Annotated in this window: 61 protein-coding genes and 1 riboswitch (1 of these 62 running past the window's edge); of the genes, 33 read left to right on the top strand and 28 right to left on the bottom strand. The window is 36.9% G+C overall.

Annotation, left to right across the window (positions count from 1 at the left end; translation table 11 throughout):
* Nucleotides 1-63, top strand: the end of a protein-coding gene (locus tag ACQKNZ_RS19425; protein ID WP_340863709.1) for an aminopeptidase. Its footprint begins 1,167 nt before the window's first position; 63 of the gene's 1,230 nt are visible here — the last part of the coding sequence; the start codon falls outside the window, past its left edge; the stop codon is at nt 61-63.
* A gap of 14 nt (nt 64-77) precedes the next feature.
* Entirely contained in the window at nt 78-974 is an 897-nt protein-coding gene (locus ACQKNZ_RS19420; RefSeq protein ID WP_427661352.1) for an SGNH/GDSL hydrolase family protein, read from the top strand.
* Nucleotides 975-1,299: 325 nt separating this feature from the next.
* Here the strand turns inward: ACQKNZ_RS19420 and ACQKNZ_RS19415 are convergent, their stop codons facing one another.
* Both ACQKNZ_RS19415 and ACQKNZ_RS19410 read right to left on the bottom strand, forming a co-directional pair.
* Nucleotides 1,300-1,638: a DUF4870 domain-containing protein gene (locus ACQKNZ_RS19415; protein ID WP_144541367.1), complete on the bottom strand. Its 339-nt coding sequence runs from the start codon at nt 1,636-1,638 to the stop codon at nt 1,300-1,302.
* A gap of 70 nt (nt 1,639-1,708) precedes the next feature.
* Nucleotides 1,709-2,773: a M20 family metallopeptidase gene (locus ACQKNZ_RS19410; RefSeq protein ID WP_144541369.1), complete on the bottom strand. Its 1,065-nt coding sequence runs from the start codon at nt 2,771-2,773 to the stop codon at nt 1,709-1,711.
* A gap of 102 nt (nt 2,774-2,875) precedes the next feature.
* Nucleotides 2,876-2,967, top strand: a riboswitch (TPP riboswitch).
* A 63-nt stretch (nt 2,968-3,030) separates the two neighbouring features.
* On the opposite strand from ACQKNZ_RS19410, the gene thiT reads away from it, so the two are divergent.
* The gene (gene thiT / locus ACQKNZ_RS19405; RefSeq protein ID WP_144541371.1) at nt 3,031-3,609 is read left to right on the top strand and encodes an energy-coupled thiamine transporter ThiT; all 579 of its coding nucleotides are present in this window, start codon (nt 3,031-3,033) and stop codon (nt 3,607-3,609) included.
* Nucleotides 3,610-3,660: 51 nt separating this feature from the next.
* The gene (map, locus tag ACQKNZ_RS19400) at nt 3,661-4,410 is read left to right on the top strand and encodes a type I methionyl aminopeptidase (protein WP_144541373.1); all 750 of its coding nucleotides are present in this window, start codon (nt 3,661-3,663) and stop codon (nt 4,408-4,410) included.
* Nucleotides 4,411-4,507: 97 nt separating this feature from the next.
* Here map and ACQKNZ_RS19395 read toward each other — a convergent pair whose 3' ends face one another.
* Entirely contained in the window at nt 4,508-5,236 is a 729-nt protein-coding gene (locus ACQKNZ_RS19395; RefSeq protein WP_154310015.1) for a tryptophan-rich sensory protein, read from the bottom strand.
* A gap of 158 nt (nt 5,237-5,394) precedes the next feature.
* Here ACQKNZ_RS19395 and ACQKNZ_RS19390 point away from each other — a divergent pair, with 158 nt between their 5' ends.
* Both ACQKNZ_RS19390 and ACQKNZ_RS19385 read left to right on the top strand, forming a co-directional pair.
* Nucleotides 5,395-7,197: a M3 family oligoendopeptidase gene (locus ACQKNZ_RS19390; protein ID WP_427661349.1), complete on the top strand. Its 1,803-nt coding sequence runs from the start codon at nt 5,395-5,397 to the stop codon at nt 7,195-7,197.
* 6 nt (nt 7,198-7,203) lie between these two features.
* Entirely contained in the window at nt 7,204-7,749 is a 546-nt protein-coding gene (locus ACQKNZ_RS19385) for a GNAT family N-acetyltransferase (RefSeq protein WP_144541378.1), read from the top strand.
* Between the two features lie 158 nt (nt 7,750-7,907).
* Here ACQKNZ_RS19385 and ACQKNZ_RS19380 read toward each other — a convergent pair whose 3' ends face one another.
* The 4 genes from ACQKNZ_RS19380 to ACQKNZ_RS19365 all read right to left on the bottom strand — a co-directional run bounded on the left by ACQKNZ_RS19380 (nt 7,908) and on the right by ACQKNZ_RS19365 (nt 11,295).
* Nucleotides 7,908-8,477 carry a beta-class carbonic anhydrase gene (locus tag ACQKNZ_RS19380; protein ID WP_144541380.1) on the bottom strand — a complete coding sequence of 190 codons (570 nt, stop codon included), beginning with the start codon at nt 8,475-8,477 and terminating at the stop codon, nt 7,908-7,910.
* An 87-nt stretch (nt 8,478-8,564) separates the two neighbouring features.
* Entirely contained in the window at nt 8,565-9,572 is a 1,008-nt protein-coding gene (gene mreBH / locus ACQKNZ_RS19375) for a rod-share determining protein MreBH (protein ID WP_144541382.1), read from the bottom strand.
* 257 nt (nt 9,573-9,829) lie between these two features.
* Nucleotides 9,830-9,970, bottom strand: a complete 141-nt coding sequence (locus tag ACQKNZ_RS19370) for a hypothetical protein (protein ID WP_154310020.1) — start codon at nt 9,968-9,970, stop codon at nt 9,830-9,832.
* Between the two features lie 92 nt (nt 9,971-10,062).
* Nucleotides 10,063-11,295, bottom strand: coding sequence for an aminopeptidase (locus ACQKNZ_RS19365; protein ID WP_144541384.1), 1,233 nt, complete (start codon nt 11,293-11,295; stop codon nt 10,063-10,065).
* Between the two features lie 189 nt (nt 11,296-11,484).
* Between ACQKNZ_RS19365 and motA the strand changes: the two genes are divergently transcribed.
* The 4 genes from motA to ACQKNZ_RS19345 all read left to right on the top strand — a co-directional run bounded on the left by motA (nt 11,485) and on the right by ACQKNZ_RS19345 (nt 15,152).
* Complete coding sequence (gene motA / locus ACQKNZ_RS19360; RefSeq protein ID WP_144541386.1) at nt 11,485-12,288, top strand: flagellar motor stator protein MotA; 804 nt, start codon at nt 11,485-11,487, stop codon at nt 12,286-12,288.
* Nucleotides 12,272-13,036 (top strand): flagellar motor protein MotB, encoded by a 765-nt coding sequence (gene motB, locus ACQKNZ_RS19355; protein ID WP_144541388.1) that lies wholly within the window; start codon nt 12,272-12,274, stop codon nt 13,034-13,036. The genes motA and motB overlap by 17 nt, the downstream gene beginning before the upstream one ends.
* Nucleotides 13,037-13,140: 104 nt before the next feature.
* Entirely contained in the window at nt 13,141-14,241 is a 1,101-nt protein-coding gene (locus ACQKNZ_RS19350) for a carbohydrate kinase (RefSeq protein WP_151112898.1), read from the top strand.
* A complete protein-coding gene (locus tag ACQKNZ_RS19345) occupies nt 14,238-15,152 on the top strand; it encodes a pseudouridine-5'-phosphate glycosidase (protein WP_427661344.1) in 915 nt (304 codons plus the stop codon). The genes ACQKNZ_RS19350 and ACQKNZ_RS19345 overlap by 4 nt, the downstream gene beginning before the upstream one ends.
* A gap of 335 nt (nt 15,153-15,487) precedes the next feature.
* On the opposite strand, the gene ACQKNZ_RS19340 is transcribed toward ACQKNZ_RS19345, so the two are convergent.
* Complete coding sequence (locus ACQKNZ_RS19340; RefSeq protein ID WP_144541394.1) at nt 15,488-15,709, bottom strand: DUF1128 domain-containing protein; 222 nt, start codon at nt 15,707-15,709, stop codon at nt 15,488-15,490.
* Between the two features lie 68 nt (nt 15,710-15,777).
* Nucleotides 15,778-17,133, bottom strand: a complete 1,356-nt coding sequence (locus ACQKNZ_RS19335) for an alanine/glycine:cation symporter family protein (protein WP_144541396.1) — start codon at nt 17,131-17,133, stop codon at nt 15,778-15,780.
* 260 nt (nt 17,134-17,393) lie between these two features.
* On the opposite strand from ACQKNZ_RS19335, the gene ACQKNZ_RS19330 reads away from it, so the two are divergent.
* Together ACQKNZ_RS19330 and ACQKNZ_RS19325 are read left to right on the top strand one after the other, a co-directional pair.
* Nucleotides 17,394-17,786 carry a YtxH domain-containing protein gene (locus tag ACQKNZ_RS19330; protein ID WP_144541398.1) on the top strand — a complete coding sequence of 131 codons (393 nt, stop codon included), beginning with the start codon at nt 17,394-17,396 and terminating at the stop codon, nt 17,784-17,786.
* A gap of 19 nt (nt 17,787-17,805) precedes the next feature.
* Nucleotides 17,806-18,777 (top strand): YihY/virulence factor BrkB family protein, encoded by a 972-nt coding sequence (locus ACQKNZ_RS19325; RefSeq protein WP_427661341.1) that lies wholly within the window; start codon nt 17,806-17,808, stop codon nt 18,775-18,777.
* A 457-nt stretch (nt 18,778-19,234) separates the two neighbouring features.
* On the opposite strand, the gene ACQKNZ_RS19320 is transcribed toward ACQKNZ_RS19325, so the two are convergent.
* The 3 genes from ACQKNZ_RS19320 to ACQKNZ_RS19310 all read right to left on the bottom strand — a co-directional run bounded on the left by ACQKNZ_RS19320 (nt 19,235) and on the right by ACQKNZ_RS19310 (nt 23,230).
* On the bottom strand, nt 19,235-21,136 hold the full coding sequence (locus tag ACQKNZ_RS19320) for a heavy metal translocating P-type ATPase (protein ID WP_427661339.1): 1,902 nt from the start codon (nt 21,134-21,136) through the stop codon (nt 19,235-19,237).
* A 152-nt stretch (nt 21,137-21,288) separates the two neighbouring features.
* Complete coding sequence (locus ACQKNZ_RS19315) at nt 21,289-22,818, bottom strand: fumarate hydratase (protein ID WP_427661337.1); 1,530 nt, start codon at nt 22,816-22,818, stop codon at nt 21,289-21,291.
* A gap of 226 nt (nt 22,819-23,044) precedes the next feature.
* Complete coding sequence (locus ACQKNZ_RS19310) at nt 23,045-23,230, bottom strand: SE1561 family protein (RefSeq protein WP_144541402.1); 186 nt, start codon at nt 23,228-23,230, stop codon at nt 23,045-23,047.
* Nucleotides 23,231-23,603: 373 nt separating this feature from the next.
* Here ACQKNZ_RS19310 and ACQKNZ_RS19305 point away from each other — a divergent pair, with 373 nt between their 5' ends.
* Nucleotides 23,604-24,791: an MFS transporter gene (locus ACQKNZ_RS19305; RefSeq protein WP_427661335.1), complete on the top strand. Its 1,188-nt coding sequence runs from the start codon at nt 23,604-23,606 to the stop codon at nt 24,789-24,791.
* 163 nt (nt 24,792-24,954) lie between these two features.
* Nucleotides 24,955-25,863 (top strand): EamA family transporter, encoded by a 909-nt coding sequence (locus ACQKNZ_RS19300; protein WP_151112910.1) that lies wholly within the window; start codon nt 24,955-24,957, stop codon nt 25,861-25,863.
* Between the two features lie 40 nt (nt 25,864-25,903).
* Here ACQKNZ_RS19300 and ACQKNZ_RS19295 read toward each other — a convergent pair whose 3' ends face one another.
* The 3 genes from ACQKNZ_RS19295 to ACQKNZ_RS19285 all read right to left on the bottom strand — a co-directional run bounded on the left by ACQKNZ_RS19295 (nt 25,904) and on the right by ACQKNZ_RS19285 (nt 27,670).
* Nucleotides 25,904-27,043 (bottom strand): alcohol dehydrogenase catalytic domain-containing protein, encoded by a 1,140-nt coding sequence (locus ACQKNZ_RS19295; protein ID WP_144541405.1) that lies wholly within the window; start codon nt 27,041-27,043, stop codon nt 25,904-25,906.
* Between the two features lie 115 nt (nt 27,044-27,158).
* On the bottom strand, nt 27,159-27,455 hold the full coding sequence (locus ACQKNZ_RS19290) for a YetF domain-containing protein (protein ID WP_427661332.1): 297 nt from the start codon (nt 27,453-27,455) through the stop codon (nt 27,159-27,161).
* Entirely contained in the window at nt 27,449-27,670 is a 222-nt protein-coding gene (locus ACQKNZ_RS19285) for a hypothetical protein (RefSeq protein WP_144541407.1), read from the bottom strand. Before ACQKNZ_RS19285 ends, ACQKNZ_RS19290 begins: the two co-directional genes overlap by 7 nt.
* A gap of 94 nt (nt 27,671-27,764) precedes the next feature.
* Between ACQKNZ_RS19285 and ACQKNZ_RS19280 the strand changes: the two genes are divergently transcribed.
* Entirely contained in the window at nt 27,765-28,442 is a 678-nt protein-coding gene (locus ACQKNZ_RS19280) for a hypothetical protein (protein ID WP_144541408.1), read from the top strand.
* Nucleotides 28,443-28,706: 264 nt separating this feature from the next.
* On the opposite strand, the gene ACQKNZ_RS19275 is transcribed toward ACQKNZ_RS19280, so the two are convergent.
* The 8 genes from ACQKNZ_RS19275 to ACQKNZ_RS19240 all read right to left on the bottom strand — a co-directional run bounded on the left by ACQKNZ_RS19275 (nt 28,707) and on the right by ACQKNZ_RS19240 (nt 37,558).
* Nucleotides 28,707-29,282: a DNA-3-methyladenine glycosylase I gene (locus tag ACQKNZ_RS19275; protein WP_427661330.1), complete on the bottom strand. Its 576-nt coding sequence runs from the start codon at nt 29,280-29,282 to the stop codon at nt 28,707-28,709.
* Between the two features lie 119 nt (nt 29,283-29,401).
* Nucleotides 29,402-30,817, bottom strand: a complete 1,416-nt coding sequence (locus ACQKNZ_RS19270; RefSeq protein WP_144541410.1) for an alanine/glycine:cation symporter family protein — start codon at nt 30,815-30,817, stop codon at nt 29,402-29,404.
* A 296-nt stretch (nt 30,818-31,113) separates the two neighbouring features.
* On the bottom strand, nt 31,114-31,473 hold the full coding sequence (locus ACQKNZ_RS19265) for a DUF779 domain-containing protein (RefSeq protein ID WP_427661328.1): 360 nt from the start codon (nt 31,471-31,473) through the stop codon (nt 31,114-31,116).
* Between the two features lie 23 nt (nt 31,474-31,496).
* Nucleotides 31,497-33,017: an acetaldehyde dehydrogenase ExaC gene (exaC, locus tag ACQKNZ_RS19260; protein WP_144541414.1), complete on the bottom strand. Its 1,521-nt coding sequence runs from the start codon at nt 33,015-33,017 to the stop codon at nt 31,497-31,499.
* A gap of 551 nt (nt 33,018-33,568) precedes the next feature.
* Nucleotides 33,569-34,093 (bottom strand): DUF1456 family protein, encoded by a 525-nt coding sequence (locus ACQKNZ_RS19255; protein WP_144541416.1) that lies wholly within the window; start codon nt 34,091-34,093, stop codon nt 33,569-33,571.
* A 127-nt stretch (nt 34,094-34,220) separates the two neighbouring features.
* Nucleotides 34,221-35,594, bottom strand: a complete 1,374-nt coding sequence (gene rlmD, locus ACQKNZ_RS19250) for a 23S rRNA (uracil(1939)-C(5))-methyltransferase RlmD (RefSeq protein ID WP_144541418.1) — start codon at nt 35,592-35,594, stop codon at nt 34,221-34,223.
* A gap of 126 nt (nt 35,595-35,720) precedes the next feature.
* Complete coding sequence (locus ACQKNZ_RS19245) at nt 35,721-36,530, bottom strand: polysaccharide deacetylase family protein (RefSeq protein ID WP_427661325.1); 810 nt, start codon at nt 36,528-36,530, stop codon at nt 35,721-35,723.
* Nucleotides 36,531-36,661: 131 nt separating this feature from the next.
* Nucleotides 36,662-37,558: a TIGR01777 family oxidoreductase gene (locus tag ACQKNZ_RS19240; RefSeq protein WP_427661323.1), complete on the bottom strand. Its 897-nt coding sequence runs from the start codon at nt 37,556-37,558 to the stop codon at nt 36,662-36,664.
* 101 nt (nt 37,559-37,659) lie between these two features.
* Here ACQKNZ_RS19240 and recX point away from each other — a divergent pair, with 101 nt between their 5' ends.
* The 3 genes from recX to ACQKNZ_RS19225 are packed head-to-tail and all read left to right on the top strand — an operon-like array spanning nt 37,660 to nt 39,050.
* A complete protein-coding gene (recX, locus tag ACQKNZ_RS19235; RefSeq protein ID WP_144541424.1) occupies nt 37,660-38,475 on the top strand; it encodes a recombination regulator RecX in 816 nt (271 codons plus the stop codon).
* Nucleotides 38,465-38,794 carry a YfhH family protein gene (locus tag ACQKNZ_RS19230; RefSeq protein ID WP_144541426.1) on the top strand — a complete coding sequence of 110 codons (330 nt, stop codon included), beginning with the start codon at nt 38,465-38,467 and terminating at the stop codon, nt 38,792-38,794. Before recX ends, ACQKNZ_RS19230 begins: the two co-directional genes overlap by 11 nt.
* A gap of 1 nt (nt 38,795) precedes the next feature.
* Nucleotides 38,796-39,050 carry a YfhJ family protein gene (locus tag ACQKNZ_RS19225; RefSeq protein ID WP_144541428.1) on the top strand — a complete coding sequence of 85 codons (255 nt, stop codon included), beginning with the start codon at nt 38,796-38,798 and terminating at the stop codon, nt 39,048-39,050.
* 32 nt (nt 39,051-39,082) lie between these two features.
* On the opposite strand, the gene ACQKNZ_RS19220 is transcribed toward ACQKNZ_RS19225, so the two are convergent.
* Nucleotides 39,083-40,063 (bottom strand): metal-dependent hydrolase, encoded by a 981-nt coding sequence (locus ACQKNZ_RS19220; RefSeq protein WP_144541430.1) that lies wholly within the window; start codon nt 40,061-40,063, stop codon nt 39,083-39,085.
* A 126-nt stretch (nt 40,064-40,189) separates the two neighbouring features.
* Here ACQKNZ_RS19220 and mutY point away from each other — a divergent pair, with 126 nt between their 5' ends.
* The 10 genes from mutY (at nt 40,190) to ACQKNZ_RS19170 (ending at nt 50,646) form a co-directional block, all read left to right on the top strand.
* Nucleotides 40,190-41,260 carry an A/G-specific adenine glycosylase gene (mutY, locus tag ACQKNZ_RS19215; protein WP_151112935.1) on the top strand — a complete coding sequence of 357 codons (1,071 nt, stop codon included), beginning with the start codon at nt 40,190-40,192 and terminating at the stop codon, nt 41,258-41,260.
* Nucleotides 41,257-42,000, top strand: a complete 744-nt coding sequence (gene fabL / locus ACQKNZ_RS19210; protein ID WP_144541434.1) for an enoyl-[acyl-carrier-protein] reductase FabL — start codon at nt 41,257-41,259, stop codon at nt 41,998-42,000. The genes mutY and fabL overlap by 4 nt, the downstream gene beginning before the upstream one ends.
* A 104-nt stretch (nt 42,001-42,104) precedes the next feature.
* A complete protein-coding gene (locus ACQKNZ_RS19205) occupies nt 42,105-42,314 on the top strand; it encodes a gamma-type small acid-soluble spore protein (RefSeq protein ID WP_225216174.1) in 210 nt (69 codons plus the stop codon).
* A 135-nt stretch (nt 42,315-42,449) separates the two neighbouring features.
* Nucleotides 42,450-42,989, top strand: a complete 540-nt coding sequence (gene ntdP / locus ACQKNZ_RS19200) for a nucleoside tri-diphosphate phosphatase (protein ID WP_427661319.1) — start codon at nt 42,450-42,452, stop codon at nt 42,987-42,989.
* Nucleotides 42,990-43,068: 79 nt separating this feature from the next.
* Entirely contained in the window at nt 43,069-44,799 is a 1,731-nt protein-coding gene (locus ACQKNZ_RS19195; RefSeq protein ID WP_427661317.1) for an ABC transporter ATP-binding protein, read from the top strand.
* Nucleotides 44,800-44,988: 189 nt separating this feature from the next.
* Entirely contained in the window at nt 44,989-46,008 is a 1,020-nt protein-coding gene (locus ACQKNZ_RS19190) for an ABC transporter ATP-binding protein (protein ID WP_151112939.1), read from the top strand.
* Nucleotides 45,983-46,966 (top strand): ABC transporter ATP-binding protein, encoded by a 984-nt coding sequence (locus tag ACQKNZ_RS19185; protein ID WP_151112941.1) that lies wholly within the window; start codon nt 45,983-45,985, stop codon nt 46,964-46,966. Before ACQKNZ_RS19190 ends, ACQKNZ_RS19185 begins: the two co-directional genes overlap by 26 nt.
* 24 nt (nt 46,967-46,990) lie before the next feature.
* Nucleotides 46,991-48,601, top strand: coding sequence for an ABC transporter substrate-binding protein (locus ACQKNZ_RS19180; RefSeq protein WP_144541447.1), 1,611 nt, complete (start codon nt 46,991-46,993; stop codon nt 48,599-48,601).
* Nucleotides 48,602-48,724: 123 nt separating this feature from the next.
* Nucleotides 48,725-49,729, top strand: coding sequence for an ABC transporter permease (locus ACQKNZ_RS19175; protein WP_144541449.1), 1,005 nt, complete (start codon nt 48,725-48,727; stop codon nt 49,727-49,729).
* Between the two features lie 23 nt (nt 49,730-49,752).
* Complete coding sequence (locus ACQKNZ_RS19170) at nt 49,753-50,646, top strand: ABC transporter permease (protein WP_225216176.1); 894 nt, start codon at nt 49,753-49,755, stop codon at nt 50,644-50,646.
* A 57-nt stretch (nt 50,647-50,703) separates the two neighbouring features.
* Here the strand turns inward: ACQKNZ_RS19170 and ACQKNZ_RS19165 are convergent, their stop codons facing one another.
* Complete coding sequence (locus tag ACQKNZ_RS19165; RefSeq protein ID WP_144541452.1) at nt 50,704-51,786, bottom strand: FUSC family protein; 1,083 nt, start codon at nt 51,784-51,786, stop codon at nt 50,704-50,706.
* Nucleotides 51,787-51,812: 26 nt separating this feature from the next.
* Complete coding sequence (locus ACQKNZ_RS19160; protein ID WP_154310031.1) at nt 51,813-53,111, bottom strand: glutamate-1-semialdehyde 2,1-aminomutase; 1,299 nt, start codon at nt 53,109-53,111, stop codon at nt 51,813-51,815.
* Nucleotides 53,112-53,289: 178 nt separating this feature from the next.
* On the opposite strand from ACQKNZ_RS19160, the gene bcp reads away from it, so the two are divergent.
* The 3 genes from bcp to perR all read left to right on the top strand — a co-directional run bounded on the left by bcp (nt 53,290) and on the right by perR (nt 55,277).
* A complete protein-coding gene (bcp, locus tag ACQKNZ_RS19155) occupies nt 53,290-53,772 on the top strand; it encodes a thioredoxin-dependent thiol peroxidase (RefSeq protein ID WP_427661313.1) in 483 nt (160 codons plus the stop codon).
* A gap of 4 nt (nt 53,773-53,776) precedes the next feature.
* Nucleotides 53,777-54,721 carry a D-2-hydroxyacid dehydrogenase gene (locus ACQKNZ_RS19150; protein ID WP_427661311.1) on the top strand — a complete coding sequence of 315 codons (945 nt, stop codon included), beginning with the start codon at nt 53,777-53,779 and terminating at the stop codon, nt 54,719-54,721.
* Nucleotides 54,722-54,833: 112 nt separating this feature from the next.
* The gene (gene perR, locus ACQKNZ_RS19145; protein WP_151112951.1) at nt 54,834-55,277 is read left to right on the top strand and encodes a peroxide-responsive transcriptional repressor PerR; all 444 of its coding nucleotides are present in this window, start codon (nt 54,834-54,836) and stop codon (nt 55,275-55,277) included.
* A 36-nt stretch (nt 55,278-55,313) separates the two neighbouring features.
* Here perR and ACQKNZ_RS19140 read toward each other — a convergent pair whose 3' ends face one another.
* Nucleotides 55,314-55,580 carry a hypothetical protein gene (locus ACQKNZ_RS19140; protein ID WP_427661309.1) on the bottom strand — a complete coding sequence of 89 codons (267 nt, stop codon included), beginning with the start codon at nt 55,578-55,580 and terminating at the stop codon, nt 55,314-55,316.
* A gap of 218 nt (nt 55,581-55,798) precedes the next feature.
* Between ACQKNZ_RS19140 and ACQKNZ_RS19135 the strand changes: the two genes are divergently transcribed.
* Complete coding sequence (locus tag ACQKNZ_RS19135; RefSeq protein WP_427661307.1) at nt 55,799-55,936, top strand: hypothetical protein; 138 nt, start codon at nt 55,799-55,801, stop codon at nt 55,934-55,936.
* Nucleotides 55,937-55,988: 52 nt separating this feature from the next.
* On the opposite strand, the gene ACQKNZ_RS19130 is transcribed toward ACQKNZ_RS19135, so the two are convergent.
* A complete protein-coding gene (locus tag ACQKNZ_RS19130; RefSeq protein ID WP_144541464.1) occupies nt 55,989-56,333 on the bottom strand; it encodes a YgzB family protein in 345 nt (114 codons plus the stop codon).
* A 129-nt stretch (nt 56,334-56,462) separates the two neighbouring features.
* On the opposite strand from ACQKNZ_RS19130, the gene ACQKNZ_RS19125 reads away from it, so the two are divergent.
* Nucleotides 56,463-57,329 carry a nucleotidyltransferase-like protein gene (locus ACQKNZ_RS19125; RefSeq protein ID WP_144541466.1) on the top strand — a complete coding sequence of 289 codons (867 nt, stop codon included), beginning with the start codon at nt 56,463-56,465 and terminating at the stop codon, nt 57,327-57,329.
* Nucleotides 57,330-57,671 lie beyond the last annotated feature (342 nt).

Genomic DNA, 57,671 nt, shown 5'->3' with positions numbered 1-57,671 from the left:
ACAGGTGAATTAGCTGATGGAACAAAAGAACCCATCTTCATTAAAGGTGCTTGGGCATTTTAAGGAGCTGATTATTGTTGAAAAGGTTGATAGGCATATTCATCGCCCTTTTTATAATATCTAATACTTACTCAGTTGAAGCTAAGGGGAAAGAGGTGTACATTCCTTTAGGTGATTCTTTAGCAGCTGGCCAAACACCAAATCAGGCAATTGATGCTGGCTATACAGATTTAATCTCTCAGGAATTAAATAGATCAAATCTGCTTGGGTTTTATTCCAAAGCCCTAGCTTTTCCCGGATATACAACTGCTGATGTCTTAAGGACTGTTCAAACAAAGGAAGCACAGGAGCTTTTGGCTAATGCAACACTAGTTACGATATCCGCAGGAGCTAATGATCTTTTAAGACTAGTACAGGTTAATCCTTCAAGTGGAATGGTCTCTTATAAACAGGTCTCTGCTAATTTTGCACTTAATAATGTGAGAAAAAACATGGAGGCAGTTCTGGAAAAAGTCCAAGCAGCAGCTCCGAAAGCTAATATATATGTAATGGGTTACTATTTTGCATATCCTCATGTGCATGATTCACAAAAGGTGGGAATTGGCAAAGAGTTAGATCAGCTGCATGCTATTCTTCAAACAGTTGCAGAGAAAAATGGAGCAACCTATATTTCGGTTGAAGAGTCTTTCAAAGGAAAAGAGAGTACTTTAATACCAAATGTTGCTGATGTACACCCTACCATGGAAGGTTACCGGCAAATGGCAAATTCGTTCTTTACAAAGTACAATTCACGTATGCTCGTATATGAACATGAAATGCCAAAGCCAAATCCTTTAACATTCGAGGAACTTATAGAAAGTCAACGTACAAATGCAAGTGGAAATTCTCAAGCTAAAGCAACAGTGTCCACTGGCTACCTATCGTTGACGAATGTAAATTTAATATCCAAAGTTTTTCAGAGGATTCTTTTATAGAGAATTTTGGTGAAAGTAATAATTCAAAAAAAGCAGGAGAAATCATATGATTTCTCCTGCTTTTTTTTATTGGAGGTGACTAATAAGTCTTGTCCTTCTAAATAATAGTGGTACCTTGGAGAGGCTATGAAGAGCCCATATTAACTTTAATAAGTTTCTAACTTAGTTCAATTAGCGTTTTACAGTTTTTTTGGATTTCATTGCTTTACGAACAATAGGGTACACAACAGGTGCCCATTTAATAGCTGCTTTTACTAGTTTTCCTACTTTCATAATCAATCGCTCCTTGTTGTTCTATAATATCTTATTCCCATTTGAGGAGCTATTAAACATGCCGTAACACTTTGACTCCTTGTACGATGTTCCATATAAGTAAAACTAGATTGATCACTGTATATAAACCCATAAAAATAAGAGCAGTAGTCATACTAGTCCACATGGAAGCAGAATCTCCAGTAAAGCCTAAAGGTAAAAAGTTTGCGAATATAGCCAGCATTAAGAACACAAAGAAAATAGTAGGGATGATATGAGAAATTAATGAACGCTTAGCGTGGTACTTTACCTCTTTTTCCGATGTAAGGAAGTAAACGATAATCGGGAGAATGAAAGGGGCAAACAAAATAGAAAAATATGTTGATGCACTCAAAATTTTATTGGTATCCATTCATAGTCTCCTCATTATTATTACTTATCGCTCTCCCTACGGAAAGCATCCATCTATAGCTTATATCTAGTTATTCTAATACAAATCTAACGAGAATGTCCTTATATTCCTCTACTGAAGATATAGAAACGTATTCCTGATCACCGTGCCAGTCAGAACCGCTTGGTCCAAATTCGATAGCTACTGCACCCTTAGCTGCATAATAACGCGTGTCGGCCGCACCATGCTGTCCAAATAGAACAGTAGGTGTCTGTCTAATCGAATTACAAACTGCTAAAAGCTTTTGTATATACTTGTCATCTTCTTTATTGGTGATTGCTGGGGTGTGTCCTTGGAAGTGTATTTCACTACCAGGATATTTTTCTAAAAGATCTCTTAGTTCCTTTGTGATTTTCTCAGCGTCTTGTCCAGGAACAAATCTTAAGGAGTAACTAATAACACATTTATCAGGTACCATATTATAGCGATCTCCTGCTTCTATTTTTGCCAAGTTTAAGGAAGGATAATCATAATATTCATTGCTTGCCTCCATAAAAGAGCAATTTCTTAGTTCCTTATCGAATAATATTGCTTTTTCAATCGCATTATCTCCTTCCCAAGGACGGCTTCCGTGCGCGGCTTTCCCTTTTAAATGGATATCCCATTGTAAAATTCCTTTAGCCTGAAGACCGATATTAACATGAGTTGGTTCACCACAAATAACGAAGTCTCCACAATGACCTTGTTCAACTAAGTGTTTGGAGGTTTTTCCTCCTGTTTCTTCATCAGTAACTATATGTAGCTGGACTTTTTTAGTAAGCTTATGTTCATCTTGTGACAGTATATAAAAAGCCTGCATCATTGCAGCAACGCCTGCCTTCATATCTGCAGAACCACGCCCATATAGTCTATCATCAATAATTTTTGGTTCAAATTGCTCGGGATTTCCTGGAACGACATCAATATGGCCATTCCATACGATAGTTTCCTCACCGGCTCCTATTTCAGCTACAAGCATTAGCTTAGTGTTTAATTCATAGGTTTTTGTTGATATGTTTCTCTTTTCTAGCCAGTCCTTACAGTAGAGCAGTGCCTCGTTAGCTCCGTTCAAATCATTACTCTTTATTTTGATTAAATCCATAAGTAAATTTATCAACCAAAACACTCCTAATAATAGATTTATTATTACTATTATAATACCTTTAGGGGTTGCAATATAAACATGTATCGGCTACAATGAACTCAAATCAAATAAATTCTAAACCACAAGGGGCGTCGCTATAGCGGCTGAGATAGTACCCTTAGAACCTGTAAGTTCATGCTTGCGTAGGGATGTGGATGGATACTGACAATCGCGCGATGTCTGGCTCTGTCCCGACGGCGTTTTTTTTGTGGTCAAAAAAGGGGATTACAATGAGAAATCAGCGTGTCGTATTGTTAGTAGAAATAGCTATATTCGCAGCATTAGGTTATATATTGGATTTAATAGGATTTGGGATGCCACAGGGTGGAAGTGTTACCTTTGTGCTTGTACCCATTATTTTAATAGCATTTCGCCGTGGTATAGTGGCAGGTGTTGTGACAGGATTTTTGATTGGACTATTACAGGTAGTTACGGGGCGCTTTTACCCGGCGCCATTATCCTTTGAAATAGTAGTTATTCAAGTAGGAATCGATTACTTTATTGCTTTTATGGTGGCGGGATTGGCAGGTCTATTAAGACCAGCATATATGAAAGCATTTGAAAATCAAAACAAGAAAAAAATGGCGATAGCAATTGTAATAGGTGCCTTAATTGCCTCATTTTTGCGCTACTTGGCACACGTTTTATCAGGGATACTATTTTTTGGTGAATTTGCTGAGGGAGAAAACGTAATTCTTTATTCCTTAATTTATAATTCTACTTATATGATTCCTGTGTTCTTGTTTGCCGCTTTTATTTGTGCGATTCTATTCGTAAAAGCCCCACGCCTATTAATGCCGAATTCATAAGATATATGATATGATAATCATACATCTAAGTGAAGAAGGGATCTTGTAAAGATGATAGCAAAAACAAATGAAGAGTTAGAAATGTTAAAAAAAATAGGCCAAATTGTTGCTGAAGTACGAGAAGCGATGAAGGCTGCAACTAAACCGGGTGTAACTACCAAGGAGCTAGATGAAATAGGCGGCGAGTTATTTAAAGAAAAAGGCGCTATTTCTGGACCTATGGGAGAGTATGATTTCCCGGGGTATACTTGTATAAGTGTGAATGAAGAAGTGGCTCATGGAATTCCAGGCTCCCGTGTGATTAAAGAGGGTGACCTTGTAAATATCGATGTATCCGGTTCATACGAAGGGTTTTTCGCAGATACTGGAATATCATTTGTAGTAGGCGAAGGGTACGAAGACAAGGAAAAACTTTGTCAAGTAGCGGAAAGTGCATTTAATCGTGCTATGCTGAAGGTAAAAGCAGGTTCTCGTCTAAACCAGATTGGTAAAGCGGTGGAAAGAGAAGCGAAGGATAATGGATTACATGTCATCATGAACCTAACAGGTCATGGTATCGGAAAGTCCCTGCATGAAGCACCCCAGCATGTCTTAAATTATTATGATGCTTGGGATCCAACAATTTTAAAAGAAGGTATGGTTCTAGCAGTAGAGCCCTTCATCTCAGCAAAAGCTGAACATATCGTAGAGTCAGGGGATGGATGGACGTTTGTAACTCCTGATAAATCTCTTGTTGCACAAATTGAACATACAATTATAGTTACAAAAGACGAACCGATTATTTTAACTAAATTAATTTAAATGAGTGAATTTCATTAAATAGCGCTTTTCTATTAAATACAAAATTTGTCCCTCTGTTAATTTAGCGGCAGTAGGCAATATAAAAAACACCAACGACTTAATTTTTCGTTGGTGTTTTCTTTATAAATAGAATTCCCGCTACTAAGACAGCGCTTAAAAACAGGGAAGCTGTTGAAATTAATAATTCATTTATATTATGACGGACTGCTATACCGATAAAAGCCCATATAAAAACTAATACAATAGCACGATCATCATAATGATACCTAAAATGTAGAGCGATAGCTGTTGCCAATGTTAAGAAAATGACAACCCATAAGGAGATTGTAATGCCAAAACCGCTAAATTCATAATAAGTAAGCACATAATCTAAATTTGCTAGCGTCGCAACAAAAATCCATCCCAAATAGATAGATATTGGCACTCGACTCTTCCAATTGGACTCATTGCTGGAATAAGTTAGATATAGTAAGAATAAGAACCAAAGTAGGGCAATGATTGTAATGAGGGCAAAGCTAAATTTTTCATAATGCCATAGTAAAATCCAAGAGATATTGAATATACATGTTGCTAAAAATAATAATACTCTACGTAGGGGTATCTTCTGTTGATTTCTATATTCTCTTATAACATTCCAAATCCAGAATGCAAGTAATATATAAATAAAGATCCAAATTGAAAATACATAGCCTGCTGGTGTAAAAAGTGCTGGTATTCTAGAAGATATTTCACCAGTTGTTTGACCATTTATAGGTAGAGTATTTGCAAGTATATTAACAATAATCGTTGCAATATAACCACAAATCAAAAGGATAATTTTGATCAATAGATCCCCCTCCTTCTATATTTAATAAGTATACCTTTCAAATAAAGAGCGCACAAATTCAATTATAGAAATAATGTGACAAAAAAACGAATAATTGACATGGTGAAACATGGTATAATAGATTTCAAGGCAATTTTTAAAATAGGGGGAATTTTCTGGTGTTAAAACAAAATTATCCAATAGTCTGGGATCTTGATCGTTTTTTTCTAGGTGGCAGTAGCTCGTCAGCTTTACAACAACATTTAGATGAAGTAAAAGTGAAATTAGGTAACTTTGAAGTAAATATAAAAAAATTAGAAGTTCCAACCGCTGTACAAGAGGCGAAACAAATTAGCCAAACAATTGAAGAATTAAGGGATGTAGCAGTAAATTTGTCGGAAGCTAGTGCTGTGATTGGCTGCTATCTAGCTCAAGATACGACAGATAAAAAAGCAACATTATTACAAGGTGAAGTTGGTTCATTGTATGCTAGGTTGTCTTCCTTAATGAATACTATACAACAGGTATTTAGTAAAACGGAAGGGTCAGTTTGGGAAGAACTTTTAAAGACAGATGAACTTTCACAATTCGAGTTTGTATTGAATGAATGGAGAGAGAATGCGAGTAAAATGCTCTCTGAAAAAGAGGAAGATTTAATAACAACACTTGAGGTGGACGGTTATCATGCATGGGGCCAATTATACGATATGCTTGTAGGAGACATTCGTATTAAAATAACTATTGACGGAGAAGAAAAATCTCTTTCAGTAGGACAAGCAAACAATTTGAGCTCCAGTGACAAAGCTGAAATCCGTAAGGAATCGTTTGAAGCATTGGAGCTTGCATGGACAGAAAAAGAAGATTTTATAGCAAAAGCGCTTAATCACTTAGCAGGCTTCCGCCTAGCGACCTATAAAAAGCGGGGCTGGGACAATGTTTTAGAAGAACCACTATCTATTAACCGTATGAAACAAGATACACTAGATGCAATGTGGGGAGCAATCTCTAAAAATAAAGCTCCGTTTGTGGAATATTTAAATAGAAAATCGGCGATGCTAGGCGAAAATGCGATGCATTGGTATGATCTAGATGCACCAGTTAGTGCCTCTACCGAAAAAATGGATTTTCAACAGGGTGCTGAGTTCATATTAAAGCATTTTAAAGAATTTGGACCAAAGCTAGAAGAGTTTTCTCGTCATGCTTTTGAAAATGGGTGGATTGAAGCAGAGGATCGTCCGAATAAACGCCCTGGTGGGTTTTGTACGGGTATGCCAGTTTCACAAGAATCTCGTATCTTCATGACATATAGTGGTACTATGTCGAATGTTTCCACACTTGCACATGAATTAGGTCATGCCTTCCATTCATATGCTTTAAGACCGGTTCATTGGATGAATACGAGATATGCAATGGGTGTTGCGGAAACTGCTTCGACCTTTGCTGAAATGATTGTAGCTGATGCCGCTGTTCGTGAATCAAAATCGACAGATGAGAAAATCGCTTTGCTGGAGGATAAAATTCAGCGCAGCGTAGCTTTCTTCATGAATATTCACGCTCGCTTCTTGTTTGAAACAAGATTTTATGAGGAACGAAAAGAGGGAATTGTTTCTGCTACACGTTTAAATGAATTAATGGAAGAAGCTCAACGTGAGGCTTATGGAGATGCGTTAGACACAGTACATCCACATTTCTGGGCTTCTAAATTACATTTCTACATTACTGATGTTCCTTTCTATAATTTCCCGTATACTTTTGGTTACTTGTTCTCTTTAAGTATTTATGCAAAGGCAAAAGAGGAAGGTACAGGTTTTGAAGAAAAGTATATTGCATTATTACAGGATACAGCGGTCATGTCGGTAGAAGACTTAGCTATGAAACATCTACAAGAGGATATTACAGAGGAAGCGTTTTGGAAGAAGGGTATTGACCTTTGTATACAAGACGTCCAAGAATTCTTGCAATTAACTAATGCTAAAGGGTGACGGTGCTTGATTTATTTAGAAGGAGCTAGTTGTTACTTAAGAACTTTGAATGTGAAAGACGCACCTGCTCTTGCGAATTTAGTGTATGACAATAAAATGTATTGGTCTGTTTTTGAACCATTACATCAAGAAGAATATTATACAGCTAGTGTACAAAGAGAAAAAATTCGAGAATCACTTATGCTCATGCAGGAAAAAAGAGAATATAGTTTTGGAATTTTTACACATGAACGAGATGACTTGATTGGAAGTATATCGCTTTATAGTTTAAAGCGAATGCCTTTTTCAAGTGGCCTCATTGGATACTCTATTGATCAAAGACACGTCGGAAAAGGAATTGCCTCAGAGGCAGTTCGACTTGTTAAACAATTTGGTTTACAGGATGTTCAGTTAAATCGTATCGAGGCATATGTATCTCCAAGAAACTTTGGTTCTATCAAGGTATTGGAAAACAATCACTTTGTTCGTGAAGGCTTACTTCGCAAGCTGTTATTTATCAATGGGAAATGGGAAGACCATTATATGTATTCTTCTATAAGAGGAGAGTTATAGCGTAAAAGAGGAGGCTATTCTAGAATAGCCTTTTTCTATTGGAAGGGTAAAGGAAATTATAATCACTGTAGTAGAGAAGAATTTAAAATAAAAAAGATTTAGCCTCTGACTTTATCAGAAGCTAAATCTCTTATTATGACGATTTCCTGGGAAATATATTATTTTTTGTCGATATTACCATCTGTAACAAGGTCTAATTTGCCAGTGTGAGGGTCAATAATGAGTCCATGAACTGGAACCTCTGGAATCATTAATGGATGACTTCGAATCATATCAACGCTATGTAAGACACTTTCCTTTACGTCTGAAAATCCTTCAAGCCATTCTTCTACCTCGATACCTGAGTTTTTTAGTACATCAAATACACGAGGGTCAACTCCACGAGCTGTCATCTTTTCAAGAATCTTATCCGTTTGTATAGAACTCATTCCACAATCATGATGACCAATTACATAAATCTCATCTGCTTGAAGCTCGTATACAGCAACGATTAAACTACGCATGATTCCACCAAAAGGATGGTTAATAACAGCACCGGCACTTTTAACAATCTTTACATCACCATTTTTCAGGTTCATAGACTTTGGAAGCATTTCAACTAAACGCGTATCCATACAAGTTAGAATAACTATTCGTTTGTCTGGAAATTTAGTCGTTACGTAAGGCTCGTAGAGTTTATTTTCTACAAATGATTTGTTGTAGTTTAAAATGTCGTTCAAACTTGGCATAGTAATTCCTCCTTCTTTATCTATATATTATACGAAAAAAAAGGACTTTACTTAAGATTTGTTTGAAACTTTCCTAATTTTTTTTAATTATCTCATTGCTCTTCTTTTATTAGTGGTAATAAAAAATGATTTACCTGTACCGATAGCTACAGATTGCAATGGTTCTGGAGCAAGGTGGACAGGGACTTCGATTACACTACTTAACCATTCTTCTAAGCCTTTTAATAGAGCGCCTCCACCAGTGAGAACTACACCGTGATCCACAATATCACCTGAAAGCTCAGGAGGACATATTTCTAAAGTAGCACGAATTGCTTCTAAAATAGCCTCTAGAGATTCTCTTAATACTTCTTGAATTTGTGTGGAGGATAGCTTTACTACTTTTGGTAATCCTGTCACAACATCTCTTCCGCGTATTTCCATTACTTCTTCAGTATGAGGAACAAGTGCATATCCAATAGTCATTTTTACTAGTTCAGCTGTAGGTTCTCCAATGATTACATTAAACTCTTTACGGATATAGTGAATGATTGACTCATCCATACGATCACCAGCAGCTTTAACTGTATTCGAAGCAACTACTCCACCGTAAGAAATAATGCCTACTTCTGTTGTACCACCACCAATGTCTACAATCATACTTGCAACTGGCTCATTAACTGGCAAGCCTGCGCCAATTGCTGCGGCAACAGGCTCTTCCATAAGCTGGACTTCCTTTGCTCCACTTTGACGGACAGCATCCTGAATCGCTCTACGTTCTACAGATGTTGCCCCTGATGGTGTACACACAATAACCGTAGGTTTCCGAAGTGCATTTCCCATTTTCTTGCTCGCTTTTTGCATGATCAACTTTAAAAGCTGAGTTGTTACATCAAAGTCAGCGATTACACCATCCTTAAGAGGTCTAATGACTTCTATAGAGGTTGGTGTTTTACCAATCATTTTCTTTGCTTCTGATCCAAAAGCAACGATTTCTTTTGTTTTTGTGTTTACTGCAACAACAGTTGGTTCATCTATAAGTAAGCCTTTATTTTTCGTATAAACTAAAGTATTAGCAGTTCCTAAATCAATACCAATATGTGAATTTGACAACATATGTCTTCCTCCATTTCAATTGCTCTACGTTATTATAATGGAAAATAAACTAAATGCCATTTGTTACATAATGGAAGATTACATGTGTTTCAATCCTTGCAATTAGTAAAAGACTATTAAAAGGTAGGGAACTGATTATATTAGCCTAATTTGTTTTCGTTTTGTAATACAAACGTATTCAAAATGAAATGAAAAAAATAAGAAGTAACAAGCTTTAAAATAAAAAACAACCGCAATTGTCATTGCGGTTGCTAAGATTAAAATTTATTTGTTGGTTTTGGATCTACAATAATTGCATCTTGGTTGTTCATTGGCCCTGAGAAATAGAACATGATTACTGCTCCAATTGCTAGAATACCTCCAGCGAAACCAAGAACTGTTGCTATGAATAAGCCCATTTTTAACACCTCACTATTCATATTACTATTATTATAACTTATTTTCACTAGATTTGTAAAAGGAAAAAGTTATTTTTGTGAACAGATTGTGATTAAAAAGCCCAGTTCCCATTTCGGAAAATCGGTTCTTTTGTTCCATCTTCTTTTATTCCATCAATATTCATATTTTCAGAACCAATCATAAAGTCTACATGAGTAATACTTTCATTTAAACCGTTGGAAGCTAGTTCTTCACGAGTCATTTTTTTACCGCCTTCGATACAGAATGCATATGCACTACCAATCGCTAAGTGGTTTGAAGCATTTTCATCAAATAATGTGTTGTAGAATAATAGATTCGAATTAGAAATCGGAGAATCATGTGGTACAAGTGCTACTTCTCCAAGATAATGGGAGCCTTCGTCTGTTGCAACTAAATGCTCTAATACTTCTTGGCCTTCTTCTGCTTCTACTTTTACAATGCGACCCTTTTCAAAAGTTACGGTAAAATTATCAATAATATTACCACCGTAGCTTAAAGGCTTGCTACTAGCTACGTAACCATCTACGCCAGTTTTTAATGGAACAGTGAACACTTCTTCAGTAGGCATATTGGCCATGAAGTCCTCACCTTTTTCATTAGTGCTACTAGCTCCACACCAAAGATGACCGGTAGGCAACTCAATTGTTAAATCTGTACCAGGTGCCGTGTAATGAAGCTTTTTATAATTTTTGTCATTTAGGTAGTCTACCTTTGTATGCAATAATCGGTCATGCTCTTTCCATGCAGCAACTGGGTCTTCTAAGTCAGCTCTCACCGCACTAAAGATTGCTTCCCATAATGCTGGAACTTGCTCATCTTGAGGTAGGTCTGAAAATACTTTGGCTGCCCATTTTTTTGAAGGTGCTGCAACAACAGACCAACTAATTTTGTCCGATTGAACATATTGACGATATTTAGACATTGCTTGACCTGATGCCTTTTGGAAAGCTGAAATTTTACTAGAATCGATACCTTTTAGTAAATCAGGGCTTTGACTAACAATGCTCATGAATGCAGCTCCAGATTCAGCTAATTGTTCTCTTTCCTGTACTTTCCACGGAGGGAAGAAATCAAAAGAATCTTTAGGGGCTAATTCATATCGCATACGTGTTAACTCGTCATCTGAAAAGTCTACATATACTGTTTTTGCACCAACTTCATAAGCTTTTTTAGTTACTAAGCGAACGAAATCCACACTTTCTGTAGATGCAGCAATATATAAATCTTGCCCCTTTTGAATATTAACTCCTACTTCAACAGCTAAAGCAGCATACTTTTCTAACTTATTTTCAAAGGTTGACATATTCATACTTCCTTTCTTTACTTAAGAATATAGTATCAGTCTTTAGGGTGCTTTATCAATCCTTCACAGATAATTATGACAAAAAATGTCCACATAAATTAAATAAAATTTATAGTTAGAATCTTTTTATTAAAATACTGATAAATTAACCGAAATAAAGTACAGAAATAGAATGTGGGGGTTAATGAATTGGATAAGTCTACAGTAATTGGTCTCATCTTAGGAATAGTAGCTTTAGGAGTAGGAATGGTTCTTAAGGGAGTAGGGTTAGCTGCACTATTGAATCCAGCGGCTATTCTGATTATTATCGTTGGAACCATAGCAACAATTGTCATAGGATTTCCTATGGATGAGTTAAAAAGAATTCCTAAGCTTTTTGGTGTAATTTTTAAAGAAAAAAAATTAGTGCCTGATAGTGAGGTTATTAAATTGTTCTCCAATTGGGCTGATTTGGCTCGTAGAGAAGGGTTACTTGCGTTAGAAAGTAAAACAACAGAAGTAGAGGATCCATTTCTAAAAAACGGCTTAACTTTGGCGATTGACGGTCAAAATGCTGACTATATTAGAGATGTCTTAACAGAAGAGATTAGCGCATTAGAAGAAAGGCATTCAACAGGGGCACAAATTTTCACTCAAGCAGGTACATATGCACCAACCCTTGGAGTACTTGGTGCAGTAGTAGGTTTGGTAGCTGCCTTGGGAGATATGAACGATGTTGAAAAGCTTGGACATGCTATTTCTGCAGCGTTTATCGCTACATTGCTAGGGATTTTTACTGGCTATGTCCTTTGGCATCCGTTTGCAAATAAACTAAAAAGAAAATCAAAACAAGAAATTAGACAAAAAACAATGATGCTAGAGGGAATTCTTTCCGTTTTAGAAGGAGATGCACCTCGCGTGATAGAACAAAAGCTGGCTTCTTATCTATCTATGTCTGAACGTAAAAAAGTTTTAAATGAAAGCGGGGAGGCTGGCCTTGGCAAAGAAGCATAAAAAACATCAACATGAAGAGGAAATGAGTGAATCTTGGCTTCTTCCTTATGCAGATATTTTAACCCTGCTATTGGCATTGTTCATCGTGTTATTTGCTTCTAGTACCGTAGACCAAGAAAAGCTAAACCAAATGTCTGCAGTTTTTAATCAGGTATTTGATGGAGGCACGGGTCTAATGGAACAGCCATCTCCTATGGATGTTCCTAGAAATAACAATAGTGGTGACTCCAATCAAAGCATGGCTTATATTGAAGACCAGCAAGCATTGTCTGAGATTCAAGATAGTGTAGATGAGTATATTGCAGTGAATGCACTCGAAAAACAATTCGCAACTGAATTAACAGATGAAGGATTGTTAGTGACTATTAGAGATAGTATTTTATTTGATATGGGAGAGGCAGAAGTAAAGCAGGAATATAGACAAATTGCAGAAGATATTTCTGATTTGTTAGTATTTGATCCACCTCGAAATGTGGTCATTACAGGACATACAGACAATATTCCGATATCTAGTAACATTTATGCCTCTAACTGGGAGCTAAGTGTTATGCGTTCGGTTAACTTTTTGAAGATATTAGTGAACAATCAAACAATCGATCCGCTATATTTTAGTGCGAAGGGGTATGGAGAGTTTAGGCCAGTTGCGTCAAATGACACGGGGGAAGGACGAGCAAAAAACCGACGTGTTGAAGTATTGATACAACCACGTGTATTAGAGGATGGTAGCTTAAACGATCAGCCACAGTAAAGATGAAACTGACAATTATTTAAAATAGTTGTCAGTTTTTGTTTGACTTTCTTAAACAAAAGTTTATAATTAAAACAAAAGTTCAAAAGAGAGGAGGTAAAGGTTTGGAATCAAAGGAAATTAAAGTTTTAACATATCTCCGTAAAAATCCATATGCTTCGCAGCAGGAAATGGCAGATGAGCTAAAGATGTCTAGGCCAGCTGTAGCTAACATCATTTCTCAGCTTATAAAAAGCGGGAAAATAATTGGACGTGCATATATATTGCCCGAGAATAAAGAAATTATTTGTATAGGTGGAGCGAATGTTGATAGGAAGTATATTGTAAAAGATAAATTACAAATGGGAACTTCCAACCCAACCACAAGTCTCCAAAGCATAGGGGGTGTAGCCAGAAATATCGCCGAAAACTTAGGCAGGCTTGGAAATACCGTTCGCTTGCTTACAGTTGTCGGCAATGATATGGAATATGCCTCGATTGAAAAGGCTTCTAGTCATTGGATGAATTTATTTTCTGTGGAAAAACTTGCAAACTACTCCACGGGAACTTACTCAGCTGTTTTAGACAGAGGAGGAGAAATGTTATTTGCTTTAGCCAATATGGATATTTATGATCAGTTGACAGTAGAATACATGAAAAAACAAGAGGCTTATCTGACCAATGCACAGCTTATTATAATAGACATGAACTGTCCTAAGGATGTCATGGAATACATTCAAGCCTTGGCAGTTGGAAACAAAATACCACTTGCTATTATTCCAGTATCATCTCCAAAGATGAATAGGATGCCAGAATCATTAGAAGGTATAGAATGGCTCATAACTAACAAGGATGAAGCCGAAACTTATTTTCAAAAACAAATTATCGATGAGGATTCATGGAAAAACACTGCTGAAGCATTCGTTCAAAAAGGTATACGTCACGTGATAATCACTAATGGCAGCAAGGGTGTCGTGTTTGCTGGAGAAGAGAAGGAAACTATGTTTATGCCTGCTATACATACTGAGCAGGTTGTTGACGTGACTGGAGCAGGTGATGCATTTGTCTCTGGGACTCTTCATGCGTGGCTAGAGGGAGCAGAGGTACAACAGGCAGTGTTAACAGGAATGATAAACGCAACAAAAACACTACAATCTGCAGAAACAGTAAGAACTGAGCTATCTAAAATGAAGCTAACTAATGAACTGGAGGAATATACACAATGAAAAAATATTTAACATACTCACAAGAAGTAGAACAAGGAATGGCAGAAGGAAAAGCAATAGTAGCACTAGAGTCAACAATCATTTCCCATGGAATGCCTTATCCTCAGAATATAGAGATGGCAAGAAAAGTGGAGCAAATCATCCGTGACAATGGAGCAGTTCCAGCAACAATAGCAATAATGGACGGGAAAATTAAAATTGGACTTTCAAATGAAGAATTAGAAACTCTTGCAACTAGTAGTAATGCTAGAAAAACTTCTAGAAGAGATTTACCTTACGTAGTGGCTTCAAAAGAAATTGGTGCTACTACTGTTGCGACAACAATGATTTGTGCAGATCTTGCAGGAATCCAAATGTTTGTAACTGGAGGTATCGGTGGTGTTCATAGAGGAGCAGAGACGACAATGGATATTTCTGCAGACCTTGAAGAGCTTGCTTCTACAAATGTTGCGGTAGTTTGTGCGGGTGCTAAATCTATTCTAGATATTGGGTTAACATTAGAATATTTAGAAACAAAAGGTGTGCCAGTTGTAGGTTTCCAAACAGAAGCATTCCCAGCATTCTATACAGCTACTAGTCCTTTTAAATCTAACTTCCGTATGGATGAGGAAAAAGAAGTTGCTGAGATGTTAAGCGTGAAGTGGGAGCTTGGTCTTCAAGGAGGAGCTATTATCGCAAATCCAATTCCAGCAGAGTACTCATTGGATGAGGAATATATGAATGGAGTAATTCAATCAGCATTACAGGAAGCAGAAGCAAATGGTATTAAAGGTAAAGATGTTACACCATTCCTACTTGGAAAAGTAAAAGAGCTAACTGAAGGTAAATCGTTAGAATCTAATATCGAGCTTGTATACAACAATGCAAAAGTTGGGGCAAAAATTGCAGTTGAATTGAATAAATTATCTTAAGTAATAAAATCCTTTCCTAATCTTAGGGAAGGATTTTTTTGTTACATTTACATGAAAAGCATGAATAGATGGCAGATTTCCGCTTTAGTCGGACGCTTTCCGTGGGGTGAGCGAGAAGCCATCCCTGATGCTTGCGCGTTGTATGTGATGACTTATCTGCCTCAATCATCCCACAGGAGTCGCCGATTGTCGCTCCAATTTTGGTTTAGGTAATTGGAATGGTTATAGAAAAGAAAAAGAGAGGTAACCTTGGAATAGACCGGGTTACCTCTCTAATAGTTTGTTTTTCCTGTGATACAGTCGATTTAGACTTGCGAAAAAGACTTATGCTCAGCTTACTTTCTTAAACTACCAAGCTCTGCAACAATTGCTTGCATTTCACTTGGACTAAAAGAATCTCTTTTGTTGACCATTTCATATAAATATACGAGATCTTCATAGGCTGTAGCTTTAAAATCCTCTGATTTCATCGCATCTACATTTACCATACGTAATTTTTCCTTGATTGTTTCAAGCATATAGCTGATATTTTCAACGGAAGGTTGAGTTAGATCCATTCTTTTGTACCTGCCTTTCATACATTAGAAATATCATTTCACGCTACGGATGGAATGTCAAATACTAATTAAGACTTGCTAGCCAGTTTTTCTTCTTTTAGCTTGTTTTTTATACGTTTCGTTTCATAAACTATAACTCCGGATAGGCCAAGTAATCCTATTAAGTTAGGAATAGCCATTAAAGCATTGGTAATATCCGAAAAGGTCCATATCAAATCTAAAGAAACAACGGATCCGATGAACACCATGGCAACAAATGCAATACGATAAATGATTAACAACGACGGATTCTTAAATAAGTACTGGAAGCATTTTTCTCCGTAATAGGCCCATCCGAAAATTGTAGAAGATGCAAAGAAAATTAGACCTACAGCAATTACTATTGGCCCCCAATCCCCAAGGAAGTGACCAAAGGCTGCTGAAGTAAGATCTCCACCAGTTATATTAGGATCTTTATACATCCCAGACATTACAATCGTAACTCCTGTGATTGAACAGATTATAAACGTATCTAGAAATACTTGAGTCATAGAAACGAGAGCCTGTCGACCAGGTAAATCAGTTTTTGCAGCCGCGGCAGCTATTGGAGCGGAACCAAGTCCTGCCTCATTAGAGAATACGCCGCGTGCAATACCATAACGGATAGCTGCACCAACAGCTCCGCCAACAGCTGCTTCTCCTGTAAACGCAGATTTAAAAATAATAGCAAAAGCTTCAGGGACTGCTGTAATATTGGTAACCATTATTACAAGACCTGCGAGTATGTAAAATAAAGCCATTACCGGTACAAACACTGCAGTTACGTTACCAATAGATTTAATACCTCCAAGAATAACGAGTGCGGTAAAAATAGTGAGAACTATGCCAGTAATCCACGTTTCAATTCCAAAGGTAGATTCAACTGCGCTCGAAACTGAATTAGCTTGTGTGCCGTTTCCTATTCCGAATGCAGCTAATGCGCCAAAAATAGCAAACAGCACTGCTAACCACTTTTGTTTTAAGCCATGTTCTATGTAATACATAGGTCCGCCGGCCATTTGACCTTTAGCATCCTTTACACGATATTTAACTGCTAGTATTGCTTCACTATATTTGGTTGCCATCCCAAAGAAAGCGGAGAACCACATCCAGAAAACTGCACCAGGACCTCCTAGTAAAACTGCAGTAGCAACACCGACAATATTACCTGTCCCTACGGTAGCAGCAAGTGCAGTAGTTAGCGCCTGGAATTGTGATATATCTCCTTCCGCTGTTTTATCATGCTTTCTAGAAAAAGTAAGCCTTAAAGCTACTGGCAGCAATCTAATTTGTAGGAAACCGACTCGGATGGTTAAAAAAATTCCTGTCCCTACTATTAGGATGAGTAGAGGGATTCCCCATAGTACATCTGAGACACTTTTTAATATTTCTAGTAACTTATCCAATTAATATCCTCCTTAATTCGTTTTGTTATTAAAGTTTTTGCTAGCATCTCAAAAAATGAGGAAATAACAAAATTTTAATAAACTAACTTTATTTGCATTCAATTCCTTTCACATTAATTTTTATCCTTTTAACAATATTCGTAAAATTCTCTCTAATAGTCAAGCTTATTTTTGTAAAATATTATTATTAATAGTTTGATTCGTAAAAGCCAGGGTATAATAAAATTAATATAAAATAGCTAAATTTGGAGGTCATACGTATGAGTGAAAGCAAATTCGTTAAAGGGATACTATACGGTGCTATTCTTGGTGGGGCGCTTACAATGTTAGATCGAAAAACAAGAGATTCCGTAATGAACCAATCTCGCCGAGTTAGAAACGAAATTAAATATTACAATAAAAACCGTGACGAGCTGAAGCAGACTATTGAACAACAGGTGACTAAATGGCAATCAGTTTATAATCAATTCACTTCAGATGCAAAATATATTTCACAAAAAGTAAATGAAGTTAAAGAAATTACACCTCAAGTTAAAACTCTTGTTACTGATACAAAAGATACTTTCTCACAATCAAAAGAAGAGTATAAATCAATTGTAGTTCCAGAAAATGAGGAACCTAAAAGTATTTACGAACCAAAATTACAATCTTAAATGTAAAGGAGAGGAAGAAATGGTATCAAGGATGGATCAACCTCATAAATCAAATAAGAAATCTTCCTCTCCAGGCTGGTATCAAAAGCTAAAATTTTTAAATTTTAAAAAGAAGGAGAAAAAGAAAGAGGAGCGCCATGACTTAACATCGTGGTCTGGGTACTTCAAGCATTTAATCGCCCATATCCAGCGAACGGATATTACTGGTCTGGCAGCACAGTTAGCCTACTTTTTCCTTTTATCCTTATTTCCTTTATTAATTTTTATCGTTACATTACTGCCTTATCTCAATTTAGATGAGGCTCAGGTTTTCCGCTTCATAGAAAACTATGCACCAGCAGAGGTTTATAAGTTAATTAATGGTACTGTCTCGGATGTACTAGTCAGTCGGAATGGAGGGTTATTATCTATCGGGATTCTCGGTACGATATGGTCTGCTTCAAATGGGATGAATGCAATTGTGAAATCCTTGAACAGGTCTTATGATATTGAAGAGACTAGACCCTTTTTTATCGTTAGAGCTTTATCTGTAGTCTTTACTTTGCTGATGATACTGCTTTTCGCTGTAGCACTTGTTCTACCGGTTTTTGGTCAACAAATTGGTACTATCCTATTTTCTTATTTTGGTTTCCAAGAGGACTTTGTGAATCTATGGAATAATATCAGATGGACACTTACTCCGATCATAATGTTTATTGTGCTTTGTGCACTATATTGGATTGTTCCAAACATTAAGCTAGGACTAAGAAGTGTTTTCCCTGGAGCAGCATTTGCTACTCTGGGATGGATTCTCGTATCTCTAGTATTCTCTTTCTATGTAAGTAACTTTGCTAACTACTCTGCGACTTATGGAAGTATTGGGGGGATTATCATCCTCATGTTATGGCTCTACTTCACAGGAATAATTCTGTTGGTTGGTGGCCAAATCAATTCTGTAATGCAAGAGAGAAAGTTACAACTAGATAATAAGAAAGCAATGAAAAAAGCTTAATAAACACCCATGGGTTGAAGATATTTATGAATTCAACCCATGGGTGTTTTTTGGGTTAGAGGATTGAAAGGGGTCTTTTATCTGGTAAATTGCGCGGACGCCACTAAAAAGATGAAAACGTCACGTAAGTAGGATAAATGTCCAGTAAAGTATGGCAAAGTATCTCCTAACCAAGGAAAGCGCCCCTAAGTAGAGAGAAGTGTCTCCTAACCAAGAGGAAAGCGCTCCTAAAGTATAGAGAAGTGTCTCCTAACCAAGGAAAGGCGCTCCTAAAGTATAGAGAAGTGTCTCCTAACCAAGAAGAAAGCACCCCTAACGGAGGGAGCTGCTCACAAAAAGGTTTGATTAGAAACAATAAAAATCGTTCACTCAAATCAAACAATTTCGCACAGCGCCCGAATTTTTTCTCTTAACAATAAAAAAGCATCCGTCTAAACAAGACGGATGCTATGCTACATTAAATTTTACGATTTAACATTCTTAAACCATTTAAGATAACGAGAATGGTGCTGCCCTCATGTCCAATAACTCCTAAAGGTAAGTCTACAACCTGTAAGAAGTTGGAAACGATAAGAATGGTGATTACTGCAAGAGAGAAAAAGATATTTTGTTTTACGATTCTTTGCATTTTACGAGACATTTTTACTGCATAGGCAATTTTGCTTAAGTCATTTTTCATTAAGATGACGTCGGCAGTTTCTAACGCCACGTCAGTTCCTTCGCCCATTGCAAAGCCAGTTGTTGCTGTTGCTAGGGCAGGAGCGTCGTTAATTCCATCCCCAACCATTCCGACAAATGAATGCTCCGCTAAGAGCTCCTTCATATGCTGAACCTTTGTTTCTGGGAGACATTCGGCAATATATTGGTCTATTCCAGCCTCTTTAGCGATTACCTTTGCTGTTTTTTCATTGTCGCCGGTTAGCATGACCGTTTTGATTCCTAGCGATTGTAAAAGCTTAATAGCCTCTTTAGCTTCTTCGCGTACCGTATCTTTCAAGGCAGCAGCAGCTGCAATTCCCTTTTCATCACGCATGAAAATTACTGTTTTTCCTTCATCAGCTAAGGCAGCAGCGACTCCATCTTGGAAAGCAAATGCATCCGCTTTATTTACGAATTCAGGCTTGCCAACTAAAATTTCCTGACCGTCAATTGAAGCTCTCAGCCCGAATCCTGGTCTGTCTTCAATGGAGATGATTGGAAGTTGTGTAATTCCCTCTGTCTTAGCAAATGCCGAAATAGCCTGTGCAAGTGGATGATTGGACTGGGATTCAATTGTAGCAAGAATAGTTAGAGTAGATAAACGATCTAAATCATCTCTTACAAAGAAGTCTGTTACGACTGGTTTCCCTTGAGTCAGTGTACCAGTTTTATCTAGAGCAATTGCTTTCATTTCACTAATATTTTCTAAATGCATTCCACCCTTAAACAATATTCCATTTTTTGCACCGTTTGAAATAGCTGCTAGAGTTGCGGGCATGATAGATGCTACAAGCGCACAAGGGGATGCAACTACCAATAAAACCATCGCTCGGTAAAAAGTTGTGTTCCAATCCCATCCAAGTAAAAAGTGGGGGAGAACCATCATAACTGCTACTGCAATTAGAACTACTTTTACATAAGTACCCTCAAAACGTTCTATAAATTGTTGGGCAGGAGACTTTTCATCTTGCGCAGTTTGTACAAGATCAATAATCTTTTGGAATAAAGAGTCCTCGTTGGTCTTAGTCATTTCCATTGTAATGGCGCCGCTTAAGTTAACTGTGCCGGCAAATAGAGTGTCGTTTGGTTGCTTAGAAAGGGGAATAGATTCACCACTAATAGCTGCTTCATCAACGGAGGTCATTCCATTAATCACAATCCCATCAGCAGGAATTCTTTCTCCTGGTTTTACTACTAAATTATCACCGACTGCTAAATCCTTTATTGAAACACGTATGGTGCTTCCATCAGCTTGAAGCTTCCATGCTTCCTCTGGTTGGAGCTCCATTAACGAAGAAATCTCTTTTCGGCTTTTATTCATCGTATATGTTTCCAAAGCGCCACTTACAGCAAAAATAAAAATAAGAATAGCACCCTCAGTCCAATAACCAATAATGGATGAACCAATTGCTGCAAAAATCATAAGCATTTCTACATTTAATTCTTTTTCCTCTATCGTTGCCTCTATTCCTTCCTTAGCCTTAGCAAATCCACCAATTATAAAAGCTAATACGTAAAAGACGATGGAGACTGTTTCAAAACCTGATTTACCTATAAACCAGGCGATTAATATTAAAAGCCCAGAAAATAGAGCTGCAATCAATTCTATATGGGGCATTACTTTAGATAGGAAGGTATCCTTTTCTTCTATAGTCGACATATAAATCCTCCTCTTGATAGTGATTTTCATTATTAATTCTCTGTAAAATAGAGTAAAACTGGATTTTCACTATGGAAAATCCAGTTAATTTAAATTAAATATTACTTTATAATAATTATAATCTAGAGAATTTTAACTGTCAACCATTAAAATTAAGAGAATACAGGCTCTTTATACAATGACAATTTTTCTAACGATGATTTGTCTACATCTGCATGAAGACTATTACCATGAGAGTCCATGGTCACAACCGCCGTGAAATTTTCTACTCGTAAATGCCACATTGCTTCTGGAATTCCAAATTCCATTAAATCTACGCCTTCTACTTCTTTAATGCAGTCAGCATAATATTGTGCAGCACCACCAATTGCGTTTAAGTATACTCCGCCATGCTCGTTAAGTGCAGCTAACGTTTTAGGGCCCATTCCACCTTTACCTACAACTGCACGTATACCAAACTTTTTCATAATATCACCTTGATATGGCTCCTCGCGAATAGAGGTAGTTGGTCCGGCAGCTCGAACATGCCATTTATCATTATCGTCCTTTTGCATTACCGGACCGCAATGATAAATAATATGGCCATCAAGATCTACTGGTGCGTCGTGGCTCATAAGGTGGTGATGAATAGCATCGCGACCAGTGTACATACGTCCAGTAATTGAAACGACATCTCCTACTTGAAGGGAACGAATTTGCTCTTCGGTGATAGGGGCAGAAAGCTCTATAACTTTTTTAGGTGCTTCTTTTTGAGTTTCGTCTTTAAATTCAATTTTCTCACCATCTTGGTAATGCCATTCAATAATTTCTCCTGTGGAAGGATCTATATTAATGGCCATACGGCGATATGCCCAGCAATTGTATGCTACCGATACATAGAAACTCGCAGGGATACGGTGCATGACACCAATTTTACAACCAAGCAGAGTTGCCTCGCCTCCAAAGCCCATCGTACCAATTCCTAATGTATTTGCTTTTTCCACGATATAAGCTTCTAGTTTGGCTAAATCTTCATTTTGATTAATATCATCTACGGAACGGAATAATTGCTCCTTTGCCAAATCATATCCAGAAGAGCGGTCGCCACCTATTCCTACTCCTATAAAGCCGGCTGAGCAGCCTTGACCTTGGGCCTGATACACAGAATGAAGAATGCATTTACGGATGCCATCTAAGTCTCTTCCTGCACGTCCAAGACCTTCTAATTCTGTTGGAAGGCTATATTGGATGTTTTTATTTTCACATCCGCCACCCTTAAGAATAAGCTTCATTTCTATATAGTCTTTTTCCCATTGTTCAAATTTAACTACAGGTACACCTTCTCCTAAATTATCTCCACTGTTTTTACCGGTTAAAGAGTCAACGGAGTTTGGACGTAGTTTAGCATCTTTAGTAGCAGTAATGATAGCTCGTTTAATAGCTTCCTTAATTTCTATTTGATTTACACCAACAGGAGTTTTAATCTTGAAAGTTGGTAGTCCTGTATCCTGACAGATAGGTGAAATATTTTCATCTGCCATTTGAATATTATTTGTAATTGTATCTAAGCTCATTGCAGCACGAGTACCTTCATTTTCAGCAGCTTTTGCTTTTTGAATCGCTCTTCTCACATCTTTAGGTAAGTTGGTAGAAGTTTCGGTAATCAAATCATAAATACTTCTCTCTAGTTGTCCCAATTGCATTTGGTAGCGCCCCTTTTATGTATGTAGTAACAAACATTACAAGTATACTATTTTAATGGAATGAAAAAAAGAGCAGCTTAGCGACTGCTCTTTTATGCAATGATGACGTTTATATTTCATGAACCTTGTTTCATTGAAAGGAAAATAGAATTCTAGAAACAATAATAATTGCTCCAAAAACAAAAGGTATCGGAAATTAATTTCCCGATACCTTTAGCTAAAAATACTACTCTTTAGAGTTTTTAAATTGTTCCATTTTTAGTTCTAAATCATCCATCATTTGAATAAGTCTGTCTATATCTTCTAAATCAGTCGTCTCAGGTTCAATAGAATCAAGTACTTCTAGAAACATTTGAAGTCGGTCTTTTAAATAAGATACTTGTTGTTCTGAATTTGATATTTGATTGCCCACAGAATAACACCTCACTTTATAAGATAAGAATATAACATCAGCGGCATAAAAGATAGGTAAAAAGAGTTATTTTATTAATTAATTCATTCAAAATATTTACACTATTCTGTTTATGTGATAAGGTATGAATAAGTTATACGAAAGGAGGCCGTAGTGAATAGTCGAAACCAATCAATCATTAGAAGGAGGCGGTTCAGACATTTCACCGGCAAAATAGCCGCAAATGCAGTTATGAATACTCACAAGGATTTTAGTAATATATAAAGGCTCGGTCAATCTTAAGTGATATTGACTGAGCCTTTTGTTGTTTAAATAGCATGAAAATTTTGTTATGATAACCTGGATTATATTAAAAAGATGAAGAGGTTATCCAATGCAACAATTTACAGCTTTAGAGAGCAGACGTTTTAAAATATTAGTTATTATAGTTTCCATTTCAGGGTTTTCCCAGGGGATGCTCTTGCCTTTAATCTCGGTCATTTTTGAACAGGATGGGGTAAGTGCAACATTAAATGGATTGAGTGCGACAGGTTTATACATAGGTACTTTGTTAATCTCGCCGTTCATCGAGCCACCACTACGCAAATATGGATACAAGCCGATGATTGTTATAGGTGGGCTTATAGTTATAGTTTCACTTCTGCTTTTTCCTTTATGGAAAAGCGTAGCCTTTTGGTTTGTGCTTCGTTTGTTAATAGGAATTGGTGATCACGCACTCCATTTTTCTACTCAAACGTGGATTACTAGTTTTTCTCCTCAGCATCGCTTGGGAAGAAATATAGCCATTTACGGACTTTCTTTTGGGATAGGCTTTGCAGTTGGACCTTTGTTTGTCCAACTGGTAGAAATTTTTGAGGGTCTTCCGTTTATCGTCTCAGGTCTTTTATGTTTATGTGCCTGGGTTCTAGTATTTTTCTTGAAAAATGAAAAGCCAGAAACAATTTCTTCTTCAACTGTAAACGGGACATGGAAACGATTTGGAGCAACTTTTGCAGTAGCATGGATTGCTTTTATTCCGCCATTTAGTTATGGCTTTTTGGAATCTTCCCTGAATGCTATTTATCCGGTATATGCTCTACGGAACTCGATTGAAATTAGTCATTTATCATATATTTTAGCCGCATTTTCCATTGGGGGAGTAGCTTCTCAATTACCCCTTGGCATGTTGAGTGATCGCTTGGGTAGAAGGCAAGTTTTGTATAGTATGCTTGGATTAGGTGCTTGTACGTTTGGAGCAGCTAGCTTTTTTGAAACCTCTGCAATAATTGTAGGTGCTTTCTTCTTTATAGCGGGAACCTTTGTAGGATCTACCTTTTCTCTCGGCATAGCTTATATGACTGATTTAACTCCCAAAGAGCTATTACCTACTGGAAATTTAATCTGTGGTATTTTTTTCAGTCTAGGAAGCCTTTCAGGCCCCTTCTTTGGAGGATTGTTTATTCAATTGTTTGAGGGAGTTAGCTTTCTAATTCTCATCGCTATACTTCTCGGTGTCCTTGCTATGCTTATATTTTTTACAAAATCTAAGAATCCTATCCACTTTGTGACCGATAAAATGTGAACCAATATTTGGCTACCATCACTCACTTGAGCAATGGTAGCCAAATTTATTTAGTATTCCAACTTATTCCTAGAGTATTGACATTACAAGTTCATTTAATATAATTGTATAGCTTCATTTACATTTGATATCTCAAGAATTGAAAGAGAAAAGGGGAAGACTTATGTGGTTTATATTTGCTCTTTTGACTGCCTTAGCATGGGGAGGAGCAGACTTATTTTATAAAAAGGGTACAGATCCTAAGGATAAATTTAGCCATTTGAAAATAGTTGTAATGGTAGGTTTGGTCATGGGAATTCATGGAACATTATACATGTTCCTTAAGGGCATTCAATTTGATCCGATGGATATGGTGTTGTATCTACCTGTTTCTGCACTTTACATACTATCAATGGCTATAGGATATATTGGGTTGAGATACTTAGAACTCTCAATAGCATCGCCGGTTCAAAACTCCTCTGGGGCTATTACAACGATACTCTTATTTATCTTTTTTACCCACTCGCTAAGTGCATTAGAGATAATATCTATTATTATTATTACATTAGGGGTAATCGGACTAGCTGTTTTTGAAAAACAACTGGAAAAACAAGTGCTGCAAGCAAAACCTAAAACTATAGATACTAAATATACTATTGGATTTATGGCTATTATATTTCCAATTTTATACGCATTAATTGACGGGCTTGGAACGTTTGCTGATGCAGTATATTTAGATGAGCTTAGTTTAATCGGGGAGGACGCAGCTCTACTAGCGTATGAGTTTACGTTTTTTATTTGTGCAGTAGTGGCTTTTGTTTATCTGAAGGCTATAAAAAAAGTCAAGTTTAATATATTCAAAGAAAGAGACAAGACAAGTGCAGCTATTTTAGAAACAATAGGTCAGTTCTTTTATGTATTTGCCATGTCTTCAAATGCAATCATTGCGGCTCCAATCATTGCTTCCTATAGTATTTTTTCTGTGTTATTATCTAGAGTCTTTTTAAAAGAGAAGCTAACGAAGAAGCAATACGGTGTGATAATCGTAGTAATCGTAGGCATTGCTTTATTAGGAATAGCAGATGAGTTATAAAAAAAACGTAAGCTTCTAGCTTACGTTTTTTTGGTGTGTGTTATGGTTTTAAGACAAATTTAATACTTTCCTCTTCATGATCATGAAATATTTTATAGGCTTCACTAGCCTGCTCTAACGGGACTCTATGCGTAATAATTTGAGTAGGATCAATATCTCCATTAGTAATCATTTCATATAGTTTAGGCATATAGTGTACAACAGGTGCTTGTCCGGTTTTTATAGTTACATTTCGTTCAAAAATATTACCGAGAGGGAACATATTGTAATTGGAACCATAAACACCGGTTAATTGGATCGTACCGAACTTTCTTACCGCTTCTATTCCAATATCAATGGCGCTTAAAGTACCACCCTGCAATTTAAGCTTTTGTCCGACTTTTTCCATTGTAGACATTTTGCCATCCATACCAACACAATCGATAACCACGTCTACACCGCCGTTTGTAATTTCTCTAATGTATTTACCCATGTCATCGTATTCTTCGAAGTTGTACGCTTCAACTTTGTTCATTTTAACAGCATGATTTAAACGATATGTTAAATGATCGACCGCTATAACACGTTTTGCGCCTTTCATCCAAGCAAATTGCTGTACCATGAGTCCGATAGGTCCAGAGCCAAGTACAGCAACAGTATCTCCTTGTTTCATACCTGAGTGCTCGATACTCCAGTAAGCTGTAGGAAGTACGTCTGAAAGGAACAGCAATGACTCATCCTCCAATTCACAGGATTCTGGTATTTTGAAAGGCATATAATTTCCATAAGGCACTCGTAAATACTCGGCTTGACCACCAGGGAAGTTGCCATATCGCTCTGTGTAGCCTAAGTATGCTCCAGAGTCGATTAGCGGATTATCGTTGGAATTATCACACTGACTTTCCATTTCATTTTGACAATAAAAGCATTCTCCACATGAAACGTTAAAAGGAATTACAACCCGGTCACCCTTTTTTACTTTTGTTACTGATGGACCTACTTCTTCCACTATTCCCATGGGTTCGTGCCCGATTACAAAATCCTTACGTGTTGGCATACCGCCTCTGTAAATATGTAGGTCTGACCCACAAATAGCAGTAGTAGTAATACGTACAACAATATCGTCGCTTTTTTCAATTTTGGCATCAGGAACTTCTTTAACTTGTATATCTTTTGCGCCTTGATAAGTTACTGCCTTCAAGCTATCTCCTCCTTTAAAATGTTTTCTATATTAATTATTACCCTGGAGGAAGTAAAAAAAACTTCAAATTCAAAAAATAGCATAGTGCATTAAATTAACTATCTTGTCTTGCGCGTCATGATCGATTTTTTATGTTAATTATTGTATCTTCCTTGGAATGGTTAGATTTTGGGATGATAGAAAGCTCACCATTGGATTCTAAAATAACGACTTGAACTTCATCCATAGATAAATTACCATCCATTCGAACCGATTGGATAACTTCATCTTCACGTATTCTTTCTTTTTTCATTGTTTTATAAAAATAGCTTCCATTGTAATAAAGCAATGCTGCATCTGCAGTTACAATATCATCAAAAGTATCTGATTTTTTACTGCTAAACGAAAATAGCCATTGGAGAGCAATTAACACAAATACAGCTGCAATCCATCGAAAATAGAGACCTTATTATCAAGCATAAAAGTAGCAAATACTGAACCAATAGATACTGTGATTACTAAGTCAAAGGCATTTAACTGTGCTAAGGAGCGTTTTCTAGCAAGTCTCAACATGATGATTAAGACGATATAAGCCATGACACCTAATAGGATTATTCGCCAGATTTCCAACCAGTTTAAATCAAACAATTGACACCCTCCTAAAGTTGTTTTTTAAATTCTTTACCACAACATCTATTAGGAAAACATAAGGGACGTCAATATTTATTGAAGGAGAGATGACATGAAGAAAATAAATATATTTTTGTTGGGATTGATAATTTTGAGTATACTTACAGCCTGTGGTAAGGATGAGGAACTTTCTAATGGTACAGGTATAGCTGAGGAGGACCATGATGACCATGAGGGACATAGCCACGAAGGTGAAGAAAATATTGTGGAATTAGATTATGCAAAGTTAGATCAAGCAATTGAACAGGTATTGGAGGAAATCCCTAGCTTTTCAGTTCAAGAAGAAATTGAAAAGGGTACAGAGGAGAGCATCTTAACTTACTTCAATGAAGACAAAATGGAGTTCCGCTTAAAGGTAGAAAGCGTTATAGGAAATAAAGAATATGATAAAGAGGAGTTAAAAGTATACTCCCAATATTATGTGAAGGAAAATTTGTTGGCGATAGAAATGGCTAAAAAGAAATATAATATCGAGGTTAAACCTTCAGAGGTTGCTAGCTATATAGAAGAGAATGTAAAGGGCATTGTTCCAGAAGAAAAGGAGCAATATGCTAAAAGTATTGGAGTTACTTTAGAAGAATTAGATAATATCTTTGATCGAGATATCTATATAATGGATGTACTCTGGTCTAAGCTAACACCAATTTTAATGGAAAAATACAAACAGGGAGAAGGAGAAAGTGAAGAGGAATATATGGAGAGACTCACAAATGAATTCTATAATGCATAAAAGAGCAATCTAAACGATAGTGTTAATCCCTTTGATTATAGGAGAGCCTCTTGATCTTAGCTTTAGACATCGTGTTTTGCGGGGAACGATAATCCTTCAGCCTTGTAGGAAGTCTACGGACAGGCATATCTATAAGATTATTAAAAAGACGTGAAGTCAGTGGACTCAACAGTCTAAAATTATTCGGCAATGATATAGAATAAGTCTGTCCAAACCTACATTAAAACAAGGGAATTTAGAACTAAAGGGCAAATTCAGTGTATTTTAACGCTTTTTTAAGTTGGAGGGATGAAGATAACAGTCCATCGTGTGGTCGTTGATCATTCCAACAGCCTGCATATATGAATAGCAAATAGTGCTTCCAACAAAAACAAAGCCATCTTTTTTTAAACGTTTACTCATTGAATCACTTATTTCATTGGAAGTAGGTACATCATTAACCGAATTCCAATGATTGATAATAGGAAAGCCATCAACAAAACTCCAAATATAATTAGAAAAAGATCCATGTTCCTTTTGAATTTTTAGGAAAGCGTGGGCGTTAGTTATCACACTAAGAATTTTAAGGCGGTTTCGAACAATTCCGCTGTTCTCACGAAGAGATTGGATCTTTTCTTCATTGTAATTAATAATTTTGTTGGCCTCAAAGTTATCAAATGCTTGGCGATAGTTTTCACGTTTTTGTAATATTGTCCACCAGCTAAGTCCTGCTTGAGCGCCTTCGAGACATAGCATCTCAAATAGGTGTCTATCATCATAAACGGGGACACCCCATTCTCGGTCATGATATTCTTTGTATAAAGATTCCTTGCCAACTACCCAATTACATCTATTCTCCATGTTTAAGGTCATCCCCTTTTAATACGAACGTATATTCTGTTTTTATTGTATTATAGAAAATACTAAATAGCAATAAAAAATGGTTGGTAGTGATATTCCACTACCAACCATTTATAATGTTAACGATCTTTGTCTTCATCACCCCAGCATTCTACTTCTCCTATGTCAGGTACATTTTCCTTGTAGAATACAGGATCCAATCCTTTTTTTCGTTGTAACACATAATCATTTATAACACGTTTGGCAATTTTCCATAGCATAAGGATAGCAACTAGGTTAATGATAGCCATTAAAGCCATAAAGAGGTCAGCTAAATCCCATACAAGTTGAACTTTTGCCACGGAACCAAACATAACAAAACCGACTACAAGTACACGGAAAATAAGTAGCATAGTCTTGGATTCCTTGATAAAGCCGATGTTTGTTTCGCCGTAATAGTAGTTACCTATTACTGAGCTATAAGCAAACATAAATATCGCGATGGCTAAAAATGTACTTGCCCAGCTACCTAAGCTATCAACTAAAGAAACCTGTGTTAAATTAACCGAAGCTGCTTCAGATTGAAGGTATGCATCGCTAAGTAAAACAATGGCAGCTGTTGATGTACAAACAATTATTGTATCAATAAAAACACCAAGTGTTTGAATGAGACCTTGTTTCACAGGATGAGAAACGGAAGCAGTCGCCGCTGCGTTTGGGGCAGAACCCATCCCTGCTTCATTTGAGAATAATCCTCTTTTAATCCCATTCATGATGGCAGCTCCGACCATCCCTGCAAATGCTTCTTCAAAACCAAATGCTGATTTGAATATAAGAATGAATACATTTGGTAATTCACTAATGTTCAAAAAAACTACAAGTAGAGCAACAGCAATATATGCTAATGCCATCACTGGTACTAGAATTTGCGTAACACTTACTATTCGCTTAAGACCACCGAAAACTATGACTGCAGTAAATATTGATAAAATGATACCAACTACTACTCGACTAGATCCAAAGCTCTCTTCAAAAGCAATAGTGATAGTGTTGGCTTGCACTGCATTAAAAACAAATCCATATGTAAGAGTAATCACAACTGCAAAAAGAATACCCATCCAACGCTTATTTAATCCTTTTTCCATATAGTACGCTGGTCCACCACGGTACATGTTACCATCTTTAACTTTGTACACCTGTGCCAGAGTACTTTCTATTAAAGAAGAAGCACCACCAATAATAGCAATCATCCACATCCAAAATATTGCTCCAGGTCCTCCGAGCGCAATAGCGGTCGCAACACCAGCTATGTTGCCGGTACCAATGCGAGAGGCCGCAGATATTGTAAAAGCCTGAAAGGAAGAGACGCCTTTTTTTCCAGAACTATCAACAGTAGCTTTTTCTGTAACAACACGGAACATTTCTGGTATTAATCTAATTTGAATAAACTTTGTCTTTACTGTGAAAAATATTCCTACTCCTACTAAGAGTATGATTAATATGTAAGAATATAAAGCATTATTCACATCCTGTAACATACTTTCAAACAAACTCATTATTAATTCCTCCTAAAAATCCGTAACGCTAGTTATGTAATACCTATTTTATATAGATTGGTTTAATTTCTCTTATCTAAACATCTCACAAATGCTCATTTTGTAAGATGAATTTTGTTGAGTAAATAAATAGAGTTGGTTTTGTGTAAAAACCAACTCTCTATTTTCAAACAGAAATATTACAATCTAATAATTTTATAATAAAAATTTCAAAGAGGAAAGTCTAATTACACTATTTGTGTAAATAGGTATAAAAAAATATGGATAAAAAGATTATTCTTTTTATCCATATCAAGTTAAAGAGTAGGTAATTCCGCTCTTTCCTCGGCTGAAAATACACGAGAATGAATATGAAATGCAAGACCTTCTGTGCTTTCAAGAGAAAAGGCGGCCCCCATGCCCTCGACGACATCTAATATTAGCTGTGTATATTGCCAATAAGTGTAGTGAGACTGGTGCATATAGTAGGGCGCATTTCCAACTGTACCAATTAGGAGGTCACGACTTCCGATATAGAAGTCTCCCTGCCTGTAGCACATTGGAGCAGAACCATCGCAGCAGCCAGCAGACTGTACGAACATAATTGCCCCATGCTTTGTCTCAAGCTCATTGATTAGCGTAAGAGCTTTTTCTGTTGCTACGATGCGTTCTACCATTCTTTCATCTCTTTTCTAACTTTTTAGAAGAAGCCCATTGCTGATTTGTTGTAGCTAACTAGCATACATTTAGTTTGTTGATAGTGTTCAAGCATCATTAAGTGGTTTTCACGACCGATACCAGATTGCTTGAATCCTCCGAATGCTGCATGAGCAGGGTATTGGTGGTAAGTGTTTGTCCAAACACGACCAGCTTGGATTGCACGACCAGCACGGTAAGCTGTGTCAATGTTACGAGACCAAACTCCAGCACCTAATCCGAACTCAGAATCATTCGCAATTTCCATTGCTTCGTCAAAGTCTTTGAATGTAGTAACAGAAAGTACTGGTCCAAAGATTTCTTCTTGGAAGATACGCATTTTGTTGTTCCCTTTGAAAACTGTTGGTGCAACATAGTAACCGCCTTCGTGGTCACCTTCAAGTTTATTTTGAGTTCCACCGATTAACAATTCTGCGCCTTCTTCTTTACCAATTTCAATGTAAGAAAGAATTTTTTGTAATTGTTGGTTGGAAGCTTGAGCGCCCATCATAGTTTCTGTATCTAATGGGTTACCAATTTTAATAGCTTTAATGCGTTCTAATGCACGTTCCATGAATTTTTCATAAATTGATTCTTGAACAAGTGCACGAGATGGACAAGTACAAATTTCACCAGAGTTAAGCGCGAATAATACCAAGCCCTCGATTGCTTTGTCTAAGAACTCATCATCTGCATCCATAACGTCTTCGAAGAACACGTTAGGTGACTTACCACCAAGCTCTAATGTTACAGGAATAATGTTTTCAGTTGCATATTGCATGATTAAGCGACCAACACCAGTTGAACCAGTGAACGCTACTTTTTGAATACGTGGGTTTGTAGCAAGTGGTTTCCCAACTTCTGCACCGAAACCGTTTACAACGTTTAAAACACCAGTTGGTAGGATATCTTGGATAAGCTCTATTAAGACCATTAATGAAGCAGGTGTTTGTTCAGCAGGCTTCATAACAATTGTATTACCTGCAGCTAAGGCTGGAGCGATTTTCCAAACAGCCATTAGTAGTGGGAAGTTCCAAGGAATAATTTGTCCTACAACCCCGATCGGTTCATGAAAATGATAAGCTACTGTATCGTTATCAATTTGACTAATACCGCCTTCTTGAGCACGGATAGCCCCTGCAAAGTAACGGAAATGATCTATAGCCAATGGAATATCAGCATTTAATGTTTCACGAACTGCTTTCCCATTATCCCAAGTTTCCGCAACAGCAATTTTTTCTAAGTTTTCTTCCATGCGGTCAGCAATTTTGTTTAAAATAATCGCACGGTAGGCTACAGATGTTGCAGCCCAAGCACCTTTAGCAGCATGAGCAGCATCTAATGCAAGCTCGATATCTGCTTCTGTAGAACGAGCGGCTTTAGTAAATACTTCACCTGTAAGTGGTGATACTACATCGAAGTATTCTCCGTTAACTGGAGCTACCCATTGTCCACCGATAAAATTATTGTAATGATCTTTAAAGTCAACTACTGCACCCGCAGTATTAGGATTTGCATAAATCATATTTATTGCCCCCAAAAATTATTATTTTTATCACTTAATGTTCAGACGTCTGACGCCTTGCAATAATCACATCATGCACCAGAAAAAAAAAGAAAGCAAGAAATAAATTCATTTTTTATTCACAATTAAAAATAAAAGTTTCTTTTTAAAATTGAAAATATACAATTGGTTAATATGTAATTATTTAACATTAGATAATTGATATATAACAATTTTATATATATTTAACTGGATTTTTGTGTTATGTATTATAACAGAATAATAAAATAATTCATGAATTTTTATGCATATATAATGAATCTTTATTCTAATTTTAATTAAGATTTAGATTAGCTTTCATAAGGGATATTTCTTTACTAAAATAAAAATATATTATTAAAAAAATCTTTTCAGTAAACTGTTTCTAAAAAGATAATATTTATGCTGATACGTTCTAGAATGGTCTGAAAATAGAACATATAAAAAGGCAAGAATGTTGCTTTAACAGCAGCATTCTTGCCTTTTCAATATATTTTTAATGATAGAGAGCTCAACAGACAGTCACCGAGGATTTATATACCTCTATATTTGATGGCCAACCCTTTTAAGAAATTTCTAGCAAATTTGTCGCCACATTCTTTATAGTTTCGGTGACCTTCTTTTCGTAGGATGGCACTTAACTCACTTTTCGTAATCGCTACTCTTGACTCTTCTAGAATATCAATCATATCCTCACTTGTTAATGCCAATGCTATTTTCACTTTCTTCATAAGCATGTTATTGACACTTTCACTATTTCCAGATGGGGATGGTGGGGCTACCTGTTGTCCTGGTTTTTGCTCCTGTGGTCCTCTTTTAAAAGTAATAAGACCATTTAAAAAGGAATCTAACATTTTATTGTTACATTTTAATTGGTTATCTTCTTCCTCAGGACTCTCATCATAGTCACTTTCAAAACTATCCTTGGATTTAGTTAACAGCTTCAAGACGTCTTCCTTGGAAATTTCTACGCCACCAAGTTTAAAGATTTCAACCATTTCTTTGTTTTTAATATCTAATGCATATCTCAATCGGATCAATATATCATTATTTTCCATTTATAATCCTCCTTTAGCATTTAAATGCTTCTAATGTTATGTAACAGCTTTCCTTCTACAGTGATAAACAGTATAGAGGAAAATCCGAGAATCACTCAGATTCCCGGATCCTTTTTACAATGAACCATTATTTTAACGTAAGCAAAGTAACTACTTCAATATGAGCTGTCTGTGGGAACATATCAACAGGCTGCATATATTCTACATGGTAAATTTTCGTCAGCTCCTGCAAGTCCTTTGCAAGAGTGGAAGGATTACATGAAGTATACACAAAACGTTTAGGTTTTATTTCTAGCACTGTTTTTAGAAGCTCCTGATCTAACCCAGTTCGAGGTGGATCTACTGTCAGTATGTCTGGTACAAATCCTTCGCTCTGCCATTGTTTCAACCATTTTTTTGCAGTTCCATGAACATACATCGTGTTTTGGTAGCCGTTACGTTTAGCATTTTTCTTAGCATCCTTAATAGACTCCTCAATAATGTCCATACCACGAACCTCTTTAGCATTTTTAGCAAGCCAAAGCCCAATTGTTCCGACACCACAATATGCGTCCACTACTGTTTCTTTACCAGTTAATCCGGAAGCTTTTTCAATCTCATCGTAAAGGTGCTCAGTTTGTTCAGGATTCAATTGGAAGAATGCACGAGCAGATAGGTCAAATGCCAATTCTCCAAGTTTTTCTTGAATGATTTCCTTACCAAATAAATTGAAGGTCGTATCACCAAACACTAAAGATGTTTTTCCAGGGTTAATGTTCTGGCTAATGGACACAATATTAGAATCAATTTTGCGAATCATTTGTACAAGGTCTTCTTTACGTGGCATTTTCTTTTGGGTAGTCACTAAAGTCACTTGGATTTGCCCAGTTTTCATTCCGGTACGCACAACAATAGTACGAACAAGTCCCTGAGGATTTTTATCGTCGTAAATTGGAATGTTAAGCTCTTTTAAGTACGCTTTTATTTCGTTTGTGATACGGGTAGTGGCAGGATGTTGTACCATACATTCGTTAATATCGATTAACTTGTTAGTACCTTCTGCATACAAACCGGCGATTACATCATTACCTAGCTGTCTTGTTTGAAATTGGCTTTTGTTTCGATATAACCAAGGGTTTTCCATCCCAAGCGTAGATCTGACCTCAATCGTTGGAGTTAGGTCTTTCATATATCGCTCAAGCGCTTGGATTACCATGTCTCTTTTTTCAATTAGCTCTCGCTCATAGGTCATATGCTGAAGTTGGCATCCTCCGCAAGCCTCGTAAACTGGACAAGGTGGTTTCACTCTGTCTGGAGAAGCCTGTCTGATTTTTTTTATCGTTGCTTCTGCGTATTTTGGAGTTACTATAGTTACTTGAGCAGTTACCACTTCTCCAGGAAGTGCTCCTTTAACAAATACTACATTGCGCTTAAAGAAGCCGACTCCTTCACCATTAATGCCTAGCCTCTTTATAGTAAGTGGGAACTCTTGTCCTACTTTTATAACTGTTTGTTCTTTCATATCCTTCACGTCCTTTATCAACCAATAAAACAGTATAACTTTTTTATATGGTCGGTTGCAAGTTAAAGGTGCCAGTTAATGATACTAACTGGCACCTAGTTGCATTAACATCTATTATAAAGGAATTTACTGTGGAAGAGAATAATCAGGTATATCTAGTTTGGATAAGTTAAGATCATTAATCCTACCAAATGTATAGCCTCTTTTTTTCGCTTCTTTAATAAAGGCCGGAAGCCCATCTGCATTGTCAGGAGACACGGTATGCATAAGGACGATTGCCCCTGGATGAATTTGTGTTATTAACTCGTTGTAAGCATATTGACCACCTTTTTTCTGATCTCGATGCCAATCAATAAAAGCGATTGACCAGAAAAAATGCTGATGACCAATTTCATTTGCTGCAGCTAATACATCTTCATCAAAAATTCCCTCGGGAGGTCTAGTGACAGTAGTTCTCTCTAAAGAAGTAAGCTCTTTTAGACGGTTATCAAATTTCTGTAGTTCTTTTTTTATTTCATCCTTTGACATTTTTGCAAGATTTGGATGCCCGTAAGAATGGTTACCTATTTGATGTCCTTCTTCAATCATACGTTTTACGAGTGGGGTGGCACTCTCTAGATAATGGCCTGTTAAAAAGAAGGTGGCACTAATATTTTCTGCTTTTAATGTATCTAAAATACTAGCGGTATAGCCGTTCTCATAACCATTATCAAAGGTGAGGTATATAATCTTCTTGTCAGCAGGGCCTTTATAAATTGCCCCGTGTTTTTCTAACAATGCATCTAGTTCTGCTCCGGCCTCAGGTGGAACTTCATCTCGAGCTTTTTTAAATCCCCAATGTATCTCCTTCGCTTCTGCCGTAAATGGCTCATAGGAAAAGCCGAGGCTTATGATAAAGGTTGCTATTATAATTCCTATTAAGTGCTGCTTCCACATAATTATTTGCTCCTTTTCTAATGAATGTTTGCACAAAAAAGCGCAATCTCTTTAAAAATAGATTGCACTTGGGAATGGGATTTATTCATTTTTACCAGTTGGTTAGTTTTACTACAATGCAAGTGGACTTCCTATTTATATATATCATTTAAGGCACTTTCTAGATCAGGGAAGTAGAAGGCGAATCCAGCTGCTATCAATACTTCAGGAAGTACTTTTTGACCCTCTAAGACAAGTTGGCTTTTTTCGCCAAGTGCAAATTTTAAAGCAAATGCTGGAACCGGAAAATAATGCGGTCTTTTTAATACGGTCGCCAGTGTTTTACTAAATTCATTCATCTTTTTAGGATCGGGGGCAACTACATTAAAAGGTCCGCCTATATTGTTCTCAATTGCAAATAAAAGTGCATTAGCGACATCCTGAACATGAATCCAGGACATCCAATTGTCTCCTTTTCCTATAGGACCGCCAACAAACATTTTGTAGGGTAGTGCCATTAACGGAAGCGCTCCTTCTGTTCTGCCTAATATAATTCCAAATCTCCCAAAAGCTACTTGGACTCCATATTCCTCAGCGGAGGAAGCCTTTTGCTCCCAATCAGCTACTGTTTTAGCTAAGAAGTCATGTCCTTTCTCAGTAGAACGTTCGTTATATATTCTCTCGTTAGAAGTGGGGTAAATTCCTATAGCGCTTGCATTGATTAATACTTTTGGTTTTTGCCCTAATACTCCTATAATACGAATTATTTCGTTGGTGGCTTGCATTCTGCTATCATAGATTTTTTCTTTTTGCTTTTCTGACCAACGTCCGTTATTAATCGATTCTCCAGCTAAGTTTACTATTGCATCAATACCCTCCAAATATTCCTCAGGTCTAGTATCATTTGAAAGCCAGTTAATGTATGTGACGTTACCTTGTTGATGCGAGCGTGACCTCGATAAAATAATAACTTCATGTCCTTTATGTTCCAACAGCCTCGTCAAAGCTCTTCCTACAAAACCAGTTCCGCCAGTTATTGCTACTTTCATCTAAATCAGCCTCCTCTTTACACTATAGTAACAGTTCAATCATTTATCACACACGAATTTATACGTTATACTTAAAGTAAGTGGAATGGAGAGATTATCGTATGCCGATTATTACAAAAATAGGACGTCAAAAAAAGAATAATGAACGGTATAATTTATATTTGGATGAAAAGTATGCCTTTAGTGTAGACGAGGCAGTCTTGATAAAATATCAACTGACTAAAGGAAAAGTCATTGAGGCTTTCACTTTAGATGAAATTGTTTTTGATGATGAAGTGCGAAAGGCTTATAATAAAGCCATCAATTATTTAAGCTTTCGGATGAGAAGTGAGCATGAGGTAAAGCAAAAGCTATTACAAAGTGAGTTCGGCGAGGCTGTCGTGTTAGAAGCTATTCGTAAATTGTATGAGCACGGATTTCTAAATGATGAAAGTTTTACAAAGGCTTTAGTTGAGACTCAAAAAAATAGTAGCAAGAAAGGCCCTGCTGCTATTCGTCAGGAACTGAAGAAAAAAGGGATAGAAAAGGAACTTCAGGAGGAAGTGCTTGCTACATACTCGGAAGAGGAACAGGTTTCTATTGCCAAAAAGCTAACTGAAAAAATTATCAATCAAAACCAAAATAAAACCCCTCGGCAAATCAAACAAAAGGTGCAGGAAAACCTTCAAAGAAAAGGTTATAACTTTAGCATCATTTCTCAAGCAATTGATTCCTTTGAGCTAGAAAAGAAAGATGAAGAATGGCTAGACATAATTGCAACTCAAGGAGAGAAAATCTGGAGGAAGTATTCTTCCAAATATAGTGGCTTTGATCTGAAACAGCGTGTGAAGCAGGCACTTTACCTAAAAGGATTTCCTGCTGAGCATATAGACTTGTATATAGAAAAGAAGGAGTTGGAAGCACTAGATGAACAATAAAAAATATAGTCAGATGTCGGAGCAGGAGCTTCGAACTGAAATTGCTAACTTAAAAGAAAAGGCAAGAAAGGCAGAGCAATTAGGCATCGTTAATGAGTATGCAGTATATGAACGAAAAGCAATGATGGCTCAATCTTTCCTTACTGATGTCAATTCGATTAAACCAGGAGAAATGTATAGAATTAGTGGTGACCCAGGGATGTTCTTTCAAGTAGAATATTTAAAAGGTAAATTTGCTTGGGGATATCGTTTAGGTGGAGATAAGTACGAGGAAGCATTACCAATTTCTATACTAGAGCCATTAGAGGAAGGAAAATAATATGGAAACTAAAATAAATGAGTTAACAAATTTATTACTAGAGAAAAATGATAAGCTGTCCTTTGAAAAGGCAAGGGCTTGGATAGAATTACTATGGTCTGATTTTGAATCATCCTATGCGCGTGCAGGTTATGAATACAAAGGTGCAGCGGTGACAGAAATGGTCATTAAAAAGTGGATAGATGGCTACGGCGGACAATTGCATGAGTTTGCAACCACGAATGAAAAATACAAGCATTTACTGGATACAGATTAAACGCTAGGAATATGATTCCTAGCGTCTCTGTTTTAATGAGGTAAAAAGTCTAATTTTTTTCTTAGCTTATCTTCACTGAATATCCAGCCTGTGTATGAGTTGATAATCTCCAAGTCTTCATTCAAGTGCACAACTGCCACAAAAGGATAATAATCGTTACTTCTATAACGTAAATCGATAAGACGTACTTCGTGAATATGTTCGAACTTTGTTATTTCCCATCTGTAAATAGGCGAAAACGAAGTGAAGGCACTTAGGTTTGTATCTTTAAGCGCTGCCTCTACTAAAGGAGAATCAGGAATTTCCTCTCGTTCAAACTTATCATAAATTGTAATGGAACGTCCGTATGCTCTACCTACATAATGATGGGTCTCTGAGCTAGCTGCAATTCTCCATTGAAAAAATTTTATAGTGGGAGCAACAATAATTTCTGTTGTATCTGGAATCGTTTTCTTTACACTATTTTTAACAGCACTTTGCACCGCAAAGCGTAAAATGTAATAAATAGCGATTATAGCGTACATTGTTAGGAATGTAGGTACTGGATTAAATCCAAACATCCATAATAATAGGCCTAGTACATGAATGCCAAATATGATTGGATCGAATGTATTTATGACTCCCAATGCCACCCATTTTTTAGAGAAGGGGCGCAATGCCTGAGTTCCATATGAATTAAAAATATCAACAAAGACATGAAGAAACACTGCTAAAAACGTCCAAAGCCAAAGATGAAGCCAATTTGCTTCAGGGATAATTAACCACAATACACCAGATATTAGTAACGGCCATAAAAGAACGGCTGGAATAGAGTGGGTAATACCACGATGATGGCGTATGTAGATTGCATTATTTCTTAATTTTAGAACAGTATCTATATCAGGGGCTTGAGATCCGATTATAGTTCCTGCAATTACTGCAGTAGTAGTTAGAGAACTACTTGTAACGACGGGATCTGCCATTGCCAAACCACCAAGTGCAATACCCATAACGATATGTGTACCTGTATCCATGTGTGACCAGCTCCTTTAGGAAACAAGTTATCTTAATCATAAGATAAAGTAGATAAATTAACAAAGTAATTATTAAAGTTATACCCTATTATTACACACCATAATCGCAGGGAAAGGAATCTAAATGTGAACGAATTATATAATAAGCAAATTGGTGAGTCACTAGTATCCTGGTTTTTAGAGGAAAAACGAGATTTGCCTTGGAGAAAAACAAAAGATCCATACAAAATTTGGGTCTCCGAAGTAATGCTACAGCAAACAAAGGTTGATACAGTTATCCCTTATTATGAGAGATTTATCTCTAAATATCCCTCTCTGGAATCACTTGCAGAAGCGGAAGAGGGAGAACTATTAAAAGAGTGGGAAGGCTTGGGCTATTATTCAAGAGCCCGTAACCTGCAAGCAGGAGTAAGGGAAGTTGTAGAAGAATATAATAGCGTCGTACCGAACAACCGAAAGGAAATATCAAAGCTAAAGGGCGTTGGACCTTATACGGCTGGAGCAGTGTTAAGCATTGCATATGATATTCCGGAGCATGCAGTTGATGGAAATGTAATGAGAGTACTCTCTCGAATTTTATTGATAAAAGAGGACATTGCTAAACAAAAGACGAAAAAGATATTTGAAGAAGCTGTTATGAACTTGATGTTTAAGGATAACCCTTCAGCATTTAACCAAGGTTTAATGGAACTTGGGGCTATTATATGCACTCCTACAAAGCCCAAATGTTTACTTTGTCCAGTGCGAGAATATTGTTCGGCTTTTTATGAGGGAGTTCAAGAGGAACTGCCAATAAAAACAATAAATAAAAAGACAAAATTACATAAAATGAAGGCAGTAGTGATTCAACGAAATGATGGTAAAATTTTGTTAGAGAAGCGTCCCTCTAAAGGATTGCTTGCAAATATGTGGCAATTCCCTATGGTTGAGCTGCCAACTTCCACCCATACAGTTGAGGAAGTGGTAGAGCTTGACTATGGAGTGGAAATTCAAAAAGGAAAAGAATTGATAGCATTTAAGCATATTTTTTCTCATCTTGTTTGGGAAATCGAAAGCTTCGAAGCAAAGCTTATGAACGAAAAAAAAATATCATTGAATAGCCAATGGTATTCTATAGAAGAAGTTAACAATCAACCAATGCCTATTCCCGTATTAAAAATGTGGAATGCATGGAAGGAAAGGAAGAGTATCACATGACAAATCCGGTAGCATTAGTAACAGGTAGCAGCAGAGGTTTAGGAAAATCAATTGCCATCGAGCTTGCGAAAAATGGCTATGATATTGTGGTCAATTATGCGCGCAGTAAAACAGCTGCATTAGAAACTGTTCAAGAAATTGAAGCTTTAGGTCAAAAAGCTTTGCTTATTCGTGCAAACGTAGGAGATATAGAGAAGCTTCGTGCGATGTTCCAAACAATCAAAGATGAGTTCGGTCGTTTAGATATTTTCGTTAGTAATGCTGCTTCTGGCGTTCTTCGACCAATAATGGAATTAGAGGAATCCCATTGGGACTGGACGATGAATATTAATGCAAAAGCAATGCTTTTCGGAGCACAGGAAGCTGCGAAGCTTATGCCGAATGGCGGTAAAATTTTAGGTATTAGCTCATTAGGATCTATTAGATATTTAGAAAACTATACAACAGTAGGTGTATCTAAAGCTGCTATTGAGTCTATCACTCGATATTTGGCAGTAGAGCTGGCTGAAAAAGGAATTGCAGTTAATACAGTTTCCGGTGGAGCATTAGATACTGATGCTTTAAAGCATTTCCCAAACAGAGAGCAATTATTAGAGGATGCTCGATTGAACACTCCGGCAGGTCGAATGGTTGAAATTGAAGACATGGTAAAAACAGCAATGTTCCTGCTATCCGACGACGCATCAATGATCCGTGGACAAACTATTATAGTGGACGGTGGACGTTCGATTAAAATGTAATTGTTAGTATGTGGTCATTAATTTGGACCGCATAGAGAGGAAATCAATTACTTTCTTCCAGTTCGCCGCAGTAAAAAATTCAATTTAACATTTTTAAATTTCAAATGAATATTATCTCCAAAAGTGCACATGATATATTTTGTACGGAGGTGAAATCCATGAAAAAGAATAACAGTCAACAACCAAACAAAAGACAAGAGTTTGCTTCAGAAACTGTAATTCAACAAGTTAAAGAGCAAAACCGTCAAGCTGAAATGAAAAAACAACAAGCTAGCGGGAAGTTTTCGAACGGTTCTTCTAACCAATCAAAATAACATGGATTCACCAAAAATCAGCGAGGGCATTTTGCCTTCGCTGATTTTTTTACTACAGTTTTTTCCTATGGATTGCTATAATAGGGAAATAAGTATAATATTCAATTTTGCGCTTGGTGAAAAGGTGGCTAAATCATGGCGATTCCAACAGAAGGAGAAATTATTCAAATTCACAGCTACAAGCATAATGGCCGTATCCACCGTGTCTGGCAGGAAACGATGGTTTTAAAAGGCACCAAGAATATTGTGATAGGTGCAAACGAACGTACTCTTGTAATAGAGGCAGATGGCCGAACATGGATTACAAGAGAGCCTTCCATTTGTTACTTTCATGCAGAGCATTGGTTTAACATTATTTGTATGCTTCGAGAAGACGGCGTATATTACTACATCAACATTAGTTCGCCATTTGTCTACAACAATCAAAGGTTAAAATATATTGATTATGATCTAGATGTGAAGGTCTTTCCAGACATGACCTACACTATTTTAGATGAGGATGAATACGAACAGCATAAAAGAGACATGAATTATCCAGATGAGATGGATGCTATTCTTGAGCGAAATATAGAAAAACTAATTTCTTGGATTAAGCAAAGAAGAGGGCCTTTTGCTCCCGACTTTATAGAGGCATGGACAAGTCGTTATCATTTTTATAAACAGCTGAATGAATAGTTGAAGAACCTGTTGACTTTACAACAGGTTCTTCCGTTTTAAGAAAGGAAGTAATTTTGTGAGTACCATGAAAAGATATATGGAATTTGTAAAACCTTATAATTGGCAAATATTCCTGACAATTGTTATTGGGGTTATTAAATTTGCAATTCCACTATTTATACCTGTATTGATTAAGATTGTCGTTGATGATATTATTGGCGGCGATATGTCAACGGATGAGAAAATCCAACAACTGATTTATTGGCTTGGTGGTACCGCATTGGTATTCTTAATCGTTCGTCCACCAATCGAGTATTATCGACAATATTTGGCACAATTAGTCAGCAATAAAATTTTGTATGATATACGTCAAAAGCTATATATACATCTTCAAAAACTCAGCTTAAAATACTATTCCAACACACGTGCAGGAGAAGTTATTTCTCGCGTTATTAATGATGTAGAACAAACAAAAAACTTTGTGATGATTGGCTTGATGAATGTCTGGCTTGATCTAGCTACCATTCTAATAGCTATTGGCATTATGTTGACAATGAATGTCAAGCTGACATTAGTTACCTTAATAGCATTTCCGTTCTACGCATTCAGTGTTAAATTCTTTTTTGGTAGACTTCGTGATTTAACAAGAAAGAGATCCCAGGCTCTTGCAGGAGTACAAAGCTATCTTCATGAACGTGTCCAAGGGATGAGTATTATTAAAACCTTTACACTAGAAAAACATGAACAAAAATTATTCAATGAGACGAACGGAGAATTTCTAGATAAAGCAGTGGATCAGACGATATGGAACGCAAAAGCATTTGCTGTAGTTAATACTATTACGGATATTGCTCCACTATTAGTAATTGCTTACGCTGGATATGAGGCTATTCATGGAAGATTATCTGTAGGAACGATGGCTGCGTTCATAGCTTACATTGAGCGCCTTTATAGTCCCTTAAGACGATTAGTTAATTCTTCAACAACATTAACACAATCCTTTGCTTCTATGGATCGAGTATTTGAGTTGATGGATGAGAAATATGATATTGTCGATAAACCTGAAGCTAAAAAGTTAGGCAATACATATGGGGAAGTAACCTTTTCCAATGTTTCCTTCCAATATGAAAAAGACGGTCAAACTATCCTTAATAATATAAACCTTAGAGTAAATGCTGGTGAAACAGTTGCATTTGTCGGGATGAGTGGTGGGGGTAAGTCCACTATTATTAGCCTGATTCCCCGATTTTATGATGTGACATCAGGTAGCGTACAAATCGATGGAAAAGATGTTCGCGACGTGACGATTGAATCGCTTAGACAACAAATAGGAATTGTCCTACAGGATAATATTTTGTTTAGTGACTCCGTAAAATCGAATATCTTAATGGGTAAACCAAATGCAAGTGATGAAGAAGTAATAGAGGCGGCAAAAGCTGCTAATGCACATGACTTCATTATGGAACTGCCTGATGGATACGAAACAAAGGTTGGAGAGCGTGGAGTTAAGCTTTCAGGAGGTCAAAAGCAACGTGTCGCAATTGCACGTGTATTTTTAAAAAATCCAACGATATTGGTTCTAGATGAGGCGACTTCAGCATTAGATTTAGAGAGCGAATCTTTAATTCAAGATTCTTTAGAGCGTTTGGCACAAAATCGAACAACAATTATCGTAGCACACAGACTTTCCACAATAACGCACGCAGATAAAATATTTGTTATAGAAAATGGAGAATTAGCAGAGGTAGGTTCTCATGCTAAACTCATGAAGGACAAAGGGGTATATTATAACTTATTTCAAATACAACAATTAGATACTGTGGACTAACAAACACACCCAATAAGGCGATTTTGTTCTTATGGGGTGTTTTTTTATACTATTTTTATGGATTATTGAATATAAGGAAGGTTTTAAATAGTCCGAAAAGTATTGCATAAAATGCTAAAATGTGTAAAATATCAATATGAACAAATATAATGAAAATTTTAAATAGTCTTGTAAAAAAGGAGGGTTATCATGGAACAAGGAAAAAAAGTATTAGAAGTGAAAGGTCTTCAAACTTCCTTTTTTACAGATGATGGTGTTATTCCATCTGTTGATTATGTAGATTTCCATGTTAGAGAAGGGGAAATCTTAGGCATTGTAGGCGAATCAGGCTGTGGTAAAAGTGTTACCTCACTATCAATTATGGGTCTAATTCCTAGTCCCCCTGGAAAAATAACAAATGGAGAAATCTTATTTAAAGGCAAGGATTTAACTACTTTCTCTGAAAAAGAGATGAGAAAAGTAAGAGGAAATGAGATTGCTATGATATTCCAGGAGCCGATGACCTCTTTAAATCCTTTATTTACAATTGGGAATCAGCTTATGGAAGCTATAACCCTACATAAAAAAGGATGGAGTAAAAAACAAGCTAAGGACAGAGCGGTTGAGATGCTCAAGCTTGTTGGTCTTCCTAGAGCAGAAGCACTTATGAAGGACTACCCTCACCAACTTTCAGGTGGTATGCGTCAAAGGGTTATGATTGCAATGGCGCTTGTATGTGATCCAGAGGTGTTGATAGCTGATGAACCGACTACAGCATTAGATGTTACGATCCAAGCACAAATCCTAAAGCTAATGCGAGATCTGAATAAAAGACTAAATACAGCTGTACTTCTTATCACTCATGATCTTGGTGTAGTGGCCGAGACCTGTGAACGTGTAGTGGTCATGTATGCAGGAAAAGTAGTAGAAGAAGGACTAGTTGACACTATTTTTAAAAACCCTCAGCATCCATATACAAAGGGGCTACTTGCATCAGTGCCTGACATGAGATACAAAAAGCAACGACTATATTCTATTCCTGGTAATGTGCCAAAGCCAGGAGTTATAAAGCAGGGCTGTCGATTCGCTGCAAGATGTGAATTTGCATTCGAACGCTGTCTGCAGGAAAATCCTCCTCTTTTTGAAACATCGGAGGGACATAAAACAAGATGTTTCTTGTATGACTCTAAGGAGGTTGCAGATTATGACAGAGCCGCTGTTAAAAGTTGACGGACTGAAAAAATATTTTCCTATTCGTTCGGGTGTTTTGTCAAAAAAAGTGGGTTATGTGAAAGCAGTAGATGACATATCTTTCTTTGTGAATGAGGGAGAAACGTTAGGGATTGTTGGAGAATCAGGCTGCGGTAAATCTACTACAGGCCGTATGCTTATGAGATTGCTAGAGCCAACAGAAGGAAATGTGATGTTTGAAGGAAAGGATTTAACGAAGATTTCAGACTCGGCCATGCGCAAGGTTAGACGAGATATTCAAATGGTGTTCCAGGATCCTTATGCTTCTCTAAATCCTCGTCATACAGTGGAGAAGATTTTAATGGAGCCGCTTATAGTTCATCAAATCGGAGATCCTAAAACTCGCAGACAAAAGGTTCATGACTTTTTAGAAATTGTAGGATTGAGCAGCTATCACGCAAAACGATATCCTCACCAGTTCAGTGGTGGACAAAGACAGCGTATTGGAATCGCTAGAGCACTTATGACCAATCCAAAGCTGATTATAGCGGATGAGCCCGTTTCTGCACTCGATGTATCCATTCAAGCTCAAGTTTTAAATCTTATGCAGGATTTGCAAAAGGAGTTAAAACTTACCTATATATTTATCGCCCACGATTTAGGAGTGGTCCGTCACATTAGCGACCGAGTAGGGGTTATGTATTTAGGTAGAATGGTTGAACTTGCACCTAGTGAGAATTTGTATGCAGAGCCGCTGCACCCTTATACAAAAGCACTTCTCTCTGCTGTGCCAGTACCTGATCCACAATTTCAAAGGGAGCAAATTATATTAGAAGGAGATATTCCAAGCCCTTCTAACCCTCCTACAGGCTGTACATTCCATACACGTTGTCCTTTTAAAATGGACGTTTGTACAACCGTTAAACCGAAGCTAGAGGAAGTTAAGAACAGTCATTTTGTTGCCTGCCATCTTTATAATGAGGCAGTCCAGCATTGATAATATAAATTTGGAGGGGTCCATGTGAGAAAAAAGAAATTATTGTCTTTTATGTTTTTAATGATATTTGCCGCTTTTACAATCGTTGCTTGTTCAAGTGATGAAACCGGAGGAGATAAAAAAGGAGAATCCTCCTCATCATCAGGGGATAAAGTATTAGTGTTTGGTCGAGGGGGAGACTCTGTTTCTCTAGATCCTGCTATAGTAACTGACGGTGAATCATTTAAAGTTACACAAAATGTATTTGAAACACTATTAAATTTTGGTGAAGAAGATACTACTATCCAAGCAGGCCTTGCCAAAGAATGGGTAACATCTGATGACGGTTTAACTTATACATTTACTTTAGAAGAAGGAGTTAAATTTCACGACGGTACAGATTTTAATGCTGAGGCTGTTGTGAAAAACTTTGAACGCTGGGCTAATGGCTCAGAGGAAAAATTCTATTACTATGGCTCTATGTTTGGAGGATATGCAGGCGATGAAGGACATGTAATTGAGTCAGTTACTGCTGATGGTGATTACTCAGTAGTATTTAAACTTAAACGTCCACAAGCTCCTTTCTTAAAAAATATTGCTATGAGTCCATTCGGAATAGCAAGTCCAACGGCATTTGAAAAAGATGAAGAGAAATTTGGAGATAATCCAGTAGGAACAGGTCCATTCAAATTCGTAGAATGGAAACGAAATGATTCCATTACAATTGAAAAATATGAAGATTACTGGGTAGATGGTATGCCTAAGCTTGATAAAGTTGTATTCCGTGCTATTCCGGATAACGCAGCACGCTTAAACAACCTACTAGCTGGAGACATTGATTTGGCTGATGGGGTAAATCCGTCTGATCGTAAAACAGTTGAGGGTGATTCTACTCTACAACTGTATGAGCGCCCGTCCATGAACGTAGGTTACTTAGGTCTAACGAATACTAGACCGCCTTTTGACAACGTAAAAGTACGCCAAGCAATGAATTATGCTATCGATAAGCAAGCAATTGTAGATGCTTTCTTTGAGGGCGGAGCTGAAATCGCTAAAAACCCTATGCCTTCTTCTATTAGTGGCTACAATAACGATATTCCTGGTTACGAATATGATCCAGAAAAAGCAAAGGAACTTTTAGCAGAAGCTGGATTAGCAGATGGCTTTGATATGGAGCTATGGGCTATGCCGGTTCCAAGACCTTATATGCCTGACGGAGCAAAGGTTGCAGAAGCAATTAAAAATAACTTAGAAAAAGTAGGCATCAATGCAAAAATCGTTTCTTATGAATGGGCAACATATTTAGAAAAAGCTCGTTTAGGAGAAGCTGATGCTTTCTTACTTGGATGGACTGGTGATAACGGGGATGCGGATAATTTCCTTTATGTATTGCTAGACAAAGATAATATCGAAAGTAATAACTACACGTACTATAGCAATGACCAATTACACGAAATTCTAATCGAAGCACAATCAGAGGTAGACGAAAACAAACGTATTGAATTATATAAACAAGCTCAAGAAATAATATTTGAAGATGCACCATGGGTTCCACTTGCTCACTCAACACCATTACTTGCTGGTAAAGCAGAATTGACAGGCTTCACACCACATCCAACTGGCTCAGACAAATTAGGAAACGTTGACTTTAAGTAAAGACTGATGGGGGAGGGAGTCTTCTTGATTCCTTCCTCTTTTAAAGGATAAGAAGTATTTTAATTGTCAGGTCAAAGAGAGAAGCTTGTATTTCATATTTTAAGATGAAGAGGGTGAAAAAACATGCTTCACTATATTGGAAAGAGGCTGTTGCAGCTTATACCAGTATTGCTTGGTATGACTTTTTTAGTTTTTATGATTATTCGTGCTATCCCAGGTGATCCAGCACAGGTTATTCTGGGACAATTAGCTTCTAAGGATGCTATTGAATCACTAAGAGAAAGCCTAGGCTTAAATAATCCTTGGTATGTGCAATATTTTGATTATTTATTTGGTCTTCTTCAAGGTGATCTTGGTGAGTCGATGCGAACTGTTAAGCCAGTAGCTTCTGAAATATGGCCGTATCTTGCTGCCACGTTTGAGCTAGCGTTCTTTGCAATTCTAATAGCAGTTATTATAGGGGTAAACGCGGGAATTATATCTGCATGGTTCCAGAACTCTTGGTTCGATTACTTAGCAATGGTACTAGCTTTAATAGGTGTTTCGATGCCAATATTTTGGTTGGGGTTAATGGAGCAATGGATTTTTGCCGTAGAATTACACTGGCTTCCAACAGGTGGGAGGCAGGAAGCAAGAGACCCAGTTTCAGCAGTCACCAACTTATATGTAATTGATACTATTATTAATGGCCGTTTTGATCAGCTTGGTGTTGTTCTCAAGCATTTGTTATTACCTAGTATTGCCTTGGCTACTATTCCAATGGCTATTATTGCTCGAATGACTAGATCTAGTATGCTAGAGGTTATGAGAGCGGATTATGTACGAACAGCAAGAGCTAAAGGCCAAAAAATGTTTTGGGTAGTATATAAGCATTCTTTGAAAAATGCCATCATTCCAGTCTTAACAGTAATCGGTCTTCAAATGGGCTTACTTTTAGGAGGAGCTATATTGACAGAAACCATCTTTGGATGGCCGGGAATTGGTCGCTATATTTACGATGCCATTCAGTTCCGTGATTACCCTGTTATTCAATCTGGAATATTAGTAGTTGCTTTTATATTCGTTATGATCAATTTATTCGTTGATATTTTATATGGATTAATTGATCCACGCATCAAGTATGACTAAAAGGAGAGATGATGATGACCCAAATGGTTCCAAAAGCACCGGATAATTTATTGGCTACCGAAAAGGACATATCAGCTGGTCCTTGGAAAGAAGCGTGGAGAGGTTTCCGGAAAAACAAGGTGGCGCTTGTCGGCACTTTTATCGTATTTTTCTTTATAGTAGTCGCACTAATAGGACCTTTTCTGGTCCCACAGGGTATTGATGAACAATCCATGACGAAACATCGACTTTTAGCACCATCTAGTCAGTTTTGGTTTGGCACGGATGATTTTGGCAGAGATATATTCTCTCGAATTGTGCATGGGGCTAGAATTTCTCTATGGGTAGGTTTTTCCTCAGTAATCGGCTCTGTCATTATAGGAAGTATATTGGGAATAGTAGCCGGCTACTACGGGAAATGGGTTGACATGATTATCTCCCGTATCTTTGATATTCTACTGGCTTTTCCTAGCATTCTTCTAGCGATTGCAGTAGTTTCTGTGTTAGGTCCATCTTTGCAAAATGCTTTGATTGCGATTGCAATTATCAACATTCCTAACTTCGGGCGACTCATCAGATCAAAAGTGTTAAGTATTAAAGAAGAGGAATACATAACCTCTGCTAAGGCAATTGGTATGAAGGATTTTCGTATCCTTTTCTCGCATATTTTACCTAACTCTATGGCACCTGTTATTGTGGCTGGAACCTTGGCCATTGCTTCTGCAATTATAGAGGCTGCCGCACTAGGTTTCTTAGGCTTGGGAGCACAGGCGCCAACACCCGAGTGGGGCAAAATGCTAGCGGATGCACGAAACCACCTCCGAACAGCACCGTGGACAATGATTTTCCCAGGACTTGCTATCATGTTAACAGTCCTTGGTTTTAACCTTATGGGTGATGGCTTAAGGGATGCATTGGATCCAAGAATGAAAAACTAAAAAACACGTATCTCCTAATGGCACTCATTGCCAAATGGAGATACGTGTTTTTTAGTTTTAATAAGGAGTTTCCTCAATCTGTACAGTTAATTCCTTACTGTGGAAGTTCTGATAAGCAGTTATGAGCTTATCCACATGCTCTAGCTGTTCTTCATATTTTAAAATAGAAGAAAGTAAATGCAGGAGATGGTACGTAGAGAACTCCTCCTCTATTTGGGTTAAGGCTATTTGTTGGACGAATATATTCATAACCTCTTGTCTTTGAATAAATGCCTCTGGACCGTGCCATTCCATATGATCTGCTTTAAGCTTGCCAATAAATTTCAAATGGAGCTGCTCATGATAAGTCAAAAGTGAATCTAATCTTTCTGTTATCATCATTCTAAAATGCTCTGGAAGGTCATTTAATTCATTTTCATGGAGATGCAATCTTTTTAATACTTCTAAGCTATTGTATGAAATCTCGATGAGCTCGCGATAAACGACTGCTTTTCTACCTTTTGAATGTGTTGCTTTTTTTGTATATACTCTTTCTTCCTTAAAAAAGGAGTATATTTGATCGATTCGTTCTAATCTACCTTTTAGCTGACTTATTGCCTGCTTACTAGACTGGTGATCGGCCGCGTTTCTGGAAGCGATTCTAATCCATCTTATAATTTCATCCTGTGTGTAATGAATAGAGTTAAAAAGCTTTGTCTCAAATTTAGGTGGAAGAAATACTAGATTTACGACAAAGGCTGAAATTACCCCAACGAGAATGGTACAAAATCGAATCAGTGCAAAGGTTAAAAATTCATCGCTTTGTATCTCCATAATGGCTATCACAGTAACTAATGCTAACGAAACAGTTTTTTCTAGCTTAAATTTGAGCATGATGGAAATGGCGACAATTGCAGCAAAGCCAACAGCAATAATATGATTGCCAAAAACTAATGCAAAAATGACTGCAATAGCTGCTCCAATTAGGTTAGATTGTATTTGTTCAATAACGGTTAAGTAGGATCTATAGATAGATGGTTGTATCGCAAAAATTGCTGCTATTCCTGCAAAGACAGGACTAGGAAGCTGAAGTAGTTCAGCTATAAACAAGGAAAATACTATAGCAACTCCAGTTTTAAATATGCGTGCGCCTAATTTCATTCCATCCTATCCTTTCGTTAACCTTATTACTTTGATTTATTTAGTTGAGCAAAAGCATTGTCTACAGCATTAATTGTCTCTACTATATCATTTTCTGTGTGAGCTGTAGTAATAAACCAAGCTTCGTATTTAGAAGGTGCAAGATTGATACCCTGCTCAAGCATAAGCTTGAAGAATTTAGCGAACATCTCACCATCACTAGCTTCTGCCTGTTCGTAGTTTTCAACCTTTACATCGGTAAAATAAACGGAAAGTGCACCTTTTATGCGATTGATTGTAATTGTAATATTATTTTTCTTAGCTGCATCTAAAATTCCTTTCTCTAACAATGCACCTAATCTATCTAGCTCTTCATATAAACCGGGAGCCTGAAGAACCTCTAAACAAGCAATTCCTGCTTGCATTGACGCAGGATTACCAGCCATTGTTCCAGCCTGATAAGCAGGTCCAAGTGGTGCTACCTGCTCCATAATTTCTTTCTTACCGCCATATGCACCAATCGGAAGTCCTCCGCCAATAATCTTACCCAATGCAGTTAAGTCCGGTATTTGGCCAAGCATAGTAGATGCAGCTCCATAATGGAAGCGGAATGCTGTAATTACTTCATCATAGATAACAAGAGCTCCCTTTTCTTTTGCAATTTCGTGAACTAGCGCTAAAAATCCTTCATTAGGCTCCACCATTCCAAAATTACCTACAATAGGTTCCACTAAAATACAGGCTAATTCAGAACCCCACTTTTCCATAGCATCCTTGTATGCCTGAGGATCATTGAATGGAATCGTTATAACTTCTTTTGCGATAGATTGAGGTACTCCGGCAGAATCGGGAGTTCCAAGAGTTGCTGGGCCTGAGCCTGCTGCAACTAAAACTAAATCAGAGTGCCCGTGATAGCAGCCAGCAAATTTCATTACTTTTGTTCTTCCTGTATAGGCACGTGCAACTCGTATTGTAGTCATTACTGCTTCCGTCCCTGAGTTAACAAAGCGCACTTTATCCATTGAAGGTATAGCATCTTTTAGCATTTTAGCGAATGTAACCTCATGCTTTGTTGGGGTACCATATAATAAGCCTGTTTGGGCCGCCTTTGTAATAGCTTCTGTAATATGCGGGTGAGCGTGTCCGGTAATAATAGGACCGTAGGCTGCTAAGTAATCGATATACTTGTTTCCATCTACATCATAGAAGTATGCACCTTCTGCTCTTTCCATGACAATAGGTGCTCCGCCTCCAACTGCTTTATAGGAGCGGGAAGGGCTGTTTACTCCTCCAACGATATGTTCTAATGCATGTACCTGTATTTGTTCAGATTGTGTATGTTTCAATGTTCTACCTCCATTATTGAATGTATGTAAGATGAAAATTATAACTTGTCTTTCCTAAAACTTCTAGTCATAGTGGTTACTTTTAATATTTTAGACAAATAAGAGGAAAAAGACTAAAGAAATTGAACATACTTATAAAGTTCGTTACGATATAACTAATATTAGAGGAGGGATTTTGATGGAACAATTAGAAGGAATGGCCGCACCTAAATTTTCATTAAAAAATGAAAAGGGTGAAGTCGTATCATTGGAAGACTTTGCTGGAAAGCAGTATGTCATTTTGTACTTTTACCCTAAAGACTCCACACCGGGCTGCACGACGGAAGCATGTGAGTTTAGAGACGCCTATGAAGATTTTTCTGATTTAAATGCAGTCATTCTTGGAGTAAGTGCAGATGGTGAGAAGGCACATACAAAATTTATAGAAAAGCATGGACTACCTTTTTCTTTATTGATCGATGATAATCATGAAGTTTCAGAGGCATACGGAGTATGGGCATTGAAGAAAAACTTTGGGAAAGAATATATGGGAATTGAACGTACAACCTTTTTGATTGATCCAACTGGGACAGTGGTGAAGGAGTGGAGAAAGGTTAAAGTAAAAGATCACGTAGAAGAAGTGCTACATACATTAAAATCCTTAGTAAAAGCTGGTGAATAAATAGATGAAAATATTATTTTCCTTTTTACCGAAGGAGGAGCAGCGATTAAGCTTGATCAATCGCTTTCCCCAAGTAGATTTTATCTTCCATAAGGGCTTAAATGAGAATGAACTTAAAACAGCTAGTGTTTTTGTGACGTATGGGGAGGACCTTAAATCTTCACATATAGAAGGTGCTAAAAAACTGAAATGGGTTATGGTTGCCTCAGCAGGTTTAGAAAAAATGCCTTTACAAGAAATAGCCCAAAGGAACATACTTCTCACAAATGTGAGAGGTATTCATAAAACACCTATGGCCGAATCCATTTTGGCTCATATACTTTCTATTAAAAAGTCCCTGCCTCTCATAGCTGAAAATCAGAAAAAGGCAGAATGGTCGAAAAGAGTTCCCTCATCGGAGCTTTATGGATCAACAGCATTAATAATAGGGCCGGGGGCAATTGGTGGAGAAGTAGGAAGACTGTTACAAGCATTTGGAGTACACACAATTGGTTGCAATCGTAGTGGAAAAACAGCATCTTATATGGATGAGATGGTATCATTCAAGTCATTAAAAGAGGTATTACCAAAAGCTGATATAGTAATCTCCATACTTCCTAGCACTGAAGAAACGAGAAGACTGTTAACATACGAGCACTTCAAATCTATGAAAGAGAGTGCTATTTTTATGAATTACGGACGTGGGGACTTATTGAAAGAGCAGGATTTGAAACAAGCCTTGGAGGATAATTGTATAGCCTATGCTGTATTAGACGTTTTTGCAAAGGAACCACTTGAAAGTGATCATCCGTTTTGGAGTATGCCAAATGTAATCATCTCCCCACATATCTCTAGTCACTCCTCTCAATATGTGGTGAGAGCACTTGAAATTTTCTCTAGAAATTTAACTATCTACTTAAATGAAGAAAGCAATTTTGAAAATGTTATAGACGTTTCACGAGGATACTAAAGTGTATTAATACTATGTTAATAGTCGAAAAATTTGACAGCGATAGTATTTCTTCTTTATACTTATTATAAACTTATCATTTAATAATGATTATAAAGAGAGGTGCATAGCGATGACGGAAGTACATTTAAGAGACGCTTTGGATACATTGAAATCAACCGGTGTACGTATAACGCCTCAACGCCATGCGATTCTGGAATTTATTATTCAATCTATGTCACATCCCACTGCGGACGATATATATAAAGCGCTTGAAAGTAAATTTCCCAGCATGAGCGTTGCTACTGTCTATAACAACTTACGTGTGTTTAGAGAAGCGGGCTTAGTAAAGGAATTAACATATGGCGATAATTCAAGTCGTTTTGATTTCATCACAAATGACCACTACCATATGATTTGTAATTCTTGCGGTAAAATAGTTGACTTCCATTATCCAGGATTAGATGAAGTAGAGCATCTTGCCTCTCATTTGACCGGTTTTGATGTTAGTTCTCACCGAATGGAGATTTACGGTTCGTGTCCTACATGTAAGGAACAAGCAACTAAAGTCCAATAAAAAACCGAGCGTATATTCGCTCGGTTTTTATTTTGTCTAAATTTTAAAGCGGCCAATAAGTTGTTCTAAATCCACTGCTTTTTCTGTTAAGTCCTGCGCCACTGTGTTGATTTCCTGCATGGTTGCTGTCTGTTCCTCTACAGCAGCAGAGATCATTTCGGTCTGGGAGGATGCTTCTATCGTATGGCTGGCAATTTCAGCTACTGATGCTGCAACTTCTTCAGCACTTGCTGAGATTTGCTCAGATGTAGCTGAAATATCTTCTATCTGGTAGGTAACTTGCTCATTCTTAAAAATATACAAAACAATACAATAAAATGAAAAATAATTGATACGTAATTAAACGTGGGAATAGTACAAGGTCGATGACTGCCTAAACAAATGGAGAAATTAGTTCTCAAAGCCACCTAGACTTTTTTATTTTACCTAAATAGGAAAGGTACGCAGAGTAAATGGGGAAAATTATTTTGATTTACAATACATAGTAAGAAATCGTCGATATCCATTCCAATTGATTAGTGTTGGCTAATTTAAAAAGTGAGGAGTTTCTATATCTTCTAAGAAACAGAGGTGCTGGTTATCATGATGATGCTAATAATGCGATGCTTGCAATGTGGAGAGTAGAGAAAGAAGACTTCGTTTCATTTCACTCTATATGAGTATACTATGTTAATATAAAAAAGCACTTTGCTTAAAAGCAAAGTGCAGGGATTATTTTTTTCTATTGTAGCTAATATCAAATTCTTCTCCTTCAAGAGTAGGATCCAATGTAAGTGGTTCTTTGCAATACATACACATATCTACTCGTCCTAAAACTTTCGTGTGTTTTCCACAATTGGGGCATACTACTTGAACAGCTTTAGTAGATAATAAACCTATCCATCCATATACAGCTGTACTTCCAATAATAGAAAGTAACCCAAGTGTCATAAATATTGTTACTAAGATAGCGTTCTCTCTAAAGAAGATAGCCCCGTACATGATAATAAAGCCAAAGAATATTAGACCAAGAGCAAAGGAACGAATTCGATTTATTTTGTTTTTATAGGGTTTCATTTTTTAGCCTCCTAATTATACCTACACTATAACATATTTTTTTATAAAGGAATGTTATTAAAGTTTAAAGAGGAAATATCAAATTATTGTCGAAGAATAATACATAAGTTAATAAAGGAGGCTTTCACATTGGAAGCGTTGTTAAGACCTATCTATCAAGAAAGAGCCAGTGATTCAAATACATTAGGCATAATATTAATAGAAAAAATAGAAGAAGTCAGTCCTATTACTGATACCTTTGATTCCATATTGTTCATTATAACTAAAGATTCTCCTATTCCGGTTTTTACTAAGCATTATACGTATAACGACAAAAAGGCAGCATTGCATATTATTACGGAGAAACAAATTAGAAAATGGTTTATAGTAGGAGCCAATCCTAAGTTAGTGGGCTGGATGATCAATGGGAGAGTAATATTTGATCGAAATGAATATGTAGAAAACCTTAAAAAGGAATTACAGGATTTCCCGGTAAACGGCCGAAATGTAAGAATGGGAATAGAATTTGCAAAGCTTAGTAGAAGCTATATGCAAGCTAAAGTATTCTTTGAGCAATTAAATTATCTAGATGCTTATAATCATATTGTAAACTCACTGCATCATCTAGCTAGATTAGCTATTATTGAAAAGGGGATGCACCCGGAGGTTATGGTGTGGAAGCAAGTAAAGCAATTAGATCCTTCTATATATAAATTGTACGATGAGTTAGTGTCGAGTGGAGAAACATTAGAGAAAAGATTAGAACTTTTATTTTTAGCAAGTGACTTCTTGATTCATTCAAGAACAAAGGATGGGGCACGACATATAATCGAAGTACTTTCTTCTAAAGAGTATTGGACGATACAAGAGATTCATGAACAAGAGGAATTAAAAAACTATTCCGTTGACCTTGAAGTATTTATAGAATTCTTGGTCGATAAAGGATTAATTCTAATAGAAAAACAACCTACTAAAAGCAGCCATATTCTGCATAGATACTACAAAGTTAAAGAGTAAAAAAAGGTCAACAAAAAACGAAATAAAAAAATGCTCGTTTTTTGTTGACATATACATTAAATATGCGGTATTATAATAAGCGTCGTCAAAAACGAATTAAAAAACAGCAGAAAATTAATAAAAAAAGTTTTTTGAAAAACTTCTTGACTAGCCAGTTGAATGGTGATAAATTAGAGAAGTCGCAAAAAACGACAACGCAAAAATGAACATTGAAAACTGAACATGCAAAACGTTAAGACATATAGCTTCAAACAACTTCGGTTGTATTGACGCAAAACAATTTTTGACATCATTTAATGATGATGCCAGCAAAACAAAATGAGCTTTTTAAGTTCTCTATTA

It is taken from the genome of Psychrobacillus sp. NPDC093200 (assembly GCF_050280345.1).
Taxonomy (GTDB): Bacteria; Bacillota; Bacilli; order Bacillales_A; family Planococcaceae; genus Psychrobacillus; species Psychrobacillus faecigallinarum.
This window is presented reverse-complemented; position numbering and strand designations above follow the sequence as displayed.

Excerpts from the sequence above, each read along its gene's own strand:
- map (WP_144541373.1), top strand. The coding sequence starts at position 3,661 with ATGATAGCAAAAACAAATGAAGAGTTAGAAATGTTAAAAAAAATAGGC.
- ACQKNZ_RS19130 (WP_144541464.1), bottom strand. The coding sequence starts at position 56,333 with ATGAAACCCTATAAAAACAAAATAAATCGAATTCGTTCCTTTGCTCTT.
- thiT (WP_144541371.1), top strand. The coding sequence starts at position 3,031 with ATGAGAAATCAGCGTGTCGTATTGTTAGTAGAAATAGCTATATTCGCA.
- ACQKNZ_RS19185 (WP_151112941.1), top strand. The coding sequence starts at position 45,983 with ATGACAGAGCCGCTGTTAAAAGTTGACGGACTGAAAAAATATTTTCCT.
- ACQKNZ_RS19240 (WP_427661323.1), bottom strand. The coding sequence starts at position 37,558 with ATGAAAGTAGCAATAACTGGCGGAACTGGTTTTGTAGGAAGAGCTTTG.
- ACQKNZ_RS19280 (WP_144541408.1), top strand. The coding sequence starts at position 27,765 with ATGAAGAAAATAAATATATTTTTGTTGGGATTGATAATTTTGAGTATA.
- ACQKNZ_RS19370 (WP_154310020.1), bottom strand. The coding sequence starts at position 9,970 with ATGGGCTTATTCATAGCAACAGTTCTTGGTTTCGCTGGAGGTATTCTA.
- ACQKNZ_RS19175 (WP_144541449.1), top strand. The coding sequence starts at position 48,725 with ATGCTTCACTATATTGGAAAGAGGCTGTTGCAGCTTATACCAGTATTG.
- rlmD (WP_144541418.1), bottom strand. The coding sequence starts at position 35,594 with ATGAAAGAACAAACAGTTATAAAAGTAGGACAAGAGTTCCCACTTACT.
- fabL (WP_144541434.1), top strand. The coding sequence starts at position 41,257 with ATGACAAATCCGGTAGCATTAGTAACAGGTAGCAGCAGAGGTTTAGGA.
- ACQKNZ_RS19245 (WP_427661325.1), bottom strand. The coding sequence starts at position 36,530 with ATGTGGAAGCAGCACTTAATAGGAATTATAATAGCAACCTTTATCATA.
- ACQKNZ_RS19190 (WP_151112939.1), top strand. The coding sequence starts at position 44,989 with ATGGAACAAGGAAAAAAAGTATTAGAAGTGAAAGGTCTTCAAACTTCC.
- ACQKNZ_RS19270 (WP_144541410.1), bottom strand. The coding sequence starts at position 30,817 with ATGAGTTTGTTTGAAAGTATGTTACAGGATGTGAATAATGCTTTATAT.
- ntdP (WP_427661319.1), top strand. The coding sequence starts at position 42,450 with ATGGCGATTCCAACAGAAGGAGAAATTATTCAAATTCACAGCTACAAG.
- mreBH (WP_144541382.1), bottom strand. The coding sequence starts at position 9,572 with ATGTTGTCAAATTCACATATTGGTATTGATTTAGGAACTGCTAATACT.
- ACQKNZ_RS19315 (WP_427661337.1), bottom strand. The coding sequence starts at position 22,818 with ATGCAATTGGGACAACTAGAGAGAAGTATTTATGATTTGATTACCGAA.
- ACQKNZ_RS19300 (WP_151112910.1), top strand. The coding sequence starts at position 24,955 with ATGTGGTTTATATTTGCTCTTTTGACTGCCTTAGCATGGGGAGGAGCA.
- ACQKNZ_RS19170 (WP_225216176.1), top strand. The coding sequence starts at position 49,753 with ATGGTTCCAAAAGCACCGGATAATTTATTGGCTACCGAAAAGGACATA.
- ACQKNZ_RS19265 (WP_427661328.1), bottom strand. The coding sequence starts at position 31,473 with ATGGTAGAACGCATCGTAGCAACAGAAAAAGCTCTTACGCTAATCAAT.
- ACQKNZ_RS19365 (WP_144541384.1), bottom strand. The coding sequence starts at position 11,295 with ATGTCAACCTTTGAAAATAAGTTAGAAAAGTATGCTGCTTTAGCTGTT.
- ACQKNZ_RS19205 (WP_225216174.1), top strand. The coding sequence starts at position 42,105 with ATGAATATTATCTCCAAAAGTGCACATGATATATTTTGTACGGAGGTG.
- ACQKNZ_RS19415 (WP_144541367.1), bottom strand. The coding sequence starts at position 1,638 with ATGGATACCAATAAAATTTTGAGTGCATCAACATATTTTTCTATTTTG.
- ACQKNZ_RS19195 (WP_427661317.1), top strand. The coding sequence starts at position 43,069 with ATGGAATTTGTAAAACCTTATAATTGGCAAATATTCCTGACAATTGTT.
- perR (WP_151112951.1), top strand. The coding sequence starts at position 54,834 with ATGACGGAAGTACATTTAAGAGACGCTTTGGATACATTGAAATCAACC.
- ACQKNZ_RS19340 (WP_144541394.1), bottom strand. The coding sequence starts at position 15,709 with ATGGATCTAACTCAACCTTCCGTTGAAAATATCAGCTATATGCTTGAA.
- ACQKNZ_RS19225 (WP_144541428.1), top strand. The coding sequence starts at position 38,796 with ATGGAAACTAAAATAAATGAGTTAACAAATTTATTACTAGAGAAAAAT.
- bcp (WP_427661313.1), top strand. The coding sequence starts at position 53,290 with ATGGAACAATTAGAAGGAATGGCCGCACCTAAATTTTCATTAAAAAAT.
- exaC (WP_144541414.1), bottom strand. The coding sequence starts at position 33,017 with ATGATTTATGCAAATCCTAATACTGCGGGTGCAGTAGTTGACTTTAAA.
- ACQKNZ_RS19380 (WP_144541380.1), bottom strand. The coding sequence starts at position 8,477 with ATGCCAAGTTTGAACGACATTTTAAACTACAACAAATCATTTGTAGAA.
- recX (WP_144541424.1), top strand. The coding sequence starts at position 37,660 with ATGCCGATTATTACAAAAATAGGACGTCAAAAAAAGAATAATGAACGG.
- ACQKNZ_RS19165 (WP_144541452.1), bottom strand. The coding sequence starts at position 51,786 with ATGAAATTAGGCGCACGCATATTTAAAACTGGAGTTGCTATAGTATTT.
- ACQKNZ_RS19320 (WP_427661339.1), bottom strand. The coding sequence starts at position 21,136 with ATGTCGACTATAGAAGAAAAGGATACCTTCCTATCTAAAGTAATGCCC.
- ACQKNZ_RS19220 (WP_144541430.1), bottom strand. The coding sequence starts at position 40,063 with ATGGATACAGGTACACATATCGTTATGGGTATTGCACTTGGTGGTTTG.
- ACQKNZ_RS19255 (WP_144541416.1), bottom strand. The coding sequence starts at position 34,093 with ATGGAAAATAATGATATATTGATCCGATTGAGATATGCATTAGATATT.
- ACQKNZ_RS19330 (WP_144541398.1), top strand. The coding sequence starts at position 17,394 with ATGAGTGAAAGCAAATTCGTTAAAGGGATACTATACGGTGCTATTCTT.
- ACQKNZ_RS19345 (WP_427661344.1), top strand. The coding sequence starts at position 14,238 with ATGAAAAAATATTTAACATACTCACAAGAAGTAGAACAAGGAATGGCA.
- ACQKNZ_RS19275 (WP_427661330.1), bottom strand. The coding sequence starts at position 29,282 with ATGGAGAATAGATGTAATTGGGTAGTTGGCAAGGAATCTTTATACAAA.
- ACQKNZ_RS19305 (WP_427661335.1), top strand. The coding sequence starts at position 23,604 with ATGCAACAATTTACAGCTTTAGAGAGCAGACGTTTTAAAATATTAGTT.
- ACQKNZ_RS19325 (WP_427661341.1), top strand. The coding sequence starts at position 17,806 with ATGGTATCAAGGATGGATCAACCTCATAAATCAAATAAGAAATCTTCC.
- ACQKNZ_RS19150 (WP_427661311.1), top strand. The coding sequence starts at position 53,777 with ATGAAAATATTATTTTCCTTTTTACCGAAGGAGGAGCAGCGATTAAGC.
- ACQKNZ_RS19230 (WP_144541426.1), top strand. The coding sequence starts at position 38,465 with ATGAACAATAAAAAATATAGTCAGATGTCGGAGCAGGAGCTTCGAACT.